This is a genomic window from Vibrio sp. 1978, assembly GCF_033344345.1.
This window is the reverse complement of the sequence record NZ_JAWPOP010000003.1, coordinates 1-57,290: the sequence shown is the minus strand read 5'-3', so window position 1 is coordinate 57,290 and position 57,290 is coordinate 1. Positions and strand designations below refer to the sequence as shown.

56 protein-coding genes, 2 tRNA genes and 1 pseudogene (1 of these 59 running past the window's edge) are annotated in these 57,290 nt (G+C 44.7%); 27 read left to right on the top strand and 32 right to left on the bottom strand.

The features are described 5' to 3' along the window. From sbcB to R8N49_RS04025, 3 genes are all read right to left on the bottom strand, one after another. Positions 1-1,383: the 5' portion of an exodeoxyribonuclease I gene (gene sbcB, locus R8N49_RS04035; RefSeq protein ID WP_047100708.1), read on the bottom strand. The gene continues 39 nt to the left of window position 1, outside the view; only the first 1,383 of its 1,422 coding nucleotides appear in the window; it begins with the start codon at positions 1,381-1,383; its stop codon lies off the left edge, out of view. Between the two features lie 157 nt (positions 1,384-1,540). After that, a complete protein-coding gene (locus R8N49_RS04030) occupies positions 1,541-2,914 on the bottom strand; it encodes an L-cystine transporter (protein ID WP_005377885.1) in 1,374 nt (457 codons plus the stop codon). 200 nt (positions 2,915-3,114) lie between these two features. Beyond that, positions 3,115-3,804, bottom strand: coding sequence for an NAD(P)H-binding protein (locus R8N49_RS04025; protein WP_005377884.1), 690 nt, complete (start codon positions 3,802-3,804; stop codon positions 3,115-3,117). Between the two features lie 248 nt (positions 3,805-4,052). Here R8N49_RS04025 and cobT point away from each other — a divergent pair, with 248 nt between their 5' ends. The 8 genes from cobT to btuD all read left to right on the top strand — a co-directional run bounded on the left by cobT (position 4,053) and on the right by btuD (position 12,118). Next, the gene (cobT, locus tag R8N49_RS04020; protein ID WP_005377883.1) at positions 4,053-5,096 is read left to right on the top strand and encodes a nicotinate-nucleotide--dimethylbenzimidazole phosphoribosyltransferase; all 1,044 of its coding nucleotides are present in this window, start codon (positions 4,053-4,055) and stop codon (positions 5,094-5,096) included. Then, positions 5,096-5,902 (top strand): adenosylcobinamide-GDP ribazoletransferase, encoded by an 807-nt coding sequence (locus R8N49_RS04015; RefSeq protein ID WP_054576446.1) that lies wholly within the window; start codon positions 5,096-5,098, stop codon positions 5,900-5,902. Before cobT ends, R8N49_RS04015 begins: the two co-directional genes overlap by 1 nt. Continuing rightward, a complete protein-coding gene (gene cobU, locus R8N49_RS04010; RefSeq protein ID WP_042521941.1) occupies positions 5,899-6,432 on the top strand; it encodes a bifunctional adenosylcobinamide kinase/adenosylcobinamide-phosphate guanylyltransferase in 534 nt (177 codons plus the stop codon). The genes R8N49_RS04015 and cobU overlap by 4 nt, the downstream gene beginning before the upstream one ends. A gap of 11 nt (positions 6,433-6,443) precedes the next feature. Further along, entirely contained in the window at positions 6,444-7,058 is a 615-nt protein-coding gene (gene cobC / locus R8N49_RS04005) for an alpha-ribazole phosphatase (protein WP_042521940.1), read from the top strand. A gap of 128 nt (positions 7,059-7,186) precedes the next feature. Further along, the gene (locus R8N49_RS04000) at positions 7,187-8,983 is read left to right on the top strand and encodes a M3 family oligoendopeptidase (RefSeq protein ID WP_042521938.1); all 1,797 of its coding nucleotides are present in this window, start codon (positions 7,187-7,189) and stop codon (positions 8,981-8,983) included. 274 nt (positions 8,984-9,257) lie between these two features. After that, positions 9,258-10,286, top strand: a complete 1,029-nt coding sequence (locus tag R8N49_RS03995) for a succinylglutamate desuccinylase (RefSeq protein WP_005377878.1) — start codon at positions 9,258-9,260, stop codon at positions 10,284-10,286. Between the two features lie 82 nt (positions 10,287-10,368). Continuing rightward, on the top strand, positions 10,369-11,364 hold the full coding sequence (btuC, locus tag R8N49_RS03990) for a vitamin B12 ABC transporter permease BtuC (RefSeq protein ID WP_042521936.1): 996 nt from the start codon (positions 10,369-10,371) through the stop codon (positions 11,362-11,364). Further along, entirely contained in the window at positions 11,351-12,118 is a 768-nt protein-coding gene (gene btuD / locus R8N49_RS03985) for a vitamin B12 ABC transporter ATP-binding protein BtuD (RefSeq protein ID WP_186584319.1), read from the top strand. The genes btuC and btuD overlap by 14 nt, the downstream gene beginning before the upstream one ends. Before the next feature lie 70 nt (positions 12,119-12,188). Here btuD and R8N49_RS03980 read toward each other — a convergent pair whose 3' ends face one another. From R8N49_RS03980 to R8N49_RS03970, 3 genes are all read right to left on the bottom strand, one after another. Continuing rightward, positions 12,189-12,764, bottom strand: coding sequence for a nucleoside triphosphate pyrophosphohydrolase family protein (locus tag R8N49_RS03980; protein WP_005397767.1), 576 nt, complete (start codon positions 12,762-12,764; stop codon positions 12,189-12,191). A 110-nt stretch (positions 12,765-12,874) separates the two neighbouring features. Next, entirely contained in the window at positions 12,875-13,447 is a 573-nt protein-coding gene (locus R8N49_RS03975) for a DUF1415 domain-containing protein (protein ID WP_042521931.1), read from the bottom strand. Between the two features lie 89 nt (positions 13,448-13,536). Then, positions 13,537-14,760 carry an MFS transporter gene (locus R8N49_RS03970; RefSeq protein ID WP_005377873.1) on the bottom strand — a complete coding sequence of 408 codons (1,224 nt, stop codon included), beginning with the start codon at positions 14,758-14,760 and terminating at the stop codon, positions 13,537-13,539. Between the two features lie 106 nt (positions 14,761-14,866). Here R8N49_RS03970 and R8N49_RS03965 point away from each other — a divergent pair, with 106 nt between their 5' ends. Beyond that, positions 14,867-15,736 (top strand): LysR family transcriptional regulator, encoded by an 870-nt coding sequence (locus R8N49_RS03965; protein WP_017820887.1) that lies wholly within the window; start codon positions 14,867-14,869, stop codon positions 15,734-15,736. A gap of 27 nt (positions 15,737-15,763) precedes the next feature. Here the strand turns inward: R8N49_RS03965 and R8N49_RS03960 are convergent, their stop codons facing one another. Continuing rightward, positions 15,764-15,994, bottom strand: a complete 231-nt coding sequence (locus tag R8N49_RS03960; RefSeq protein WP_005377871.1) for a glutaredoxin family protein — start codon at positions 15,992-15,994, stop codon at positions 15,764-15,766. A 138-nt stretch (positions 15,995-16,132) separates the two neighbouring features. Between R8N49_RS03960 and R8N49_RS03955 the strand changes: the two genes are divergently transcribed. Beyond that, complete coding sequence (locus R8N49_RS03955) at positions 16,133-16,648, top strand: M48 family metallopeptidase (RefSeq protein ID WP_005377870.1); 516 nt, start codon at positions 16,133-16,135, stop codon at positions 16,646-16,648. Then, positions 16,635-17,762, top strand: coding sequence for a 23S rRNA (adenine(1618)-N(6))-methyltransferase RlmF (rlmF, locus tag R8N49_RS03950; protein WP_186584317.1), 1,128 nt, complete (start codon positions 16,635-16,637; stop codon positions 17,760-17,762). Before R8N49_RS03955 ends, rlmF begins: the two co-directional genes overlap by 14 nt. 71 nt (positions 17,763-17,833) lie before the next feature. Here rlmF and R8N49_RS03945 read toward each other — a convergent pair whose 3' ends face one another. The 6 genes from R8N49_RS03945 to R8N49_RS03920 form a co-directional block, all read right to left on the bottom strand. Then, positions 17,834-18,154 carry a hypothetical protein gene (locus R8N49_RS03945; protein WP_186584315.1) on the bottom strand — a complete coding sequence of 107 codons (321 nt, stop codon included), beginning with the start codon at positions 18,152-18,154 and terminating at the stop codon, positions 17,834-17,836. A gap of 70 nt (positions 18,155-18,224) precedes the next feature. Then, positions 18,225-19,820: a S41 family peptidase gene (locus tag R8N49_RS03940; RefSeq protein ID WP_025766760.1), complete on the bottom strand. Its 1,596-nt coding sequence runs from the start codon at positions 19,818-19,820 to the stop codon at positions 18,225-18,227. Positions 19,821-20,185: 365 nt separating this feature from the next. Then, a complete protein-coding gene (locus R8N49_RS03935) occupies positions 20,186-20,950 on the bottom strand; it encodes a transcriptional regulator (protein WP_318189867.1) in 765 nt (254 codons plus the stop codon). Between the two features lie 30 nt (positions 20,951-20,980). Further along, positions 20,981-21,655 (bottom strand): GntR family transcriptional regulator, encoded by a 675-nt coding sequence (locus tag R8N49_RS03930; protein ID WP_053303155.1) that lies wholly within the window; start codon positions 21,653-21,655, stop codon positions 20,981-20,983. Between the two features lie 152 nt (positions 21,656-21,807). After that, a complete protein-coding gene (locus tag R8N49_RS03925; RefSeq protein ID WP_186585045.1) occupies positions 21,808-23,340 on the bottom strand; it encodes an aldehyde dehydrogenase (NADP(+)) in 1,533 nt (510 codons plus the stop codon). Positions 23,341-23,361: 21 nt separating this feature from the next. Then, positions 23,362-24,363, bottom strand: a complete 1,002-nt coding sequence (locus R8N49_RS03920) for a 4-hydroxyproline epimerase (RefSeq protein WP_047008677.1) — start codon at positions 24,361-24,363, stop codon at positions 23,362-23,364. A 109-nt stretch (positions 24,364-24,472) separates the two neighbouring features. Here R8N49_RS03920 and R8N49_RS03915 point away from each other — a divergent pair, with 109 nt between their 5' ends. The 7 genes from R8N49_RS03915 to R8N49_RS03885 all read left to right on the top strand — a co-directional run bounded on the left by R8N49_RS03915 (position 24,473) and on the right by R8N49_RS03885 (position 32,281). Then, complete coding sequence (locus R8N49_RS03915) at positions 24,473-25,729, top strand: NAD(P)/FAD-dependent oxidoreductase (protein ID WP_258489339.1); 1,257 nt, start codon at positions 24,473-24,475, stop codon at positions 25,727-25,729. 123 nt (positions 25,730-25,852) lie between these two features. Then, a complete protein-coding gene (locus R8N49_RS03910; RefSeq protein ID WP_017820893.1) occupies positions 25,853-26,926 on the top strand; it encodes a polyamine ABC transporter substrate-binding protein in 1,074 nt (357 codons plus the stop codon). An 86-nt stretch (positions 26,927-27,012) separates the two neighbouring features. Next, positions 27,013-27,987 carry an ornithine cyclodeaminase family protein gene (locus R8N49_RS03905; protein WP_005377853.1) on the top strand — a complete coding sequence of 325 codons (975 nt, stop codon included), beginning with the start codon at positions 27,013-27,015 and terminating at the stop codon, positions 27,985-27,987. Between the two features lie 56 nt (positions 27,988-28,043). Beyond that, the gene (locus R8N49_RS03900; RefSeq protein WP_005377851.1) at positions 28,044-28,958 is read left to right on the top strand and encodes a dihydrodipicolinate synthase family protein; all 915 of its coding nucleotides are present in this window, start codon (positions 28,044-28,046) and stop codon (positions 28,956-28,958) included. Positions 28,959-29,031: 73 nt separating this feature from the next. Next, entirely contained in the window at positions 29,032-30,153 is a 1,122-nt protein-coding gene (locus tag R8N49_RS03895; RefSeq protein ID WP_005377849.1) for an ABC transporter ATP-binding protein, read from the top strand. Next, positions 30,150-31,430: an ABC transporter permease gene (locus R8N49_RS03890; protein WP_186584313.1), complete on the top strand. Its 1,281-nt coding sequence runs from the start codon at positions 30,150-30,152 to the stop codon at positions 31,428-31,430. Before R8N49_RS03895 ends, R8N49_RS03890 begins: the two co-directional genes overlap by 4 nt. 2 nt (positions 31,431-31,432) lie before the next feature. Next, complete coding sequence (locus R8N49_RS03885; RefSeq protein WP_104975268.1) at positions 31,433-32,281, top strand: ABC transporter permease; 849 nt, start codon at positions 31,433-31,435, stop codon at positions 32,279-32,281. A 120-nt stretch (positions 32,282-32,401) separates the two neighbouring features. Here the strand turns inward: R8N49_RS03885 and R8N49_RS03880 are convergent, their stop codons facing one another. Beyond that, a complete protein-coding gene (locus tag R8N49_RS03880; protein ID WP_042521922.1) occupies positions 32,402-32,836 on the bottom strand; it encodes a hypothetical protein in 435 nt (144 codons plus the stop codon). 302 nt (positions 32,837-33,138) lie between these two features. Between R8N49_RS03880 and R8N49_RS03875 the strand changes: the two genes are divergently transcribed. Continuing rightward, positions 33,139-35,583 carry a collagenase gene (locus R8N49_RS03875; protein WP_017820899.1) on the top strand — a complete coding sequence of 815 codons (2,445 nt, stop codon included), beginning with the start codon at positions 33,139-33,141 and terminating at the stop codon, positions 35,581-35,583. A gap of 160 nt (positions 35,584-35,743) precedes the next feature. Here R8N49_RS03875 and R8N49_RS03870 read toward each other — a convergent pair whose 3' ends face one another. The 7 genes and pseudogenes from R8N49_RS03870 to R8N49_RS03840 all read right to left on the bottom strand — a co-directional run bounded on the left by R8N49_RS03870 (position 35,744) and on the right by R8N49_RS03840 (position 44,523). Next, positions 35,744-37,540 carry an aminopeptidase P family protein gene (locus R8N49_RS03870; protein WP_017633962.1) on the bottom strand — a complete coding sequence of 599 codons (1,797 nt, stop codon included), beginning with the start codon at positions 37,538-37,540 and terminating at the stop codon, positions 35,744-35,746. Then, positions 37,540-38,532: an ABC transporter ATP-binding protein gene (locus R8N49_RS03865; protein WP_158173840.1), complete on the bottom strand. Its 993-nt coding sequence runs from the start codon at positions 38,530-38,532 to the stop codon at positions 37,540-37,542. The genes R8N49_RS03870 and R8N49_RS03865 overlap by 1 nt, the downstream gene beginning before the upstream one ends. Positions 38,533-38,541: 9 nt before the next feature. Then, positions 38,542-39,525 (bottom strand): ABC transporter ATP-binding protein, encoded by a 984-nt coding sequence (locus R8N49_RS03860; RefSeq protein ID WP_258489338.1) that lies wholly within the window; start codon positions 39,523-39,525, stop codon positions 38,542-38,544. A gap of 10 nt (positions 39,526-39,535) precedes the next feature. Further along, positions 39,536-40,468, bottom strand: a complete 933-nt coding sequence (locus tag R8N49_RS03855) for an ABC transporter permease subunit (protein WP_005377839.1) — start codon at positions 40,466-40,468, stop codon at positions 39,536-39,538. Positions 40,469-40,477: 9 nt separating this feature from the next. Next, a pseudogene (gene oppB, locus R8N49_RS03850) lies at positions 40,478-41,397 on the bottom strand (oligopeptide ABC transporter permease OppB). A gap of 144 nt (positions 41,398-41,541) precedes the next feature. Further along, positions 41,542-43,152 (bottom strand): peptide ABC transporter substrate-binding protein, encoded by a 1,611-nt coding sequence (locus R8N49_RS03845; protein WP_318189866.1) that lies wholly within the window; start codon positions 43,150-43,152, stop codon positions 41,542-41,544. Between the two features lie 264 nt (positions 43,153-43,416). Further along, complete coding sequence (locus tag R8N49_RS03840; RefSeq protein WP_025766746.1) at positions 43,417-44,523, bottom strand: M20/M25/M40 family metallo-hydrolase; 1,107 nt, start codon at positions 44,521-44,523, stop codon at positions 43,417-43,419. A 538-nt stretch (positions 44,524-45,061) separates the two neighbouring features. Between R8N49_RS03840 and hppD the strand changes: the two genes are divergently transcribed. The 8 genes from hppD (at position 45,062) to R8N49_RS03800 (ending at position 50,674) form a co-directional block, all read left to right on the top strand. Then, on the top strand, positions 45,062-46,135 hold the full coding sequence (hppD, locus tag R8N49_RS03835; protein ID WP_005377835.1) for a 4-hydroxyphenylpyruvate dioxygenase: 1,074 nt from the start codon (positions 45,062-45,064) through the stop codon (positions 46,133-46,135). Next, on the top strand, positions 46,128-47,258 hold the full coding sequence (locus R8N49_RS03830; RefSeq protein WP_186584309.1) for a homogentisate 1,2-dioxygenase: 1,131 nt from the start codon (positions 46,128-46,130) through the stop codon (positions 47,256-47,258). Before hppD ends, R8N49_RS03830 begins: the two co-directional genes overlap by 8 nt. Before the next feature lie 9 nt (positions 47,259-47,267). Next, entirely contained in the window at positions 47,268-48,305 is a 1,038-nt protein-coding gene (locus R8N49_RS03825) for a fumarylacetoacetate hydrolase family protein (RefSeq protein WP_025766743.1), read from the top strand. A 21-nt stretch (positions 48,306-48,326) separates the two neighbouring features. Further along, entirely contained in the window at positions 48,327-48,995 is a 669-nt protein-coding gene (maiA, locus tag R8N49_RS03820; RefSeq protein WP_005377832.1) for a maleylacetoacetate isomerase, read from the top strand. 195 nt (positions 48,996-49,190) lie between these two features. Further along, entirely contained in the window at positions 49,191-49,850 is a 660-nt protein-coding gene (locus R8N49_RS03815; RefSeq protein WP_005377831.1) for a DUF2726 domain-containing protein, read from the top strand. Positions 49,851-49,969: 119 nt separating this feature from the next. Beyond that, positions 49,970-50,308: a hypothetical protein gene (locus tag R8N49_RS03810; RefSeq protein ID WP_025766742.1), complete on the top strand. Its 339-nt coding sequence runs from the start codon at positions 49,970-49,972 to the stop codon at positions 50,306-50,308. A 179-nt stretch (positions 50,309-50,487) separates the two neighbouring features. Further along, a tRNA-Val gene (locus R8N49_RS03805) sits at positions 50,488-50,564 on the top strand. Between the two features lie 33 nt (positions 50,565-50,597). Further along, positions 50,598-50,674: transfer RNA gene (locus R8N49_RS03800), tRNA-Val, on the top strand. A gap of 258 nt (positions 50,675-50,932) precedes the next feature. Here R8N49_RS03800 and R8N49_RS03795 read toward each other — a convergent pair. The 11 genes from R8N49_RS03795 to R8N49_RS03745 all read right to left on the bottom strand — a co-directional run bounded on the left by R8N49_RS03795 (position 50,933) and on the right by R8N49_RS03745 (position 57,240). Further along, positions 50,933-51,163: a hypothetical protein gene (locus R8N49_RS03795; protein ID WP_017820907.1), complete on the bottom strand. Its 231-nt coding sequence runs from the start codon at positions 51,161-51,163 to the stop codon at positions 50,933-50,935. Between the two features lie 129 nt (positions 51,164-51,292). Then, a complete protein-coding gene (locus R8N49_RS03790) occupies positions 51,293-51,931 on the bottom strand; it encodes a DJ-1/PfpI family protein (RefSeq protein WP_025766741.1) in 639 nt (212 codons plus the stop codon). 161 nt (positions 51,932-52,092) lie between these two features. Beyond that, positions 52,093-52,491 (bottom strand): VOC family protein, encoded by a 399-nt coding sequence (locus tag R8N49_RS03785; RefSeq protein ID WP_017820909.1) that lies wholly within the window; start codon positions 52,489-52,491, stop codon positions 52,093-52,095. A 205-nt stretch (positions 52,492-52,696) separates the two neighbouring features. Next, positions 52,697-53,269 (bottom strand): hypothetical protein, encoded by a 573-nt coding sequence (locus R8N49_RS03780; protein ID WP_225466652.1) that lies wholly within the window; start codon positions 53,267-53,269, stop codon positions 52,697-52,699. A gap of 192 nt (positions 53,270-53,461) precedes the next feature. Then, the gene (locus R8N49_RS03775) at positions 53,462-53,911 is read right to left on the bottom strand and encodes a nuclear transport factor 2 family protein (RefSeq protein WP_005377826.1); all 450 of its coding nucleotides are present in this window, start codon (positions 53,909-53,911) and stop codon (positions 53,462-53,464) included. 163 nt (positions 53,912-54,074) lie between these two features. After that, a complete protein-coding gene (locus R8N49_RS03770) occupies positions 54,075-54,464 on the bottom strand; it encodes a lysozyme inhibitor LprI family protein (protein WP_042522523.1) in 390 nt (129 codons plus the stop codon). A 404-nt stretch (positions 54,465-54,868) separates the two neighbouring features. Beyond that, on the bottom strand, positions 54,869-55,120 hold the full coding sequence (locus R8N49_RS03765; RefSeq protein ID WP_005377824.1) for a TIGR03643 family protein: 252 nt from the start codon (positions 55,118-55,120) through the stop codon (positions 54,869-54,871). A 98-nt stretch (positions 55,121-55,218) separates the two neighbouring features. Then, positions 55,219-55,719 carry a GNAT family N-acetyltransferase gene (locus R8N49_RS03760; protein ID WP_017633971.1) on the bottom strand — a complete coding sequence of 167 codons (501 nt, stop codon included), beginning with the start codon at positions 55,717-55,719 and terminating at the stop codon, positions 55,219-55,221. 150 nt (positions 55,720-55,869) lie between these two features. Next, complete coding sequence (locus R8N49_RS03755) at positions 55,870-56,250, bottom strand: hypothetical protein (RefSeq protein ID WP_138939935.1); 381 nt, start codon at positions 56,248-56,250, stop codon at positions 55,870-55,872. Between the two features lie 153 nt (positions 56,251-56,403). Next, on the bottom strand, positions 56,404-56,808 hold the full coding sequence (locus R8N49_RS03750) for a DUF1801 domain-containing protein (RefSeq protein WP_017633973.1): 405 nt from the start codon (positions 56,806-56,808) through the stop codon (positions 56,404-56,406). A 141-nt stretch (positions 56,809-56,949) separates the two neighbouring features. Continuing rightward, entirely contained in the window at positions 56,950-57,240 is a 291-nt protein-coding gene (locus R8N49_RS03745) for a YnfA family protein (RefSeq protein WP_318189865.1), read from the bottom strand. Between the last annotated feature and the right edge of the window lie 50 nt (positions 57,241-57,290).

The following is a 57,290-nucleotide window of genomic DNA, read 5'->3' as shown; positions in this document are numbered from 1 at the left end:
TAATATCGCAATCTTCTTTTCGTCACTTTCATGTTCGTGAACTAAGTTTTCTAAATTCAGCATGTACTCTTCAATTTGGCTTTCAAACACTTCTCGACAGTGTAGTGCCCAGCGTCTTTGTTCTTGCTCGTCTAATGTGCCTGGGAAGTTACGCGCACGATAGCGGAACAATAGAGGTTTAATACGCTTGTCATCAAATTCAATGTCTAATGCAGCAAGATTATTCGGGTCGGTTTCTCGAATGATATCCATAGCTGCGCGATCAGCCGGAGAAAAGAACCCGTCGTAAAGCTGTGTATCGACGTCATCACTTTTATCGAATTTACGCTCGACTGAAAAGAGGCTAATCAGCTTTTCTCTAATTTCAGGATGTTGGCGCAACAAAGCGAGATTAGCGAGACATTGCTGGCGATCAATGCCAATAGACTCTGCATTTTCAGCCGTTAACGTTTTTGCAGGGGCGAGAATAGGGCATTTGTTCAAATGAACTAGTTTAACTGGCACTGGTAGCAATTCACCAAGATCTTCGCGCTTAGTGTAGAGTCTTTCGTGCAGCTCTTCTGCGGATAGCTCAAGAATAGGTTGAGGGTCTTTCGCTAAATCGATGGTGATAACGGCATTATTATTGGTTGGATGCCAAGCAACAGGCACAATCCAGCTAGTGTACTGGCATTCGCGCCCTAACATGCCTGAAACGTGCATCAACGGTGTCATGTTGACGATGTCGACTAAATCATTGAGCTTGCGCTTTTGGCGCATAGAAAAAAAGTAATCAAACAATTTTGGTTGCGCTGCTTTTACTTTCTTTGCCATTTCGATAGTCGCAATCACATCTGCCATGGCATCGTGCGCGTTACTATGTTCTATGCCGTTAGCCACAGACAAGTGTTCTAATTTAAAGCTAGTGAAGCCATCTTCGTTTTCTGGCCATTCTACGCCTTCTGGGCGAAGGGCATGGCACGCGCGTAGTACATCGAGTAAATCCCAACGCGAGTTACCGTTTTGCCAACTCCATGCGTATGGATCGATAAAGTTGCGATAACAAGTATAACGGGTCACTTCGTCATCAAAGCGAATGCTGTTGTAGCCTAAACTGGTGGTATTTGGTCTCGCGAGTTCAGCGTGAATCTTAGCGATAAACTCTGGCTCAGAAAGGCCTTCTTGAACCGTTTTTTGCGGAGTAATACCAGTAATAAGCGCAGCTTCAGGAGACGGAAGATAATCAGCAGGTGGCTGGCAGTACATGACTAAAGGCTCGCCGATGATATTAAAGTTTTCATCTGTACGAACACCAGCAAACTGGCTTGGGCGATCTTTCGCGGGGTTGGTTCCCCATGTCTCATAATCAAAGAAGAAAAAAGTGGGCTGATTATCTTGGTGCATTCTGCTTACCGTTTACAAAACCGATGACAGTATTAGACCATTCAACGCCTTGACTAGCAACGAAAGATGCAAGTTGAATTTGTGAAAATGAAAAAAGCCGATGGCGAACCATCGGCTTGATATTTTATGTTTTATCGCTTTGGAAGGAATTTGAGTTCTATGCTCGTGTTTCTTCCAATGTTGCTTCACTTTCTGGTGACTTCAGCACTCGGCTAGCAATTGTACCCGCAGTCATTGAGCCTGAAACGTTTAGTGCGGTACGTGCCATGTCAATCAGTGGTTCAATAGAGATAAGCAGTGCCGCGATGGTCACAGGTAAGCCCATTGCAGGAAGAACAATCAAGGCTGCAAACGTCGCACCGCCGCCGACACCTGCAATACCAAATGAGCTGATGGTGATAATCGCAATCAATGACAGGATAAAGTGTAGATCAAGTGGGTTGATGCCCATTGTCGGAGCTACCATCACTGCAAGCATTGCAGGATAGATACCTGCACATCCGTTTTGGCCGATAGTGGCACCAAACGATGCTGATAGGTTTGCAATCGCTGGTGGAACGTTAAGCTTGGTGATTTGCGCTTCTACGTTTAGTGGAATTGTTGCTGCTGAGCTACGAGATGTAAACGCGAAGGTCAGTACAGGCCAGATTTTCTTAAAGTATTCCGCAGGGCTAACGCCAACAAAAGAGACCAATACGCCATGAACAACAAACATCAGTGCGATAGCAACATAAGACGCCACAATAAAGCCAAGTAGGTTTAGGATGTCGCCTGCGCTTGATGTCGCTACCACTTTTGCCATCAGTGCTGCGATGCCGTATGGCGTTAGCGCCATGATCATCTTCACTAATCGCATAACGATTGACTGAGCTGCTTCTACGAAAGTACGAATCGGTGATTCCAACTCTGCTTTTTCCATCATCACTTTACGAGCGGCGATACCAGTTAACACGCCGAAAATCACAACAGCGATAATTGATGTCGAGCGAGCACCTGTTAGATCAGCAAATGGGTTGGTTGGAATGAAGCTAACTAGCATTTGAGGAATAGTTAAGTCACTTACTGTACCGGCACGGCTTTCTAAAACGGCGATACGAGCGGTTTCACGCGCACCTTCAGTTAACCCTTCTGCTGACAGGCCAAATGTCGTTGTCACCAAAATACCGATAAGTGCAGCAATTGCAGTCGTTACTAGAAGAACAGAGATGGTCAGGCCAGAAATTTTACCTAAAGATCCACCTTTCTCCAACTTAACAACTGCAGAGATCATCGATACCAATACTAGTGGCATGATGACCATTTTCAGTAGACCAACGTAGCCACTGCCTACAATGCCTACCCATTCAAGTGTTTGAGCAATTGCGCTGTTGCCTTCACCGTGAATGAGTTGCAAAGCAAGACCAAAAAGAGAACCGGTAACAAGACCGATCAAAACGAGACGTGAAAGAGTGTGTTTCTTTTGTTGCTGATTAAATAGAAAGAACAATATTCCAACAAAGACGGCTAGAGAGGCTATCACTGCAAAATTCATAATTTGACCTTATCAACCAGCCGAAGTGGCGGTTGTTTTTTATACGGGGTTTTATACGGATTTATTTATGGAGCGTAAGATAACGCTCGTGATATAACTTTAAAAATGACAAACGGGTATTAGCTAGATCTAAAATGAATATAAAAACGAGATCTAAGTCGCGTGAGAGTGTGAATTAGCACGTTAATTGTACAAAATGGTTATTCGTAGTGATGCAGTAATTCACGCATTTCTTTCCTTTGTAAGTAAACCACCGAGTCTTCTTGATAACTGAAAAGTTGATAAATCATCGCTTTGGCGACATCTTCTGCTCGAATAGGTAAAAAGTTGGACAGTTTGCCTAGCATAAGTGGGCGAATTACCTTAAACAGAGTTTGTACTAACTTCTCGTCCATTCTTGGGTTTTGACGTTGACCAACAAGCGGGCCTGGGCGAACAAATACGATTTCCTCAAAATCCATAGCTTCGATTCGTTGTTCCATTTGTCCTTTACAAGCTAAGTAATGGGATGGCGATTTACTATTTGCACCGAGGCTAGAAACAACCGCAAGGCGTTTGACTCCGATTGTTTTCATTTGTTGGGCGACTTTGCACACCAGATCAACATCTACTCTACGCAAATTATCCTTACTGCCTGCTTGCTTAAGGGTCGTGCCTAAACAGATAAAGCCGATGGTTGGTGTTGGTTGGTTCTCATCCCATTGGTGGATAGAAAGGTCTGCATCAATGAGAGGAATAAGCTTGTTGTCCACATCTAGGACGCCATCGAGTGGGCGGCGAGAAAGATAATATAATGTTCCAACACCTGATTGATTTATGAGGTTTGCAATGACTTTTGAGCCTACTAAGCCAGTTGCACCGGCGATGATTGCGCAGGTGTTGTTATCCATATCTTTTCTCCTATATGGGAACATAGTCTAAGCTATTGTAGCGGATTTCAACGAGTTACTTATAATCTCGTGCAAGAAAGGTGAGACGCTCTGCGAACTCGGCAGACTATCCTGAGATAAACTTGATTAGCGCTGCCCCAATTGGATGCAAGTGTATACAATAGTGGGCGCGCAAAAACTGTCGCTGAACAAGACCTCTTGAACAACAGAACACCTCTCACCCAGACAACATCAAAGGAACGTAAAAAATGGATGACTCTTTTGCTGCGGAGATACAAGCACGCATAGATAACAAAACCAAACCCGTCGGTTCTTTAGGCTTATTGGAAAAGGTGGCACTGCAGTTAGCTCTTATTCAAAGTCAGAATAAACCTCAGCCAGTTGATTCCATCGCTATCTGCAAACCGAGCATGCTGGTATTTGCTGGAGATCACGGCGTTGCAGAGGAGGGTGTGAGCATTGCGCCAAGCGAAGTCACTCAGCAAATGGTGGCTAACTTTCTCGCTGGCGGCGCAGCCATCAACTGTTTTTGCGACATTAATGGCATTCAACTCAAAGTAATAGATTGCGGCATGTTGGCTCCTATTGATGTGCTGGTTCCAGAATTTAAATCCCATCCCAACTTGGTTGAACAACGGTTGGGTAACGGTACGGCTAATTTTTCTAAACAATCCGCGATGTCCCCAGAACAAGTGGCGTTAGGTTTAGAATATGGTGCGAAGATTGCTGAGCATACCATTTTGCATGGTTCAAACCTCTTAATGTTCGGCGAGATGGGCATCGGTAATACCAGTTCGGCCTCAGCACTGTTATCGGCGCTGAGCTCATTAGATATTGATTATTGTGTTGGCGTTGGCACCGGAATCAATCAACAGCAGTTGAGCCGCAAATATAAACTGGTAGCACAGGGGGTAAACCGATGTCGAGGTCTTGATACCAAAGCGATTCTCGCACAGGTTGGGGGTTTTGAAATCGTACAAATGGTGGGCGCTTTTTTAGAAGCCAAGCGGCTTAAAACTCCAGTTTTAGTGGATGGGTTTATCGTATCGGTAGCGGCTTATATTGCGACGTTGTTAGACGAAGAAACGCGTGAATACATGTTGTTTGCCCATCGCTCTGAAGAAAATGGACATAAATTTGTATTGGAACATCTTAAAGCAGAACCTCTGCTCGACCTTGGTTTACGGCTAGGGGAGGGAACAGGAGCCGCTCTTGCCTTACCCTTGTTAAAAGCTGCCGCTCAGTTTTACAACAAAATGGCGAGCTTCGAGAGTGCAGGAGTTACAGTATAGTGTCAGTCCCTGATAATTCTGAGAAAGTCACGCCGTCATCGTTAAGATACCAGTGGGAGTTATTTCTATTAGCTACCAGTTTTTTTAGCCGCTTACCCGTGCCCCAAGCGTTGCCTTACAGTGAAGAACGCATGAATCAGGCAGGCCGTTACTTTGCGTTAGTTGGTCTCGTGCTTGGAGCACTTTGCGCTTTGGTATTCTCGCTCACCTCAATTTTTTTCCCAGAGTCGGTTGCCATAGTATTAACGATGGTGTTTAGCTTATTGTTAACTGGGGCTTTTCACGAAGACGGCTTGACCGATATGGCGGATGGCATTGGCGGTGGCATGACCGTAGAGCGACGCCTCTCTATTATGAAAGACAGTCGTATTGGCACTTATGGTGCCGCCACTCTCATTATGGCGTTATTGGCTAAGTATGTTTTTTGGAGTGAACTGGCTAACTTGCCGCACTTTTGGTTGGTCATTGTCGTCGCTTACACCGCAAGCCGAGCACTAGCAGCGACGCTTATTTATGACATGCCTTATGTCAGTGACAGTGATACGTCGAAAAGTAAACCGCTAGCAAGTCGCCAGTCTTCTCTAGAAGTCTCCATTTTGTTGTTTACTGGTGGCGTAACATTGCTTGTGCTTGGTATCGCGGATGCGATCTTGATATCGCTTGTTCTCGTGGTATTTCGTTTGATGTTCAAACGTTGGTTAACCAAGAGAATTGGCGGCTTTACGGGGGATTGCCTTGGCGCAGCGCAACAGTTGTCGGAACTGCTTATTTATCTCACTATGATTGGGTTGTATCACTCCTCATGAAGCAATTGATACTCGGTGGCGCGCGCTCTGGGAAGTCGCATTTGGCAGAAAAAACAGCTAAGCAATTATCGGTCGCTTCTCAGCGAGCATTACACTATGTTGCAACCGCGCTGCCATTTGACCAAGAAATGCGAGAGCGAATAGCGCATCATCAAAAGCAACGCGGGGGCGAGTGGCAAGAGCATGAATGCCCCCTTCATTTATCTGAGTTACTGACAAATTTCGCTATCACCGATGTTGTATTGATCGACTGTTTAACCTTGTGGCTCAACAATTGGATATTTGAGTTAGGTGATGAATGTTCCAATGAGAAGCTAGAAGCAGAAATTGAAAAGCTTATACAGGTGGTACGTGGCTCAGATGCGACGTTAATATTCGTCTCTAACGAGGTTGGAATGGGCATTGTACCTTTGGGGGCGGTTAGTCGTTATTTTGTGGATAATGCAGGACGGATGAATCAAAAACTAGCCAGTGTTTGCCATCGCGTTACCTTTGTTGCTGCTGGTTTGCCGTTGGTTCTTAAAGAGTAGGATGGAACAAAATGAAAACACTCAATATCTATCTTGTGCGTCATGGAAAAGTAGACGCTCCACCAGGACTCCATGGCCAAACAGATGTAAAAGTTACGCCTGCTGATCAAGAGAGTATTGCTCGGGCTTGGGCCGAGAGTGGACGAGGTGTGGGTGGAATAATTTCTTCTCCGCTTTCACGCTGTCAAGAACTGGCAAACATCATTGCTGAACAGCAATTATTACCAGTAATGACGGATGAGTCTTTACAAGAGATGGCATTTGGTGATTTTGATGGTATGCCTTTTGATATGCTCACTAAGCAGTGGAAAAAGCTAGATGCTTTTTGGCAATCGCCAGCACAACATACGTTGCCGAATGCTGAGAGCTTAAGCACATTTTCTGAGCGCATATGTCGCGTTTGGTCTCAAATCATCAACGATATCAATGACAATCTACTTATCGTCACGCATGGTGGCGTCATTCGTATGATTCTTGCTCATGTATTGGAGTTAGATTGGCGTAACCCAAAGTGGTATTCGACGTTGTCGATAGGAAACGCTTCTGTCACGCATTTAACAATTACCATAGATGAGCAAATTTACGCCTCGGTGCGTTCGATTGGCGTACCTCTTTTAACTCGTTAATTTATAAATATTAAAATGCCCAGAACGATATTGCTTACGGGCATAGTCACGGAAGATGTCAGTGGAAGCCCATCTGCTAGGTGCAGGAAGCGAAAATTGACTCAGTTACATAAAAAGGAAATATAGAAATGACAACGCCGAGTTGGGATTTGTCCATCGTTTATAACGACCTTTCTGACCCACGAATTCAAGACGATATTGCTCTTGTAGAACAATGTATTGATCTTTTGAATAAACAATCAGCAGATTGTGGCAACGTAGAGATCATGCAAAATGCGATTTTGACCAATGAAGCTGCGAGTCGTTTAGCGGGCACAGTTGCAAATTTTGCGAGTTGTTATGCTTCTGTTGATGCAACAAACGCCGAAGCGAAATCGTTACTTGGTAAAATGACCCGCATCTTTTCGGAGCTTTCCCAAGCGTTCAGTCCCTTTGATTTGACATTAACTCATGCCGACGAAGAGTTTATCTTGCGCGTGTTAGACCATGAGAATCCTGATATCAGTGGGCAAGCTTTTTCTATCTTGAATTCTAGAAAGTTGGCGGATACTCGTCTTAGCAACGCAGAAGAACAGTTACTGGCTGCGATGAGTGTGGATGGCAAATCGGCTTGGGGTAACCTATACGATAACCTGACTGGCTCATTGAAAGTGAAGCTTGAGTACACAGATGGTAATAGTGAAGAGCTTGGGTTTTCTCAAGCGGCAAGCATTCTTTATGGTTCTGAATTCGAGCGTCAAGAAGCCGCGTGGCGAGGCGTACAAGATGCAATGCAAACGCACCAAGAATCATTCGCTGCGATTTTGAATGCGTTAGCAGGATGGCGCTTAACTGAAAACAAAAAGCGTTCTACGAAGCGTGAAGTTCACTTCCTAGAGCCGAGTTTGCATGGTAGCCGAATCCAAGCTGAAACTTTAAATGCGATGATGACCGTAGCCAAAGACAGTCGAGCTATTGGTCAGAAAGCGGGTTTATTGATGGCGCAAGTACATGGTCTGGATGAGATGAAACCTTGGAATCATCTGGCGGCTATGCCTGCTTTGAGCGGTGAAGCGAAGGTTTACGACTTTGATGAAGCGATTGAGGTTATTTGTGAAGCATTTGAAACAGTAAACCCTGAGATGTCGGAATTTGTCCGTTTGATGGTACAAAATGGTTGGATTGATGCCGCGCCAAATGCTAACAAGCGTCTTGGCGCATACTGCACCAAACTGCCAGCAACGCGAACACCGCTTGTGTTTATGACTTGGAGTGGCAGCCGGTCAGACCTTATGACTCTGGCACATGAACTTGGCCATGCGTTCCATAACTGGGTTATTCGTGATTTGCCACTTTGCCAAACTTACTACCCAATGACGTTAGCAGAAACCGCCTCTATCTTTGCAGAAAACATCGTTCGTGATCATTTGATTTCGAAAGCTGAGAGCGTTGATGAAAAGCTCGAGATGTTGTGGGAAGAGTTGTCATCTGCGCTAGCTTTAATGATCAACATTCCGGTTCGCTACGAGTTTGAAAAATCGTTTTATGAACGCCGCCAGGATGGAGAGTTAACCGCAGATGAATTCTGTGAGTTGATGTCAGAAACTTGGAAAGAATGGTATGGCGACGTAATGAGCGAACCGGATCCGTACTTCTGGGCAAGCAAGCTGCACTTTTCTATTGATAGCGTGAGCTTTTATAACTACCCATACCTATTTGGTTTCTTGTTTAGCAAGGGTATCTATGCACAGCGAGAAACCAAAGGCGAAGCGTTTTACACCGATTACATCAATTTGCTGCGCGATACAGGCTGCATGATGGCGGAAGATGTCGTCGAAAAGCATTTGTCGATGGATTTAACCCAGCCAACGTTTTGGCAGCAGAGTGTTGAGCTAGTGCGTGAAAAAGTCGATGAGTTTGAGCGTTTGCTCGCACAGCGCGGCTAAGTTTTTCGCAGTGTTGATGCATAATCTGCTTTATAGCTACAAAAATTTGATCAAATCATAATGATCTTAATCAGGGCTGTGGTAAAGTTCACAGCCCTAACACTTTGTAATTGTTTGAAAATTAAACGCCTCAATGCTTGATTTGAGTGCCTGGCGCGAAAAGGCATCGGATTTTCGAGGGAAATAGTGATTTCTACTCATAAGTGAGATCGCAGCAACAAAAATCCTTTGTACAATTTATTAACATATCCGCCGTGCTATTAAGGAGTAACGCATGACGAAGTCTCTCTTTCGCCAATCGTTTTTAACTGACACGTTAGATGTTCATATTGATGTTGCACCAGCGGAGCAGGTGCTTTCTAACGGTGTAAAACTTAAACTCTATCAGCGTGGTGTATTAGAAGTAATCCCTGCGAATTATACTCAGGATACGAAGAACATCATCATCTCTTGTGGGGTTCACGGAGATGAAACCGCACCGATGGAGCTGGTGGATTCCATTATTCAAGACATAGAATCTGGGTTCCAGACGGTCGATACCCGTTGTCTGTTCATTATCGCTCACCCAGAATCCACTCTGGCGCACACGCGATTCCTCGAAGAAAATCTCAACCGTCTGTTTGACGAAAAAGAACACAAACAGACAAAAGAGCTTGTTATCGCCGATACGCTTAAGCTGCTTGTTCGAGATTTTTATCAGGATACCGACCCGACAACACGCTGGCACCTTGATTTACACTGCGCGATTAGAGGCTCGAAGCACTATACGTTTGCAGTAAGTCCTAAGACTCGTCATCCTGTGCGCAGCAAGGCATTGATCGATTTCTTGGACAGTGCACACATTGAAGCAGTGCTCCTGTCAAACTCACCATCGAGCACGTTTAGCTGGTACAGTGCCGAGAATTTTGGTGCGCAGGCTCTCACAATGGAGCTTGGCCGTGTGGCTCGTATCGGTGAAAATGACCTCGATAAACTGACCGCGTTTGATTTGTCTTTACGTAATTTGATTGCGGAAACGAAGCCAGAACACTTACCAAAACCATGCATTAAGTATCGCGTAAGTCGCACAATCGTTCGTTTGAACGAAGACTTTGACTTTATGTTCGACGACAATGTTGAAAACTTCACCTCATTTGTTCACGGCGAAGTGTTTGGTCATGATGGCGACAAACCATTAATGGCGAAGAATGAAAACGAAGCGATTGTCTTCCCGAACCGCCACGTCGCAATAGGTCAACGTGCAGCTCTGATGGTTTGTGAAGTGAAAACCCGTTTTGAAGAGGGTGAGTTGGTTTACGATTAATCCAACATTGCTTTGAGAAGTTAATTGCAATTTACCGAGGCTTAACTGTAAGGTTAAGCCTCGTTTGTTTTTATCGGCCGCTATGGATTTTCAACAACTTATCCTGAACAAGGAACGACGCTGGCAACGTAACCTGATGGTTATGTCGATCGTGCTCGCTGTACTCTCTGCCATTCACTTGATGGTCGGAGAAATTTTCCTTTCTCCTTTTCAATCCTTATCTGCATTTGAACAGAAGTTATTGGTGGACTTGCGTTTACCGAGGTTAGTGTCTGCGGCAATTATTGGTGCTGCGTTAGCGGTATCTGGCGCGACGTTACAAGTGTTGCTTGGGAACGTGTTGGCTGAACCTGGCGTGCTTGGTATCTCTGGTGGCGCAAGCTTAGCAATGGTCTTAATCATGTTCGCGTCACCTGTTCTTCCTACCCCGATTGTTTTTATGTTGGCAGCGATTGCTGGCTCGATGGTATTCACGTTTGTTTTGGTGGCGATAGCAAGGGCAATGCACCTGACGACGGCTCGATTGCTTTTGGTTGGGGTCGCATTGGGTATTTTATCGAGCGCGATTGTGACGTGGGCATTTTACTTTAGTGATGATCTCAGTTTACGCCAACTGATGTATTGGTTAATGGGCAGTATTGGCGGTGCAAGTTGGTATCAACATACCGTTACTTTGGTGATGTTACCGGTGCTTATCTGGTTATGTTGTAAAGGCAAGTCGCTTGATAAATTGATGCTGGGTGAGATTCATGCGACCCAATTGGGTGTCGATGTGCATCAAATGCGTTGGAAATTGATCCTCGCCATTTCTGTTTTGGTGGGTAGCTCAGTCGCTTTGGGTGGCATCATCAGTTTTGTTGGTTTGGTGGTGCCGCACTTGTTGCGTTTGGCTTTTGGTACGGAAAACCGTTATTTATTGCCACTTTCTGCAATATCTGGTGCTGCGTTGCTTGTATTTGCTGACATCGGCGCAAGACTGTTATTGGACTCCGCAGAGTTACCTTTAGGTGTCATGACAACATCGATTGGCGCACCTATTTTCATCTGGATGCTGGTGAAGAGTCATGATGCACGTTAAACATATGTCGGTTGGTAGTCGATTATTGCCTCTTTCTTTTGAATGCAAAGCTGGCGAAATCGTACATATCGTTGGGTCTAATGGTTCCGGTAAGAGTACTTTATTGGCTGCGATTTCTGGTACGTTAAGTCACCGAGACGGTATGAGTGGTGAAGTGTACGTTGGCAACAAAAACTTGCTTACTTTACCGTTGTCAGAGCAAGCTCATGTTCGAGGTTATTTGTGTCAGCAATCGCGCCCAGCGTTTAATGTTGATGTGTTTCAGTATCTCGCTTTATCTCTGCCAAGTGGTGCTGAGATTGCGGATATCAAAGTGCGTGATGCTGTCAATATGGTGGTGGAGCTAGTACAACTGCAAGATAAGCTTCATCGCAGTATTCAAACATTATCCGGTGGTGAGTGGCAGCGTGTCCGATTAGCAGGTGTATGTTTGCAGGTGTGGCGTACCATTAATCCTTTTTCGCAGTTTTTAATTTTGGATGAGCCAGCAGCACCGTTAGATATTGCGCAAGAGGGTCTGCTCTATCAATTGATTAACACTATGGCGGCGCAGGGAATTGGAGTATTGGTTGCTAATCACGATCTCAATCGCACATTAAAGCACGCAGATAAAGTATTGCTGCTTAACAACGGTGTGCTGCACTCATCAGGAAGTGCCGATACTGTGCTAACGGAAGAAGCTCTCGGGGAAGTGTTCAATACTCAAGTCAAAAAGGTCATCGTAGATGAGCAACCTTATTTAATCTTTGATTAATGTTTAGGGACAATAAAAAACGACCTACTTGAGGTCGTTTTTTTTTAATCGAGATAGCCAAACTCAACGCTTATTGAGTTAACGGTTTTAGATCTGCAGGGCGGTAGTAAACAGATTTGAGTACTTTGCCTTTACGAATGGTTTTACCTTCCGATACGAAATCTTCGGCGCATTTCGCGATGATGTATTCACCTTTCTGCACCGCCATCAACTTGATGCCTTGTTCTGCGTAGAATGCTTCTGTTTCTGAGTACTCTTGCTCGTTACGGCATACTTTGCTCATGTTGCTTGAGTGCACTTCATCCCAGCAAGGAATAAATTCAATACCACGGTTTACTGCAACGTTTAATAGAAGATCAATTAAGTAGCTGATCGCTAGGTTGTCTTCTACTTTGCTGTGGCCAAGATGAACGAGACGGCCCATTAATACATACACGCTGTCTACGATGGCATCTGCTTGCTCAGTTTTACAATCTGCTTCTGCTAGCTCTGTTAGCTCTTCGATCGCCAAAGAGGTGTGTAGTGTATCTGCTTGTGCATCAAGGCTTGCAGCGTCTGCGACTGGTAAGTCGAACGTACTACGGAACTCGGTGATATCACGGTATAAGTGATCAAAAATCTCTTGGGTTAGCTTTGACAGTTGCATTCTAATTTCCATTGAATCGATTGAAGCGGCAATGATACCAAACCGCACTTTGAACCCCAAGGGCATTGCATCTAACTGGTGATAAATCTGCCTTTGGGGAATGGTGGTGCTTAACGAAATAGGTAAGGGAACAGCTTTTTACGTTCTTCCTCTGAAAGGGCGGAAACACGAGCGATGTTCGTATCGGGAATGGATTTAGGATCAGGATAGTGTTTTAGTACCTTTTCCATACTCTCTTCGCGAATCAAATGGAAGATCGGGTAAGGAGAACGATTGGTCAGGTTTTCGTCGTCTTCAGGCCTTGCGCCGCCAAAACAGTAATCAGGATGGAAAGTCGCTACTTGGAAAATACCTTCCCAGTTTTGCTGCTTAATTAATCCTTCAACCCAATCTATGCAAAAGTTGTAGTCCCAGAAATCTTGTAGCATGTTGGGAACCACAACCAACGTGGTCTCAAGTTGTTCGGGTTCTGTGTTACTCAGCTCAATCAGCTGCAATAAAATATCTTCAAGAAGCGCTTCTTCTTGAGTCGCTTCACTAACAAAAATTTTGATTTGTTTATTACGTTGCGGTTTGGCAGCAAACGGACAAAGGTTGAGTCCGATTACCACATCGTTGAGCCATTGATCGACCTGTTGAGTGATCGCTTCGATATCTGTGTTTTGTGTTGAACGCGTTGACATACGACTTTCTGGTTTTTATTAAAGTAGCCCAAGCATAGCAGAGTTGGTTATCCAAGTAACCAGAGAGGTATTACGCAAATGAGCGTACCTTAGCTACTCTTTAAACTCGCAGCGTCAGGTGTTTGGTCAGTATGCTTTCTTTCGGCAATGTGTTTCAAATACGCAATCGCAGCAAACATCGCTAGGTAGACGGCGCTTCCCCCCATGAGAACACTCGACCAACCACCATGTTGCCAACAATAAAGAAGTAAGAATCCTCCCAAACTACCGCCTACATAGTAGTGTACTAAGTAGAGCGCTGTCGCGGTGGCTTTGGCACGAGTGGCATTCTGACCGACCCAACCGTAGGCGAGGGTATGAGTAAAGAAGGCACCAAAACTTATCAGCAACAACCCAAATAGCATTGCAGTCAAGCTTTCAACCGCCGCAATCCACATCCCCGTCATGCTCACTATCGCGCCCAAGAACATGCCGAGGATTGATGAATAACGTTTACTCCAGTGGCCTGCGCAACGAGAGGAGAAAGTTCCTCCCAAGTAACAAATAAAGATCAGTGAGGCCAACCCGACGGGCACATTGTGAGGTTCACTCACCAGACGGAACCCCATTACGGAGTAAAGGTTGACGAACAAAGCAAAGTTGAGTCCTCCTATCAGCATCGCGAACCATACGCGTTGGTTTTTAAAATGACCAATAAGCGCACGATTTTGATGGCGCAAGCTGCTTGATGACGGGGTGAAGTTGCGCTGTGTTGGCAATAAATAGTGAACGCCAATGACACCAAGAAGAGTGAACACCATCATAACTTCAATGGCGACATCAACATTGAAATTGTCCGCCAATAAGCCGCCGCTAATACGTCCTGCAATACCGCCTAATGAGTTAGCCGCAATGTACGTTCCAATTGCCATCGAGAAAGCGTGCTTGTCGAGCTCTTCTGCCATGTAAGCCACGGCGACCGCAGCAAAAGCGGCGAGCGCGACACCGATCAGTGCTCGACATACCACCAAAAACAGGAATGAGTCACCAAACAGCATCAAAGCGGAAAGGGTAGGAATCGAAAACAGACCGGCCATCATGACTGGTTTTCGTCCCACTGATTCTGATAACACAGCCATTGGAACGAGGCTAAAAGAGAGAGCGAGTGTTGAGGCCGCAAATAACCAGTTCACTTGCGTTTCTGAGATCGTGAAAATTTGAGCAAAAGTGGGCAGCATTGGCTGTAGTAGGTATAAATTTGAAAAAACCAAGAAGGAACCAAGCGCTAGCGAGAGCGTAATGCGTTTGTATTCCGGTGTGCCAAAACTGACCATGAATCCTGCCTAATGTGAGCAAATGGAGAGACTGTGATCAATCTATCAGTTCGTTATAAATTAAAAAAATATATTAAAAATATGGACACCATATATTTTTGATCTAATGGAATCGAAACAACTTAAACATTTTCTGGCGGTCGCTGAACACGGAAACATTACCCATGCGGCGAAAGCCCTGCATATTGCCCAGCCCGCATTAAGCATTTCTATCAAAAAGTTTGAGCAGTCTTTGGGCGTTACCCTATTTCGCCGTGATGATAAAAAAATCAGCTTAACGAAAGAGGGCGAAACGCTACTTATACATGCCAAGCGGGTGATTCAACAGTTGCACGACGCGCAGCTCGCGATTGATGAGTTGAAAGGCTTAGCGAAAGGCGAAGTAAGGCTCGGGACGCCATCAATGATGGGCAGTTATTTCTTTCCACGAATTGTGATGGCGTTTAAAAGCCAGTTCCCGGAGTTAAAATTGACCTTGGTCGAAGCTGGGACTCAATCGATTCGTCGTATGCTGCTCAATGGTCAACTCGATATTGGTGTGATCAGTTGTGATAATGTGCCTGATGATCTAGAAACTGACCATTTGTTTACTAGCCAAATGGTCGCAGTTGTTTCACCTGAGCATGAGTTAGCCCAGCGACACGCTCTTACTTTTGATGAGTTCTTTGAACACGATTTGGTTATGTTTCAGCATGGCTATTTTCACCGCGAATTTTTGGATCAGGTGAGTGAGGAGCATGGGTTTACCATGAAGTCATCATTCGAGACCAACTTACTGCCTTTGATTTTGAGTATTGTAAAACAAGAGTTTGCGATTACCGCGTTACTGGAATTGGTGACTCAACATGAGTCGGGCGTTGTTGGCTTACCGTTTGAACCACCAGTGACGCTGGATCTGGCACTTGCTTGGCGCAAGCAGGGGTATTTATCAATAGCAGATCGAACGTTTATCGACTTTATCAAGCGCTACGTTTAAACGCAGCGCAGATTCATCGTCCGAGCACTAGTCGCCTTTGTACATCTTCTCGAAGTTCTTTGGGTTCCAGCCAATCATTACCCGATCACCAATTTTTAAAACTGGCACTGAACGAGCACCAAGCGCATCAAGTTCTTTGCGACCGCGTTGCATCTTAGCATTGCACAAACGATAGTTAATATTTTTCGAATCCAGATAACGTTGAGCATCTTTGCAGTGAGGGCATTTGTCTTTGACATAAAGAACGACACGTTTCATTGAATTTCTCTCCATTATCATTGGGAGGCGAAGTTTAACGGCCTTTCACCATAAATGAAAGGCGAAAGCTAAGGTGAAACTGTCTTTTATCTCAGGTATATTGAGCGCCTTTATTTTGTCATAACAGACGTTAACTCTATGCATCCGTCACTTCGATACATTCAGGGCTACCCACAAAACATCGTAGAGCAGGTGAGCTCATTGATAGCGAGTGGCAAGTTTGTTCCTTGGTTCGAAAAGCGTTATCCCGATAGGCACCAAATCAAAAGCGAAAGGGCGCTCTATGAGTACGCCATGGCAATCAAAAACCGCTACATGAAGAAAGCCGCGCCAATCAGTAAAGTTGTCTACGATAAGAAAATTCACGCGGTAAACAACGCGCTTGGTTTGCACAGTGTAATCAGTAGAAACCATGGCGGTAAGCTGAAGTCGAAAAACGAGATTCGCATTGCCAATGTATTTAAGGATGCGCCCGAGCCACTATTAAGAATGCTGGTGGTACATGAGTTGGCACATACTCGTGAGAAAAACCACGACAAGGCGTTCTATCAGCTATGTTGCTATATGGAGCCTGAGTATCACCAACTCGAATTTGATGCTCGTTTGTTTATGATTTACCTCGATTTAAAAGCGAATTTGAATGAAGAACAATAATCACAACGCGAAGCAAGCAAAGCCAAAGACTTCAATGGCGGGTCAGAATAAAGACGCGAATAAAGCCAAGCCGAAGCGTGTTAAAGACAAAGTTGCGCGCAAATCCTCGCAGCCTGCAGGAAAGAGCGAAGTCGAGTTCATAAAAATAGCGAAGAATGGTTTGCATGAGCGTAATGTTCATCGAGGTCGTTACGATTTCAAAAAACTCGTGGAAAGTGAACCACAGTTAAAGCCATTCGTTATCAAAAATCCGAAAGGGGAAGACTCCATAAACTTCTCTGATCCTAATGCTGTTAAAATGCTCAATAAAGCATTGCTTGCTGCGTATTATGGTATCGAGTTCTGGGACATTCCCGACACCTACCTTTGCCCGCCGATTCCGGGCCGCGCTGATTACATTCACCGAGTGGCAGAGCTACTTGATGGTGAAGCAAAAGGTCAGTACGCGCACCAAAAAGTGAAAGCGTTGGACATTGGCGTGGGAGCAAACTGTATTTATCCGATTGTTGGTGTAACAAAATACGGTTGGCACTATACGGGCAGCGATGTCGATCCAAAATCCATCCAATCGGCTCAAACGATCGTAGAGCACAATCGTGTTTTGACGGGAAAAATTGCACTGGTACAGCAATACAATGATGCCAATATTTATCGAGGTATCATTCAACCGAATGATCGTTATGATGTGACGACATGTAATCCGCCATTCCACCGTTCGGCGGAAGATGCCGCTATGGGCAGCCAGCGTAAAATCGATAATCTAAAAGCAAACCAGCGCAAGAAAGGGCTAAAACCTCAAACCGCACCAGTAAAGACAAGTAAGCCTGCGTTGAATTTTGGCGGTCAAAACGCTGAATTGTGGTGTGAAGGCGGAGAAGCGGCGTTTATCCGAAAAATGGCGAATGAAAGCCAAGCTTTTGCCGCGCAGGTTTTGTGGTTTACAACACTCATATCCAAAAAAGACAACGTTCGCCCGATGCGCAAGCAGCTTGAAAAATTGGGTGTGAAAGCCATTCGTGTGGTTGAAATGAGCCAAGGACAGAAAGTGAGCCGCTTTGTAGCTTGGTCATACATGGATAAGCAACAGCGCAAAGCATGGATTGAACTAAAGTAACGTTGACCGTTTCACACTGAACAATAAAGTAGGAAGCCCGCTGATATCAGCGGGCTTCTCTTTTGGGAGATCTAAAACTTAATGATGGGCTCACAATCTAGTGAACTGAGAGAGACAAAAGTATCTGTTTTGGCATAGTACAAGCCACAGGTTTCACCTCTTATCTGCAACGTATATTGGTCTGGAAGATCCGTATAGCTGCCATCCAACAGTTGATTGTTGTTCCCTTTTACTCGTCCTTTTTCAATCAACAAATGCGGTGAGGATTCAAATACGTTATTTGCGATTTTAGGTGCTGGTGTCCCTTGGATTTCTGCGATCGCGTTTTGAATCTCTATGACTGTTTCCGGAGAGTTCTTTTTACTCAATGCTTCAACGGGTTCTTGTGACATAGCTTGGCATCCTATCAAAGAAATCGAAGTGCCTAAGAAAAGCGCAACCCGAATCAGCATTCGTAAAAAGTTAGTTGATCTCAACATGAATTGCCTCTGTTCGTAGCGGAGAGCGAAGATCGCTTAACTCCGGAGATGAAATGTTACGCGGCATGGCGTTGAAACTTGAAGGGGATACTGGCGGACAGGTTCCTGTTTCCATGTAGTTTAGCGCCGCAGAAAGCATACCTTCAGACGGATCGCCTAACGGTTTTGTTAGGTCGTCATTGACCCAGCAACCTTCCACTCTATTGTTTAAGCCTAGCTCGGTATTGATTTGGCTCTTTGGAGTAGGAATAAAACCATCAGCGAAGTCGCCAAATTTTTTCTCGTTCGCCGACTTGAACTGAATAGTGTAGTACATAGTGCCGCAGTTTTGTTCTGGTGAGAACCCATACGGTTTACCTGTGGTTGTTGAGCCTATTTGGATAACCTCCACATCAATGCCGCGTAAAGCGTTGATTAGCAGTTCACTAGAGGAAGCCGTGCCTCCTGAAGTCAGCACATATACGCGCTTTTTGTTCAGTGTCGGAAGCACTTGGTCCGAATATTTCTGTGCTGCCCAGTCTATTGCTAGATTTGTAAAGCGATAGATGTTATCCCCATCTTTAATGGTACGCATCACTTTGTCATTATGAATCAACTCACTGAAGACTCGGTTCTGACCAGCACCGCTTAGCATGTAGCCTACTTGCGAGGACTGAAGGACTAAGCCACCGCCGTTGTAACGTAAATCAACGACGATCTCGTCAACATTCTCTGCTGAGAGCGTACTGAACGCCTCAATAAGCGGGGCTTGAGCGCTTGGTTCAAAGGAGTTGTATTGCAGATAGCCGATCCGCATACCATTTTGTGTAATCACTTTGGCATTTTTAACTGGAGAGGTCATGACATCAGAGGCGGTAAGCGTCACGGTTTTCTCTAGACCGCCAACACTCTCAAATGTGAAGGTGTAATCTTGATTGATGTCAGGGTTAAAGAGCGTTTTATTAATAAAATCAATGTCGGACTGACTACCGGTGTTAACCACATCAATATTATTGATTTTCAGAAGCTTATCACCACGAGCAATGCCGCTTCTATCAGCTGGCGAGGCTTCTTCAGTGTAGGAAATACGAACGTCTCGAGGTTGTACGCCACGTAGGAATGCCCAGTTAAAACCAAATCCAGCAACTAAACCGGATTGCGATGATTTCATATCATCCTCATAAGGGACGGTAAAATGGAAGCGATCTTTTGGTTTACCCGTCGCGGTAGTAGCAGAGGTGACCAGCGTATTGAAGTAATCAGTAACAGTTTTGTAGTTTGCTGGATTATTATCAGGAACCTCGTCATACCATAGATACGTTTCGTTAGTAAAAGCTCTTAAAAAGAGTTTTTCGTGTAATGCAGAGCCCAATTTATCTGGATAGGCGGCATAGTTGTCATATGGGTCCAGTCCGACGCGGGGCGTTTCACATTGGTTGATAAACGTTTTCGACGGTTGGCTAAAATCATGAACTTTCCACGTTGGACCGTTTGCACTGCTAGTGGACGGAGTAGGTGATGAGCTATCACCGCCACCACCGCCACAGCCTTGTAATAATGCGAGAGTGACTGCCGTTGCTAAAGAATACTTAAATTTCACTTTTCTATGTCCTTATAAATAATAGAATTATAATTATGTGTTTTGCTTTTGTTTTTATTAGCTAGGTGAATGTATTAATTTAATTTGTTCGTCTGCAAATTTATAGTTAAATAGTGTGAGGTAAATAACGTAAAAAAGTTGTCTTTTATACTTAAGCTAAATTAGTCATTACTTAAGTTTTCTGTCTATTTCAAAAGAGCTAACAAGACAATTAATAAGTGTGAAATTAAGACAAGTTCTTAGTTGACTAAGCGACGCTTGCTAAATAAAAAATCAGAATTAGATTCAGGAAACGCTTTGAATCAATAGTTTGGTAGGGATATATGATGTTATCTCGGGGGTGTTTGATTTATTTATCTGATGCTTTAACTTAATTTAGTGAGTTGAGCGACGTGCTTTAATAAGCTTCCGTCAATGTTAGGTAAATCATCAGCGAAAAATATCTGAGCACCGGGAGTGCAGCGCATTAATATATTTGTTAGTTCACCTTCATTGTTGGAAGTGTTAACTGCGTTAAGTTTCGCTAATTTATTACAAAGCTCGTCCTCTATTTGCACTTTCTGCTCTTCGGTGAGCCTAATGCGACCTATACATACGCCTGGGTTGATATCATGAGAAAGCGAATCTTGTTGAAATCGCTCTTTGAATAAGGTGTCTAATGCCGTACCTTCTTCCATAATAAATCGACGACCAGAACGGTAAAACAAGCCGTCTCCGAAGTTTTCGACATATCCTAGAATTTCCGCGATACGCAAATAGAATCGTAAGCTTGTATCAGAAAGTCCGTAAGTTTGGGCTATCTCTTGCGGTTTAATATCACGAGAAGTCAGCATATAAATAAAATCAAGTAAGTAAGGATGCTCAACGAAAAGGGCGCTCTCTTCATCTGTTAGCATTTGCTCGTTTTGGTGCTGAAGCTCGTTGGCTAAGATTGCGAGTTCGATGAGATCGGTATTCAGGTAGTTCAGATAAATAAGTACTTTATCCAAACCTAAAGCTGGATTATGTAGGTGGCGTTTAATACTAGATAAAGGGATGCCACTTTTCTCTGACAAGGAATTGTAGCAAAGCCCTTCTTCTTTAATCTTTTGTCGTAGCGCTGCGAGTAAAAACTTTGGTCCAACATTCATCCTTGAATATCACCTTATTCGTTATTCCGTTTACTGGCTGATATTTTGCCTTTCAAGCAGCAGGTTTCGAATCGCTGTGCCCGCTTCTAGAATGTGTTTTTTCAGCAGGTACTTGGCGCCTTCGATATCACGATTTTGGCACATTTCAAACAAGTTTAAGTGCTCTTCTTCTGCCTTTTTAATGCCTGTAGTAAACAATAGCTGCATGCGTATGTATCGGTCACACTTTGTGTTCAGGTTGTAAATGACGTCCATAGTTTCAGGCATGTTGGCTGGCGCATATAGGGCTTTGTGGAACTCGTAGTTGTAGTTGCTCCATTCTTCTACTTCGTCGCCACTGTTCACTACTGACTCGAAACGTTCGCGAACTTCGCGCGCGCGTTCAAGGTCAGCGTCTGTCATATTTTGAATCGCGCGCTCTAAAATGTGGCATTCCACGACAGCGCGCAGTTCAAATAGCTCATTGATTTTCTCTGGAGATAGCTCAGTGACCGTCGCACCTTTGTGAGGTTCAAAGCTAACGAGTCCTTGTGCTTCCAATTGAACTAACGCTTCACGCACAGGAATTCGGCTAACATTAAACTCTTTTGCTAACGCATCTTGACGTAAAGGTTGACCAGTTTTTAACTCGCCCTTCAAGATCTGAGTTCGAATTGCTTCCTCAACGAGCTGAGTGCGCGTTTTAAAAACAGGTTTCTGTGACATTGAAGTCTCCCGTGAAATTAATATTGTATCCAATCCATTTTACTTTAGTAGTTTATTGTTTTTCTGGCACAAACCAACTAGGAAAGAAGGTTTTGAGAAGTAGAGTGAAATAAAAGGCATCAGTTGATGCCTTTTTGAGCCATTTGTTGATCTTATTGGGACACACTGCCATCTATGGCGCGTTGGATACCCAGTGGGTTCGACGCTTTTAATGAATCCGGCAATAAAGATTCTGGCAAAGCTTGATAAGCGACCGGACGCAACCAACGATGAATAGCCTCCGCACCGACAGATGTTGAGGCAGAATTGGTTGAAGCCGGATATGGTCCACCATGAACCATAGCGTAACCAACCTCGACGCCAGTTGGCCAACCGTTGAATACAAGGCGTCCGGCGATTTCTTCCAAACTTGGAAGCAGTTGCTTGGCTTGTTCTTCGTCTTCAGCGGTAGCGTGAAGGGTTGCGGTGAGCGATCCAGTCAGTGAATCACTCAGTTTCAACATGTCATCGAAATCTTCACAGATTACGATTAACGATTGAGGACCAAATATTTCTTCCTCCCATTGCGGGTTTTCACGCCAGTTTTTACTGTCCGTCACGAACAGCGCTGGTGAGACATTGGTCGCTTCTGCTTGTTCAGAACGAGTGACGTTAATGCCTGTTTCGGAAGCTCGCTTATCCACTTCGGATTCATACGTTTCTCGGATACCTTGCGTTAGCAAAGTGGCCGTTGATTGTTGTCGAATTAACCCTTGAGCGATTTCGATAAAGGCTTGCGTTTCTGGGCTATTCAAGACAAATACAACGCCTGGTTTTGTACAAAATTGTCCACAGCCCAAAGTCATAGAAGCCACAAACTCTTCAGCCAATGAGGCGTTTGCTCGTATGGCTGAAGGGAGAATAAATGTTGGGTTAATCGCCCCTAGTTCACCATAGAAGGGGATTGGCTCTGGTCTTTGCTGAGCTAGATTGAACAGCGCGCGGCCACCACCGACGGAGCCTGTAAACCCAACCCCTTTAATTTTTGGATGGGTAACGAGTGCTTGGCCAAGTGCACGTTTGTTGCCTTGCAATAGCGTGAAGATGGCTTGCGGTAAGCACTCTTTCTCAAGTGCAGCCTCAATACACTCGGCAACAAGTTGACTGGTGCCAGGGTGGGCGGTATGGCCTTTTACAATCACAGGACAGCCAGCAGCCAGTGCCGAAGCCGTATCACCACCTGCCGTAGAAAATGCGAGCGGAAAATTAGACGCACCAAACACGGCGACAGGGCCAATTGCGATTTGTTGACGGCGAATATCTGGTTTTGGCAGTGGTTGACGGTTTGGGTTTGGCGTATCGAAAATTGCTTGATGGTGATTACCCGATCTCACAACCTCGGCAAATAGTCTTAATTGGCTCGCTGTACGTCCTATTTCACCGCTTAAACGTGCTTCGGGAAGGGCAGTTTCCAAATGAGCACGAGCAACGATTTCTTCACTCTTCACTTCCAATTCAGAGGCGATAGAGCAAAGTAAGCTCGCTCGCTTTGCATTGCTTAGTTGGCGAAACTCACGCGCAACGCTTTGGGCGGCTGAGGCGGCTTGATTAACTTCTTGCTCCCCATGCACCGGAAACGCTGTGGGTAGAGGCTCACCAGTAAAGGCGTTGACTGCGTAAAAAGTGGTTGGTTCTTGTGGGGTCATCATTCTTCCTTACTATCCTTATTACTTCACTTCAAATCCGTACGCATATGGGTCTTCATCGTCTACCCATATCGTGTTGTGACCGTATACTTGTGCCCATCCTTCAATGCTTGGCAAAATAGCGGCTTTGCCATTCACTTCGGTAATGCCTTCTATACGTCCTTGAAATAGGCTGCCGATGATACTTTCGTGAACAAAGTCTTCTCCTTGATTGAGTTTGCCTCTTGCATGCCATTGCGCCATGCGTGCACTAGTACCCGTACCACATGGCGAGCGATCCAACGCTTTGTCGCCGTAAAACACAGCATTTCGAGCGGTAGCGTTTTCTTGAGTGGGCTCTCCGGTCCATAGCACGTGAGAAACACCGCACACTGTTGGATCTTCTGGATGTACGCACTCAACCGCTCGAGATACCGCTTCGCGAACTTTTGGAGAAAGCATCAAAATTTCATCTGGAGAGTAGTGTTCAAGTCCGGCGTAGTTTTCTTGAGGATCGACGATTACGTAATAGTTTCCGCCATAAGCAACATCGACAGTGAGCTCACCTAAGCCCTCTATGTCCACGGTTACGTCTTGGTGGGCAAGGTAAGCCGGTACGTTAAATATCTTTACCGACGTGACCTTGTCACCTTTTGTTTGGTAGTGCACTTCGATTTGTCCTGCTGGGACATCAAGTATCAAACGACCTTCTTTTTGGGGAGTGATAAGGCGATTTTCGATAGCGGTGGTGACGGTTCCAATGGTGCCGTGGCCACACATTGGTAAGCAGCCACTGGTTTCAATAAACAGAATAGAAGCGTCTGCGTTATCACTGCAAGGAGGCAAGACAACTGACCCCGACATCATTGAGTGTCCGCGAGGTTCAAACATGAGTGCCTGACGAATCCAATCATAATGCTCAAGAAAGTATTGGCGCTTTTCGCTCATGGTATTGCCTTCGAGTGGAGGCACACCGCCTGCTACCAGCCTAACTGGGTTGCCGCAGGTGTGGGCATCAATACAGAAAAAAGTTCCTTGTCTCATTTTTCGCTCCTTGCTGAAAAAATGGTTGAATTAAACAATAGTGATGTTAACGTAATGTAAAATATATTGTATACAATCTACGTTTTCAAGTGTGACTCGGAGCATATTTATGTTGGTCAAGGATGAAACAAAAAAGGAAAGGATCGCCGTGATAGGTGCGGGGATTATTGGCTTATCAATTGGATTGAAGTTGCAGCAGCAAGGTTATCAAGTCACAATTTTTGATCCCAATGGCGTGGGGAATGGATGCTCTAAGGGAAATGCAGGTCATATCGCGACTGAGCAAATCTTCCCTCTTGCAACGCCAGCGCTGCTTCCACAATTACCTAAAATGCTGCTAGATCCCAAAAGTCCGGTTTCGATCCGTTGGCAAGATATTCCAAGCACTATCGGGTGGATGATTCGTTTTCTATTACAAACAAAGCCATCAGCCGCGGAGCAGGCAAAAAACGCGATTAAAACTCTTAACGAGCGGTCAGTGGCAAGTTGGCGTGGCGTGCTTGATTCAATCGGAAAAGCGCATCTAATAAAAATGAATGGTTCATTGCTCACTTTTGAAAACGAGAAACTGTTTAAAGACTACCAAAGTACGCTTAACTCACTGGCCAAAAACGGTGTGGCGTATCAAGTTTGGACGCAAGAGGCGATTCGAAAGCGGATACCTGATCTCAGCCATAAGGTTCGTGTCGGCGTCTTTTTTCCCGATACAGGACATACGCTAGACCCTTATCAGATCTGTGTTGAGCTAAGTGAAGCTTTTGAAGTTTTTGGCGGTAAGATTTTACAAAAAGGTGTATCTGCGTTGGAGAAAAATGGTGATGTGTTGGTTGAGTCTCAAACACATTCATTTGACCGAATCATTGTTGCCGCTGGTGTACATTCTAAGCCTTTGATATGGCAGCTAACCGGAGTCAAAGTGCCTATGCAAGCCGAGCGTGGTTATCACCTAATGGTGGATGACAAGCGTGATGTACTGCCATTTCCTATTAGCTCTGCCGATAGAAAATTCATCATGACTCCGATGTCTGGCGGGCTACGCTTGGCAGGCACTGTTGAGTATGCCGATGTAGAATCACCACCCAATATGAAACGTTCAGAAATGCTTTTTCAGTTAGGTGATGAGATGTTTGAATCGGAGTTAAATCCACTCAAGCAAGGAGAAAAGTGGATGGGTAATCGGCCTTCAACAGTCGACTCGTTACCGGTTATTGATAGCATTTGGGATGGAAATGTATTACTGGCATTTGGCCACCAACACCTTGGATTAACTCAAGCGGCGATTACGGCAGATCTCCTTTTAGAGCTTATCGAAGGAAAGCCGACATCGATTGATCTATCACCTTTTTCATTACAACGATTCGCCTGAAAAATTTAATATTAAATATTGTATAAAATATATTAAATGCTAATGTTAACTTAATTTTAACAAAAATGGTGTCCAACAGCCGTACTCGGATGCCTCCAGAAAAACAACCAAAAGGAGTAAAACATGTCACGAATGACCAAAGCACCATTGGCGCTGTTGATTTCAGGAATGCTGTTGGGGGCCTCTGCTTATGCTGAAGACAAATTGACGGTCGTATCTTGGGGTGGTGCATTCACCAAGAGCCAAGTGGAGGCATATCATAAGCCTTTCATTAAAAAAACAGGTGTTGAGATCGTATCCGAGGATTTCAGCGGCGGATTAGCTGAAATTAAAGCACAGGTGGAAGCGAACAACGTGCGCTGGGATTTGGTTTCTCTCGACAAGCCAGACATTGTTCGTGGTTGCGCCGAAGGGTTACTAGAACCAGTGAACCCAAGTATTTTGCCTCCGGGCGCAGATGGAACACCAGCACAAGAGGATTTTATTGATGGTGCGATTCACGAGTGCGCAATCAATACCATCGTAGTGTCCACTGTATTAGCGGTGAACGAAGACGCGTTTAAAGGTAAGGCTTTGCCAAGCAAGTTGACCGATCTTTTTGACCTAAAAACTTTTCCAGGTCGACGTGCATTGCAAAAACAACCTCAGGGCAATCTTGAGTGGGCACTATTGGCTGATGGTGTAAAGCCAGAAGAGGTCTACAGCCTGCTCGAAACCGAAGCGGGGCGTGAGCGTGCTTTTGCTAAGTTGGATACGATCAAATCAGAAGTACTGTGGTGGACAACAGGTGCCCAGCCACCTCAAATGCTTGCAGACAAAGAAGTGGTGATCGCCTCGGCGTTTAACGGCCGAATCCACAATGCCCGTAAAGATGAGGGTCAACCATTTCGGATTATATGGGACCGTCAAATGGGTTACATGAATGGATGGGCGATACCTAAAGGGAGTGAGAACACAAAGCTTGCATTGGACTTCATTGCTTTTTCTTCAGGAACAAAACCATTAGCTGATCAAGCTAAGTACGTTGCCTATGGGCCTACGCGTAAGTCGTCTTCGGCGGAGGTGAACCCAGACATTTTAGCGAACCTTCCTACCGCACCTCAAAACTTCCAAACCGCCTTCCTGATTAACGATGAATGGTGGTCAGACTACGCGGATGAACTCAATGAAGAGTTCAATACCTGGCTGCTTAACTAGGCGTTAATTTGTGTATGGGGTCGAGTTTTCATCCATAAGCGAGGTTCCGTACTTTCCTCAACTGTATTTATGTTTTCGGAGAAATGATGAAAGTCATCGAAGCACAGCAAGTCGCGCAATGTTTAACAATGAAGTCTCTTATTGAAACGATGCGTGAAATGTACTCGCGGCCAGCAACAATACCTCAACGCCGAGTCATGCCCTTAGAAGAGGGAGAATACGAGGCGTTTGCGCTACTTCCAGCTTGGAACCAGGAGTTGATTGCGGTGAAAGCCTTTACGTATTTCCCGCATAACCCTGAGCAAGGCAAAGATACGCTTGCATCTAAGCTGCTTGTTTTTAGACGAAACGATGGTGAGCCGCTCGCACTCGTGGACGGTAAAGTTTTAACGTTTTGGCGCACCGCCGCAGCTTCTGCGTTGGCAGCGGACTATTTGGCGCGTCCCGATGCTGATCGTCTGTTGATCTGCGGAACGGGCAATCTTGCGCCTTATTTTGCGTGGGCATACGCTGCGGTTCGCCCACTTAAGCAGGTTTATATTTGGGGGCGTAACTCAGATAAAGCCGAGGCGACGGTAGATGCCATTGTGTCATCTTCAGAGTATCAGTCGCTTCCTGATGAGCGTCGGTTTCGCGTTTCAGTCGTAGAAAAAGTGGACCACGTTATCAAACACGTTGACATCATCAGCTGTATTACTGCATCAGCAGAGCCTTTGTTTAATGGCGCAGACGTGCAGCCGGGCACCCATATTGATTTGGTCGGTAATCATGACTTGGACAAGCGTGAATGTGACTCCGAAGCAGTGCAACGAGCACAGGTGTATGTTGATAGCCGTATTAATGTATTAGCCGAAGCGGGCGATCTTCTCATTCCAATTCAAGAGGGCGTATTCACGTCAGACGATATCAAAGGGGAATTACCGCAGCTTTGCGCCCAACAAATCTCAGGACGTCAAAACGATGAGGTCATTACTTTATACAAATCAGTTGGCAGTGCTTTGGCTGATTTGGCCGCTGTAAAGGCGGTGTTGTTAGAAAATGGCATAGATAGCCATGTCTGAGCATTTTCGCTCGTTCATTTAAATTGCATACAATATACATATAAGGAAAGTAGTTCATGAAAATTGATTGGAAAGGTGTTTATCCGGCGGTCAGTACGCAATTTCGTCAAGATCAGTCAATTGACTTAGACGCAACGCAAACCGTTATAGACAACCAGATTAAAGATGGTGTGAATGGCATTATCTGCTTGGGTACTGTCGGTGAGAACTGCGCGTTGTACCCGGAGGAGAAACGCCAGGTTTTGCAAGCGGCAAAAGAAGTCGTAAATGGCCGTGTGCCTTTGATTGCTGGTACAGCAGAGTCTATTACCACAGCAGCTGTTGATTACATGCAGGATGCGTACAAAATTGGTATCGATGGTTGTATGGTGATGCCTGCCATGGTTTACCGCACGTCTGAGAGCGAAACGTTCGAATATTACCGCACGCTAGCAGAAGCAACGCCAGAAATGCCAATCATGATTTACAACAACCCGGTTGCTTATGGTGTCGATGTAAACCTCGATATCATGGCGAAACTGGCTGAGTTTGAAAGTATTGTAGCTATCAAAGAGTCGACCACTGATACTCGTCGTATCACCGAGCTTTACAATAAATTTGATGACCGCTTTACCGTGTTCAGTGGTGTTGATGACATCGCTCTTGAATCATTGATGCTAGGTGCGACCGGCTGGATTTCTGGTTTAACCAACGCATTCCCAGAAGAGTCCGTTGCGATTTATAAACTGGCAAGCCAAGGTCGTTATGCTGAAGCGTTAGAGATCTACCGTTGGTTCTTACCCCTACTGCGTTTAGACACCATTCCTACGCTGGTTCAGTGCATAAAATTGGCCGAGCAAGTCTGCGGACGTGGCTCTGAACAAGTTCGTGCGCCACGCCAACTCTTACAAGGTGAAGAGCGTCAACAAGTCATTCAAATGGTTGAACATGCGTTAGAAACCCGCTTAGACCTATCCAAATACAATCTGTAATTGTGCTGTTTAGTAGAGCGTTAACTGACGCTCTACTCATTCGTAATATTCAAAAAATGAGAAGAGGGAAGTCATGAGCACGGAAAACAAGGACTATGTCAGCTTTCAACACGTTAAGAAAACCTACGATGGCACGAATTTGGTGGTGAAAGACTTCAACTTAGATATTACTCCTGGAGAGTTCGTTACTATGTTGGGGCCGTCAGGATCGGGCAAGACCACTTGCTTGATGATGCTAGCAGGCTTTGAAACTGCGACCGGTGGAGACATTTATATCGATGGCGTTCCTGTCAATCATCTCGCGCCGCACAAGCGCGATATTGGTATGGTGTTTCAAAACTATGCGTTGTTTCCACATATGACCATTGCTGAGAATCTTGCGTTTCCTTTAAAGGTGCGAAAACTCGACAGTGACACGATTCAAAGCAAAGTTCAGAGTGTATTAGAAATGGTCGAGCTTGAGCATGTTGCGACTCGATACCCGAAGCAGTTATCAGGTGGTCAACAACAGCGTGTTGCGTTAGCGCGAGCATTAGTGTTTGAGCCTAAACTCGTGTTGATGGATGAACCACTAGGCGCGTTAGATAAGCAGCTGCGTGAGCAAATGCAGATGGAAATTAAACATTTGCATGAAAAGCTTGGCATTACCATTTTGTATGTGACGCACGATCAAGACGAAGCTCTCACTATGTCCGACCGTATTGCGGTTTTTAATCACGGCGAAGTGCAACAACTCGCGACACCAACCGAGCTTTATGAATCTCCGAGTAATACGTTTGTTGCGCAGTTTATCGGAGAAAACAACCAACTCTCAGGTTTAGTCAAAGAGTGGAACGGAAAGTATTGCCAAGTGCTCGTTGGGAAAGAGTTATTTACTGCGAAACCTGTCAGAGTCTCTGAGCAAGGGCAGAGAACAACACTTTCCATTCGACCAGAAAAGATTGTTATTCAACCAGAGAAAGCGTCTTGTGAGAACCAAGTCTCGGGCGTCCTACGAGAATTGATTTATCACGGTGATCATTATCGTCTGGTCGTCGAAGTAGAGAGCGTTGGTCACTTCATCGTTAAAGTACCTAACGATAATCGTAAACACTTGCAGTTAACGCCTGGCTCAATTTGTCGTATTGGTTGGCAAAGTGACGATTGCCATGCTCTTGATGGGACACAAACTCAAAGTAGCGAGGTAGCAGCATGAGTCGAGAGCTAACCGCATTAGATTCTGTACTGGAAATCGAACGCCAAGTTCATGAGCAAGAAACCAATCTGAAAGCGCAGCTGCAAAAGGCAGAGCGCCGAAAAAAGCTTCGCTCCATTATGCTCACAACGCCATTGGTGTGTTTTATTCTGCTTACGTTTGCTTTTCCTATCCTCGACATGCTTTTTCGAAGCGTGGATAACCGAGAAATATCCCAGTCACTCCCACAAACTATTCAAGCTTTAGAAAGTTGGGATTATCAAGGTCAGCCTCATCAAGAAGTCATTGAGGCATTCTCTGTTGAGGTACTTGCGCTTTATCAAAGCAAAGAGCTACCGAAAATAGCCAACCGGATGAATATTGAAGAGTCTGGTATGCGCAGTTTACTCATGAAAACCGGCAGAAAGTTGTCTCGGTTGACGTCGCTGCCGATCTCGGTGACACAGCTAGCTAAGCTGGATAAGCGTTGGGCTAATCCTAAATATTGGGCGGCGTTTAAGAATCTTAGTGGCGCATTAACATTCAGTCATTATCTTGCAGCGCTAGACTTGCAAGTGAATGAGTTTGGAGACATTGAGCCCCAACCAGAAAAACGCCAAATATACGTCGACCTTTTCTTTAAAACTTTTTGGATGTCTATCTCAATCACCTTAATTTGTTTGGTGATGGCGTACCCCGTTGCTTACCTGCTTGCCAATTTACCTGATAAGCGCGCGAACTTACTTTTAATTATTGTGCTGCTGCCATTTTGGACATCATTATTAGTCAGAACCACGTCTTGGATTGTTCTGCTGCAAAACCAAGGGGTCATTAATGATCTCCTTATTTGGTCGGGTTTTACTTCTGAGCGAATTCAGATGATTCACAATACCTTCGGAACGGTGGTGTCTATGGTTCACATTCTGTTGCCGTTTATGATCCTGCCTCTGTATAGTGTAATGAAAGGAATTAGCCCAACTTATTTCCGTGCCGCTCGTTCTCTAGGCGCGACGCCTTTCATTGCGTTCATGAAAATTTATATGCCGCTTACGTTACCTGGGATAGGTGCGGGGGCCTTGCTCACTTTCATTCTTTCTATTGGTTTCTACATTACGCCCGCTTTGGTTGGTGGAAGAAGCGGACAGATGATCTCCAATATGATTGCCTATCATATGCAGACATCACTGAACTGGGGGATGGCTGGCGCATTGGGTGGACTGCTTTTGTTCGTTGTACTGGTTCTGTTTTATATGTTCAACCGTGTGATTGGCATTAACAACCTTAAGGTAGGGGGATAACCATGGCATTACCAAACTATGCATCAAAAGTAGAGCGAGTTGCTTACGCAGGTTACTTAGCTTTTTGTGGGGGGGTGCTGTTCTTTTTAATCGCTCCAATTCTGACCATCATCCCGTTATCGTTTAATGCAACGCCTTACTTTACTTTTACCGAGGGGATGTTAAACCTTGACTCTGCAGCGTATTCTACTCGCTGGTATCAAGAAATGTTTACTAGTGATCAGTGGCTGTTGGCGCTGAAAAATAGCACGTTCATTGCTTTTATGGCGACACTCGTTGCAACAGGGCTGGGAACTCTGGCGGCGTTGGGTTTAGCAAGTAGTAACTTGCCTTTTCGCAATACGATTATGGCGCTGTTGATCTCGCCCATGATCGTACCAGTCATTATCTCTGCTGCTGCGATGTACTTTTTCTACACACGCCTTGGCTTATCACAAACTTATTTAGGCGTCATTTTGGCACACGCTGCGTTAGGTACGCCTTTTGTCGTCATTACCGTTACTGCGACGTTAAGCGGCTTTGACCATAGCTTGGTAAAAGCGGCGGCTAGCTTAGGAGCAAACCCTGTTTATACTTTCAGACACATTACCTTTCCTCTGATTCGTCCGGGGATGATTTCTGGCGGCTTGTTTGCTTTTGGCACTTCGTTCGACGAGGTTGTGGTGGCGTTATTCCTGACTGGGGCAGAACAAAAAACCGTTCCTAGGCAGATGTGGTCAGGAATTCGAGAGCAAATCAGTCCGACTATATTGGCGGTCGCTACGTTGCTGATTTTTATGTCGGTGTGTTTGCTCGTGACTTTAGAAGTTCTACGTAGGCGTAATGTACGCATTCGAGGCATTCAAGAATAACCAAACTTTTTCTTTGTTGCTCGCTACGCACTTTTGTTTAGGTGCTCCTCAATTTTTGACCAAATGCGCCTCATTGTAGGCGCTTGTCTTTTGTGTTTATCATCAGCGATGACTGACATGTCACTCCTGTAGATTAATGCCAGCCTGCTCGAAACGTGCCAAAGGCGACTTGTTTGATCGCTGATACCAACTAGCTGGCATGTTTGGTTTAAGTCGGGCTTTCTCTTCCTTGCTAATCACAACATAGTGCAAAAACGCATTAAGTGTGGTTACCATCACGTTAAACGTCATTTCCCCATCTTTGCTGATGGATTTCAATAACCCAACGACGGTTTCCTCAGAGACTAACGGTTCAACCACCGCCTTTTTTCGCTCTTTTATTGATGTTGAAGCGGGCAGTCTTGCACGTGCCGTCTCCCAACAAACTTTGTTGGTTTTACTGACAAGGTTGTGCTTGTAGCAGTAGTAACTGAATAAAAAGCGTGGCAGGTTTTGCCAGCGTTCGGCTTGGACTTCTAACCAAAGATGTTGTAGCTCAATATCAGCGTCGGTCATAGGAGTTGTTTAGCAAAAAGAAAAGAAACCATTTTATCGCTTTTGTGAGGAGCAATAAAAGATATTTGAATGGAAAGATAAACAACTAGTTGATCAATATTACTAAAGCAAATCGATTTCTGGCAAGCTCGTGCAACGGCAACTCGAGTACCAAAAACTGACACCGTCACGTTCAGTTGTTAACAAAATGTTTCATCTTGTCTTGCGAGTAGATTATATGGAGATGCTCTTGCAGTAATAAGGGCAGTGGCGATGCAAAAGACGTAATGCATTTAAGGAAAACTCAATATAGAAGAAATTAGATGGAACTGAAGACTTTGAGTGTCGCGATTGCGACAACATTAACCAGCACTGGCGTATTTGCGTTAAGCGAGCCAGTTTCTCAAGTTACAGAGCAACATGCACATTCGGCTCATACACACGGTGTTGAATCCAATCGAGTTGAATACCAACCAACCGCAACTCTCCCTATTCAGCCCTCCAAGGCAACTCGAGTACAGTCACTTGAAAGCCTTGATGAGTCGAGCACTGCTTGTGATTTGGAAGCATTGGTTACCGAAAGCAGTAACCAATTGATCAGCGAAATTTTAAGTCAGGGCGCGACGTGCGTGAACCAGTTATTCTCTGCTGAAAGTCGGATTCAGGAGTCGGTATTTAGCTCCGATCATATGTACAACATTGCGAAGCGCACTACGACATTGGCGAAGGGGTATACAGGTGGCGGGAGCGATGAACTCGAAACGTTTTTCTTATACTTGCGCGCGGGTTATTACGCCGAGTTTTACAATGACAACATCTCATTTATTGAATGGGTTACCCCAGCGGTGAAAGAATCCGTGGATGCGTTTGTTAATAACGCAAACTTCTATGAGAACAGCGACCGTCACGGCAAAGTGCTTAGTGAAGTCATCATCACTATGGATAGTGCGGGCTTGCAGCACGCGTACTTACCGCAAGTGACCCAGTGGCTTACACGTTGGAATGATCAATACGCCCAGCACTGGTATATGCGCAATGCAGTTAACGGTGTTTTCACTATTTTGTTTGGTGGGCAGTGGAACGAGCAATTTGTGCAAATAATTGGCAACCAAACGGACCTTGCCAAAGCTTTAGGCGATTTTGCTCTGAGGGCATCATCAATCGGTGCTGAAGATGAGTTCATGGCCGCGAATGCGGGGCGAGAGCTCGGGCGTTTAACCAAGTATACGGGTAACGCGAGTTCTGTTGTGAAGAGTCAGCTGAGTCGAATCTTTGAACAGTATGAAATGTATGGTCGGGGTGACGCGGTTTGGCTTGCGGCGGCGGACACTGCCTCATATTACGCAGATTGTAGTGAGTTCGGAATTTGTAATTTCGAAACTGAGCTAAAAGGCTTAGTGCTATCGCAAACTTATACTTGTAGTCCAACAATTCGAATATTGTCCCAGAATATGACGCAAGAGCAACACGCGGCCGCATGTTCTAAAATGGGTTACGAAGAGGGTTACTTTCATCAGTCATTAGAAACTGGTGAACAGCCAGTAAAAGATGACCACAATACTCAGCTCCAAGTCAATATCTTCGATTCAAGCACCGATTATGGTAAGTACGCAGGGCCAATTTTCGATATTAGTACTGACAATGGCGGTATGTACTTGGAAGGCGATCCTTCCCAGCCGGGGAATATTCCCAACTTTATTGCTTATGAAGCCTCTTATGCGAACGCGGATCACTTTGTCTGGAACTTAGAGCACGAATACGTGCATTACTTAGATGGTCGATTTGATCTCTATGGAGGGTTTAGTCATCCAACTGAAAAAATAGTGTGGTGGAGTGAAGGCATTGCAGAGTATGTCGCTCAAGAAAATGACAACCAAGCAGCACTTGAGACGATTTTAGACGGCTCGACATATACCTTAAGTGAGATTTTCGAGACTACTTATGATGGGTTTGATGTCGATCGAATTTATCGTTGGGGGTACTTAGCTGTACGTTTTATGTTTGAAAATCATAAAGATGACGTAAACCAAATGCTGGTGGAAACACGCCAAGGGAATTGGAGCAATTACAAAGCAACGATCACCCAATGGGCGAATTTATATCAAAGTGAGTTTGAGCAGTGGCAGCAAGCCCTTGTCTCAAATGGTGCACCTAATGCAGTCATAACCGCAAACAACAAGGGGAAAGTCGGTGAAAGCATTACATTTAGCAGTGAAAACAGTACAGACCCAAACGGGAAGATCGTCAGCGTCTTATGGGACTTCGGTGATGGCTCGACAAGTACACAAACCAAGCCGACGCACCAATATGGGAGTGAAGGGGAGTATTCGGTCAGTCTAAGTGTGACAGACAGTGAAGGCTTGACGGCAACCGCCACTCATAGTGTTGTTATCTCAACGTTGGGCGGTAATGACACATTGCCACAAGACTGCGCGGTGCAAAGTAAAGTAAGCGGTGGGCGCCTAACAGCAGGAGAGCCTGTTTGCTTGGCAAATCAACAAACCATTTGGCTGAGCGTGCCAGCGGTGAATGAGAGCTCAAATCTGGCGATAACGACGGGGAACGGTATGGGCAACCTAAAGCTTGAATACAGTAACTCTGGTTGGCCGGATGGTGCTAATCTTCACGGGTGGTCAGATAATATTGGTAATGGAGAGTGTATTACGTTGTCAAATCAGAGTAACTACTGGGGCTACGTTAAAGTCTCTGGTGACTTTGAGAATGCCGCCATCGTCGTTGATTTTGATGCTCAGAAGTGTCGTCAGTAGGGCATTTTAACTGCATCATTTTAATTTAATTGATCGCCTCGCTAACATTGCGGGGCGTTTTTGTTTTTCACGCCGTTATCTCTATAAAAAAACCAGCCCGAAGGCTGGCAAACAAGGAGTTTGAGATGAAAATGAAAACGTTATAAAGCTTGCTGATATCCTATTTCTCAATAAGTTGGGTTGTGCGTTGAAGCCAGTTTTTATCTTGCGTATCAAGAAAAGGGCTAAGTGCTTGATAGACTCGTGAATGGTAATGATTGAGCCAGTCTAGCTCTGCTTGATCTAGCATTGATAAATCAAGGGCGTTGGTCGCAATTGGAGCAAGAGTGATGGTCTCAAAACCGTAAAACGTGCCGAACTCATTTTGTTCTACTTCTACAACTTTAAGAATGTTCTCTATTCTTACCCCGTACTCACCTTCGCGATAAACGCCTGGCTCATTAGTAATGACCATACCCGGTTTTAGTTCAACCTCGTGGTGGCTTTGCGAGAAATTTTGTGGGCCTTCGTGAACATTCAAGCAAATGCCCACGCCGTGTCCAGTGCCGCACTTGTAATCAATACCATGTTGCCATAAGACGCCACGCGCCATGATATCAAGATTGGCACCCGTAGAGCCTTTCATGAATCGAGTCTGAGTCAGTCGGATGACCGCTTTGAGCACCAAGGTATAATCTTTGCGCTGCTTAATGGTCGGTGACCCGAAGTGGAAAGTACGGGTGATGTCTGTTGTCCCGCCAAGGTATTGGCCACCAGAATCGACGAGAAAGAAGTTGCTTTCATTGACTGCCGCATTGCTTTCTTCATCGGCGGCATAATGCATTTTTGCCCCGTGAGCTGCGAAGCCTGCGATAGTGCGGAAACTGTCACTCACATAATGTCGGGTTTGACGGCGATAGTGATTCAGTTGTGCCTCAGCAGACAATTCTGTAACGAGTCCGCTTGGAACTTGCTCTTCGAGCCAGTTCATAAACCTTACGATTGCCACACCATCATCTGTTAATGCCTGTTCTAGGCTAGTTAGCTCGGTCGCATTTTTTATGGCCTTCATTGCCGTTACAGGGCAAGCCATTGGCTTTAGATTCACATTCCCTTCAATCGAACTCACCAATAAGCTGTCTGTGTGGGTCGGGTTAAAAGCGAGCGATAATCCCTCACATTGCTGATTCAAATACTGACTTACGTAGTTGTAATGGCGAATGTGTACACTCTGATCGGTCAGCGCTCTTTCAACGTCTTGAGGCAGTTTGGCTTTATCAATAAACAGTGTCGCAAGTGATTGCTCTACGACTAGATAGGCTTCAGAAACTGGGCAGTAATTCGTATCACCACCTCGAATATTCATTGTCCACATGACATCATCTAGCGTTGACACTAATAAGCTATCTACTTGGTTCTCGGTTAACCAAGAACGGATTCTCGCTAACTTATTTTCAGTGTCAACGCCAGCAAAAGCGGTGGGGTGCTCGAATACGGGTGCACTTGGGCGAGGTGGTCTTTCAAGCCAAATCGGTGTGAGTAAATCCAGGTCGAGAATGATCTTAATGTTTTTCGCTTCAAAGGTTTGTTTGAGGCCTTGATAAAAAGCGTAACTGATGGCGCGCCCGTCAACCGCGATAATACTGTTTTCTGGTAGCGTGGTAGCCAGCCATTTGGCAACTGTCGGCGTTTCTGGTTGTTTGGCTTTAAACAGTTCAAGTCCTGTGCCGTGTAACTGTTCTTCAGCTTGAATATAGTAACGACCATCAGTCCACAGGCCACCACCTTGTTGGGTAATGACGACATCGCCTGCTGAGCCGGTAAAACCTGAAATCCAGCTTCGCGCTAACCAATGATCCGCTGAGTATTCACTGTTATGTGGGTCATTGTTGGTCACGATATATGCAGACACGTTGTGAAAGGACATTGCCTCACGCAATAACGTAAGGCGTTGGTTTACTGAGTTAGTATTGTTCATTAAATGGTTCCTAAAGTCATATTTGAGCAATAGATATGATGCTGCTCCGAGCCTGTTTTTATTGGGTTCTGTTGCCCGCATACTTCTGTTGCTTCTGGGCATCGAGTACGAAAAACGCAACCGCTCGGTGGATTAAGTGGAGAAGGAAGGTCGCCGGGCAATAGTTGTATTTCACGGTCACGTGCTAATTGCGGATTAGCTATCGGGACAGCAGATAACAGTGCTTTGGTGTAGGGGTGTTGTGCATCATCAAATACTTGATCGTAACGTCCTACTTCCATAGGTTTACCAAGATACATCACCATAACGCGGTCGCTGATATGGCGCACCACGCTTAAGTCATGCGCAATCATCACCAGTGTTAACCCCATTTCTTGTTTAAGATCATCTAGAAGATTGATGACCTGAGCTTGTATGGAGACATCTAGTGCACTAACGGGTTCATCACACACGACCAAATCTGGATTGAGAATTAACGCTCTAGCAATGCCCACACGCTGGCATTGACCTCCGGAAAATTCATGTGGATAGCGGTTTCGCTGGCTCGCCAAGAGACCCACTTTATCCATCATAGCGATGACACGCTTTTCTACCTCAGCCCGTTTAAGTTGCGGCTCATGGGTGAGCAGTGGTTCGGCGATGCATTCTGAGATGGTTAACCTCGGATTCAAACAAGCGGATGGGTCTTGAAACACCATCTGAAATTCTCTACGTCGAGAGGAAAGCTCTTTCTTACTAAACCCGAGCATGTCTTGACCTTTCCAAGTCAACTCGCCATGTGTAGGTTCAATTAAGCGAAGTAAGGCGCGTGCAAGTGTTGATTTTCCGCAGCCTGATTCCCCCACAATGCCAAGTGTCTCACCTCGGTAAACATCTAAGTCGATACCATTGACCGCTTTCACGATTTTACGTCGACTTGGAATAAGGTGACGCGACACAGGAAAGTGGACGTTTAAATCACGAGCAGACATGAGGACTTCTTTTTTATTCATAACGCCTCCTTAAGCTTTTATTTGAATAGGAGTGATAACACTGGGTGCGTTAACGTGACAGGCAATGGACTGGCTCGTGTTTAATGGAGAAAACCGTGGGGTTTCGTATTGGCAACGCGTCTCTCGATGCTCGCACCGCTCTCTAAACGGACACCCTTGATGGTTAATCAACGCACTTGGTGGGTTACCTGGGATGGTTGGTAAACGTGGCATATCTTCAGTGATAGAAGGAATAGCCTTTAGCAGGCCTTGAGTGTAGGGGTGCGCAGGTTGAGCGAACAATGTCTCGGTATCTGATTGCTCCATTTTTTGACCACCATACATGACCAATACGCGATCACACATCTCGGCGACGACGCCCATATCGTGAGTGATCAGTAAAATTGCGGTGTTGAACTCTTGTTGTAAGTCTCGTAATAGCGTCAAAATTTGAGCTTGAACGGTTACATCTAATGCGGTGGTTGGTTCGTCTGCAATTAACAACTCGGGCTTACACAACAACGCCATCGCTATCATGATTCGCTGACGCATTCCGCCAGATAATTCGTGAGGGTATTGATTCATCCGAGTTTCGGGAGAGCGAATACGCACCGCATCCAACATGTGAATCGATTCCATTTTTGCTTGTTTTCGGCTCATTCCTTTATGAATCATGAGAACTTCACAAAGCTGCTTGCCAATTTTCATGAATGGATTAAGTGACGTCATCGGATCTTGAAAGATCATTCCGATTTTCTCTGCACGGATGCGGTTGAGCTGCTTTTTCGACATCGCGAGTAAATCATCACCGTGGAACATTGCGCTTCCAGACACGGCGCCGTTGTCCGCGGTTAACCCCATTAATGAGAAAACAGATTGGCTTTTTCCCGAACCTGATTCCCCAACAATCCCAAGAGTTTCGCCCGCTTTAATCGAGTAGGAGAGATTACTGACCGCTTGCACTTGCCCATCTGGCGTATCGAAGCGCACGTTCATGTTTTCAATAGATAGCATGGGTTTGTCCTTATCGGTCTTTCGGGTCAAGAGCATCACGTAAGCCATCGCCGATGAAGTTAAAACAAAAGAGGGTGGCAACTAAAAACAGAGATGGAAAAAGCAGCATCCATAATGCAACGTCAATCGTTTTTGCGCCTTCGGAAATTAGGATTCCCCAGCTCGTGTCTGGTGGTTGAACACCAAGCCCTAAGAAGCTCAAAAACGATTCGAACATAATGAATCCTGGTACCATTAAGGAGGAATAAACCATCACGATTCCAAGCACATTAGGCAGAACATGGCGTCGGACAATTGTCAATTTAGAAACCCCAATAGAGTGTGCGGCTTCGATGAACTCTCTCTTTTTTAGACCGAAGGTGACACCACGTACAACACGGGCAATGCCCAGCCAAGATACCATTCCGATCACGATAAAAATCAGGTAGATGTTGTTGCCAAAAAGGGTAACAAACAGGATAACCATAAACATAAATGGCACCGAATCGAGCACCTCAATAATGCGCATCATTACGCTATCGACAACGCCGCCAAGATAGCCGGAAATACTTCCCCAAATCGTACCAATAACAACGGCGACTAAGGCGCCAACAAAACCTACCAAAATAGAGAGCCTGCCACCTTGCATCGTGCGAGCGAAAACATCTTGCCCGAGATCATCGGTACCAAAGTAATGGCCACTGCTCAGTGAAGGTTTCCCTAGCTCGTATGGATCGATGAGTACTTCCCAGTCAATTTCATCATGGCCAAAAGCGGCAAGAGAGGGGCCGAAAGTGATGCATAAGGTAATGAACGCCAAAACATACACTGATGTCATCGCGGCTCTGTTTTTACGAAATCGAGTCCATGCATCCTGCCAAAGACTGCGACCTTCGACGGCTTCAATATTGTCGACGACTTGATCTTGAAGAGCTTGTGTATCCAGTTTTTTGATCGTTAACATGCCGGACTCCTAAACGCGTATACGAGGGTCGATAATCGTATATAGCAAGTCGACCACAAGGTTAAAGAAGATAGTGAGTGAAGCGACAATCAGAGTAATGCCCATTACTAGGCCGTAGTCGCGGTTGAGAGCACCAGACACAAAGTGTTGTCCCATGCCACCTGTACCAAAGAAAATGTCGATAATTACCGAGCCTGTCACGACAGACACAAACGCAGGGCCGAGCATCGCAACGACGGGAATCAGGGATGGTCGCAAAGCGTGATGGAATAAAATGTAGGTTGTGGACAAACCTTTGGCTTTTGCCGTTCGAATGTATGGTTGGTTGAGCGTTTCAATCATTGCGCCACGCATGACGCGTGCAATACTCGCAATGGAGCCAATCGCTAGGCTGAGCACGGGAAGAACAAGAAAAGCCAGCTTTCCTCCTTCCCAACCACCAGCAGGGAACCAGCCGAGCTGAATAGCGAAGATCATGACTAAAACTGGAGCAAGCACGAAAGCCGGAACCCAACTCCAGTCATCGAAAGTGTCATCAGGCCGTAATCTAGGCGGCTATTTCGGTTCAATGCCGCAATGGTGCCAAGCAACATGCCAAGTGGAACGGAAATACAAAAGGAGAGTACGCCTAATACTGCTGAAACTGGCCATGATTGTGCGACGAGCTGTGTAACACTGAAGTCTTGATAAACGAAGCTCGGACCGAGATCTCCTTGTATGAAATTACCAATGTAAATCCAAAACTGAGTAAGGAAGGGCTGGTCCAAATGGAATTTTGCTTCGATATTCGCACGTACCACCTCTGGCATAGGCCGTTCCATATCAAATGGCCCCCCTGGTGCAATGTGCATCAGCCAAAATGATACGAGTGCGATGAATAGAAGCGTGGGGATAGCGATAGCTAATCGCTTAACAATGTACCAAATCATGATCCATCATCCTTTGGTCATCCGAAATCACTTCGAACGGTTATGAATAAAAAATGGTCTGAGCTCAGGTTGCCTTCTCCACCGAGAGATATGAGGAACGGCAAGTAAACATTGAACTTGCCGACTCAGACCGAAAACATGCTTTTAGTGGGCTTTTACATAGACATTCTTGCGGTAGTACGACGACTCAGGGTTTGTCAGTTCGTAGCCGCCCACGTAAGGCTTGATGAGGTATTGATCGTTACCCGGACGATAAATAGGAATAAGGGCCATGTCTTCAATCAGCATGCTTTCTGCTTGTAGATACAGTTCTGATGGGTTGCTCATGGTCTTTGAGCGAGCCATTAACTCGTCGTATTGCGGGTTGTTATATCGAGAATCGTTGTACTCGCCACTAGAAACGAAGATATCCAACCATGTAGAGGCTTCATTGTAGTCGGCCGTCCAGCCGCCGCGAGTAACGTCGGTCGGCTCTTTAAGTGCGTAGAACACTTTCGGTTCTAGCTGTTTTATCGTGACTTGCGCACCCAATCGGCTTTTCCACATGCCTGCCATGGTGGTTGCCATTTTTACGTCCATCGAGAAAGTTGGTACGGTAAACGTTAACTTAAGCGGATTGCTTTTATCGTATCCAGCTTCTGACAGTAATTGCCGCGCTTTTTCGATACGTTTATGGCGGTTCCAAGTTGCGAACTCAGGAGTGTGAGATTTAAAACCATCTGTTTGAGGTGGCACAAGGGTATACATTGGAACCCCACCGTTTCTCAAAATAGCACTCGTTAACAGTTGACGGTCAATGGCATATGAGAGGGCTTTACGAACTCGCACGTCTTTTGTTGGCCCTTGTTGAGTGTTGAGGTAATAGAATGTGGAGCCAAGAGACGCACTGGTGCTTGCCACTTCTTGCGGGCGTTGTTGAATTAACTTTTTCTTCTGAGCGGCAGGAATGGAAACCGCTTGGTCTATCTCACCAGCTAGGTAGCGGTTTAGCACTACGTTTGCATCACCAATTGGTAGCCAGGTGACTTTTTCCAGCACTACATTGCTTGCGTCCCAATAATGTGGATTTTTAACCATCACCAGTTTTTCGTTAACTTTCCATTCAGAGACAGTAAACGCACCATTTGTAACGATATGTTCTGGCTGGGTCCAACGGTTGCCATGTTTTTCAATGCTCGCTTTATGAACGGGGGCAAGCACTGGATGACTTAATAGTTTCGTAAAGAAGGGAATAGGCTCTTCGAGTGTTACCTGGAACGTTTTTTCATCCAGCGCCTTCACGCCCAAAGACTCGGGTGCGGCGTCGCCTTTCATAATGGCTTGCGAGTTTTCGATATTTGGAATGGCCGCAAACCAAGCGTACGGTGAAGCAGTGCTTGGATTCAGTAAGCGTTGCCAGCTGTAGACAAAATCTTGTGCAGTGACCGTTTCGCCATTTGACCATTTTGCATCACGTAAGTGGAAGGTATAAACCGTATTGTTGTCATTGACTGACCAAGACTCAGCAACACCAGGAATGGTTTTACCTTGCTTATCTTGAATGACCAGACCTTCAAACAGGTCTCGACCAAGATTAAAAGCGGGCTCTGCGGCTTGCTTGGCTGGGTCAATAGAAGTAACTTCAGCCCCATTGTTTAGCGTAATTTCTTGTGTCTCATCGAGGGTCACACCTGCGGGATACGGCGCGGCATAGCTTGATGTTGCCAGTATTGGACTCATCATCGACGTTAATAAAAGCAACTTAGGTAATTTCATCCTTGTCTCACTCTTTTCATCCTGAAAGATGCCAAAAATGTATATTGTATAAATTGTCTACACAATCGAGTTTTAACATTACTGTAACAGGGTGTCGGGTGTTGAGCTGTCTGGTCTCAAAAAGTGAGCTAGGGGAATTTCTTTGAAGATCTGATATCAAGTTGGCATGACGGGAAGTAATTTTGCTTCGATACAAATTAAAATCCCCTTCAAGCACAGGCTAGAAGGGGAAGATAGTCAGTCTGCTCTTCAAAAGGCACGACGTTAACTGACTAGGAAATGTTTCACGAACTCAGTGATTTTGACCATATCACTTACCGCGATAAACTCTTCTGTCGTGTGTACTTTTGCCATGCCAGTTGAAAGGTTGACCGTTGTGAGACCTTTCTTGTTAAAGTTGTTGGCATCGCTACCGCCGCCAGTGCCTTTTGTGAAGGCGTCAATGCCCAACTCTGAAAACGCTGCTTTTATAGCGTTTACGTGTGGGTGGTTTTCTTCAATAACAAAAGCGTCGTAGGCTCGGCTAGATTCAATTTCGACTTCTGCACCGTGTTTTTTACAGACAGACTCTAATGTTGAGATCATATGATTGACCTGAGCATCTAGTTTATCGCCATTCAGGGAGCGTGCTTCTGCCACGATTTTTAATTCGGGCATAACAATGTTTGTGGCCTGACCGCCGTTAACCATACCGATGTTGGCTGTCGTTTCTTCGTCGATTCGAAGCAGCTTCATTTGGTTGATGGCATCTGCCGCCACCATGATCGCACTGATGCCTTCTTCTGGCGCAAGCCCTGCGTGTGCTGGTCGACCTTTGATTTTTGCCATGATCTTTTGCTGGCCTGGGGCTGCGGTCACAATGGTGCCAATAGGGCCACCCGTATCTAACACGATTGCTTCCGTTGAAGTGACGTGTGACATATCGAAGTATTGTGAACCGAATAAACCGCCTTCTTCATACACGGTGAAAGCAAGTTCTAACGTTTTGTGCTCACGGTTTTCCGCTTGAATACAACGAACGGCTTCCATGATGGCAGCAATACCAGATTTATCATCGCCACCAAGAATCGTATTGCCTTTTGAACGGATAACGCCGTCTTCGATGAGTGGCTCAATGCCAATACCTGGAGTGACCGTATCCATATGACAGCTCATTAGAATAGAGCCGTCTTTTTTGCCGTCTAAACGGGCGTACACGTTAAAACCGTTAGAAATGTGCTCAGGTACTGGAAGTTTGCGTACGGTAAAGCCTAGCTCGCCTAGCTGTTCTGCCAGTGTTTCTGCAATTTGTTTTTCGTTTTTTGATTCGCTGTCGATACGTACTAGTTGGCAAAAGTGTTCAACTAAGCGTTCTTGATTGATGTGTGTCATTAGATGTCTCTTTTTCTGATCGAGCGTGAAGCCTTGTGGCTCGGCTCGATAGGGAACAGAGCACCACTTATGGCACAGTTACTTTTGAATAAAACTGAGGTGAATCAATAAAGGGGTATCCATGACACGATTCTGACCGATGAGCCTTTCGAACTGTATGAAGCGTCACGAAATATTACTTTTGATGTTTTGCAGGATCAAATGAATAAATCGGATAGAGATAGGGTGCAATAGACTTTCCATCCCCTTTTGCTTTTTGAGCTACGTTGCCAAGATAAAATGCCAAAGTAACAACTTGTTTACATTTTATGTGGTGGCGTAAAGCCGAAAATATCAATCTAATATATTGAAAATAAGCAGTTTGTTTGATGTTTACGAAAGTGGGTTCGACGTGCTCTCTGTGTGTAACATATATTTTACAATTATGCGTAAAAATCGCCAAGATAAAGATTTCTCCCCACGTATTCCAATTTCTCAAGACCTGCGCCAAGTTAGAAAAATAAGTCCAAACAAAAGCTACTGAGACAAGGAGAAAGTCATGGTTGATGCATATAACCCACTAGGAACAGACGGATTTGAGTTTGTTGAATATACCGCTGCTGACAACAAAGGCATTCAACAGCTTAAAGATCTGTTTATATCGTTAGGTTTTGCGGAGATTGCAAAGCATCGCTCAAAAGAAGCGTGGTTATATCGACAAGGTGACATTAGCTTTATTGTGAATGCGCAGCCGCATAGCCAAGCTGAGGGATTCGCCAAAGTTCACGGTCCGTCGGTTTGTGGCATGGCATTTCGTGTGAAAGACGCCACCGTTGCTCTGGCGCATGCGTTAGAGAATGGCGGTAAAGAATATAAAACGGAAATTGGGCCGATGGAGCTTAGCATTCCTGCTATTTATGGCATCGGTGAAAGCTTGCTTTATTTTGTCGATCGTTATGGAAAGCAGAGCATTTATGATGTCGATTTTCGTTTTTATGATGATGCTGATGAGCGTTTATCAAAAGCGAATGTTGGTCTTTACGAAATCGACCACTTAACGCACAACGTTAAGCAAGGCAACATGGATGTCTGGTCAGGTTTCTATGAGCGCATTGGTAACTTCCGCGAAATTCGTTATTTCGATATCGAAGGTAAGCTGACTGGTCTTGTCAGCCGTGCGATGACCGCACCTTGCGGCAAAATCCGAATTCCTATCAATGAGTCGTCAGATGATAAATCACAGATTGAAGAGTTTATCCGTGAATACAATGGCGAAGGTATTCAACACATCGCATTGACCACTGACGACATCTACGAAACGGTCAAAACCTTGCGTGAGCGAGGCATGGACTTTATGCCAACACCAGATACTTATTACGAGAAAGTCGATCAGCGTGTTGAAGGCCACGGCGAAGATGTAAGCAAGCTTCGTGATTTGCAGATTCTTATTGATGGTGCGCCAACGAAAGATGGCATCTTGCTACAAATCTTTACTCAAACCGTTATCGGCCCTGTGTTCTTCGAAATCATCCAACGTAAAGGCAATGAAGGCTTTGGCGAGGGTAACTTCAAAGCGTTGTTTGAATCGATAGAAGAAGACCAAATTCGCCGAGGAGTATTGAGCGATGCATAAATGGATCACATTCCCTCATCGGGAGGGAGTGTGCTCTAAACAAGCACATGCTGACTTCCCGGAAGAGGCAATTTATGAACGTGAGGCAGGTCGAAGTGGCTTCTTCGGCCCCGCAACACATTTTCATCATCAACATGCCCCAACGGGGTGGTCTGAGTGGGAGGGCGAGCTACGTCCACGAGCGTTTGATTTTAATCTAGTCGAAAAAGCCAGCCATATTACCCCTTGGGCAGTCCCGCATCTATTACACAACGCGAATTGTAAAGTTCGTGTTTGGCGTATGGATGAAAAAATGGACTTCTTGGTGAGAAATGCAGATGGCGACGAACTGCTATTCATCCACCAAGGTACGGCAGATCTCTACTGTGATTATGGTCATTTGAAAGTGAGCGAAGGGGATTATGTCATGATCCCGCGCTCAACGAGCTGGCGTTTAGAACCAAGCGAGCCGATGTTCATTCTGATGATTGAAAACACCGATGCGGCTTATACATTGCCCGAAAAAGGCATGGTTGGAAACCACGCGGTGTTTGATCCGGCGGTTTTAGAAACGCCGTCGATCAACGATCAGTTCCGTGCTCAATATTCTGAGAATCAAACACAGGTTCAGGTGAAACGCTACGATAAAGTCAGTGTTATCACTTACCCATTCAACCCGCTGGATGCGATTGGGTGGCATGGTGATTTGGCGGTAGTAAAAGTGAACTGGCGTGATATTCGTCCACTTATGTCACATCGTTACCATTTACCGCCTTCTGCACATACTACATTTGTAGGAGCAGGATTTGTGGTGTGTACCTTCGTTCCTCGTCCAATTGAAAGTGATCCTGGAGCGCTCAAAGTACCGTTCTACCACAACAATGACGATTATGACGAAGTCTTGTTCTACCATGCAGGTGATTTTTTCAGCCGTGACAACATTGAAGCAGGCATGGTGACATTCCATCCAGCAGGATTTACGCATGGTCCTCACCCGAAAGCATTCAAAGCAGGGCGAGAGCATAAGAAGACTTTCACCGACGAAGTTGCGGTCATGATTGATACGCGTCACGCACTTCAGTTTTCGGATGAGCTGGAAAAAGTAGAAAACAAAGAATACGTCTATAGCTGGCAAGAGAAGTAAGAGGCAAGGATGAAATTAGCAACCAAGAAAAATGGCACTCGTGACGGTTTGTTGATGGTCGTGAGCAAAGACTTAACGCGCTGCGTACCAGCGACAGAAATTTTCCACCCCATGAACTTAGCACCGACGATGCAGGTGGCACTTGATAACTGGGATACGCTAGCACCGCAACTGGAAGAGCTATACGTTGCACTGAACAATGGCACGGTTGCAGGGTATGAAGAGTTTGAAGCGCACTACTGCGAGTCGCCGCTTCCTCGCGCTTATCAGTGGGCTGATGGCAGTGCTTACGTAAACCACGTTGAGTTGGTTCGAAAAGCTCGCGGCGCTGAAATGCCAGAGAGTTTTTGGACGGATCCGTTGATGTACCAAGGAGGCTCTGATGCCTTTATTGGTCCTTGTGACAACATCGAGTTTGCGAGTGATGAATGGGGTATTGATTTCGAAGGTGAAGTGGCTGTGGTAACAGGTGACGTACCAATGGGCGCGAGTGTTGCAGAGGCTCAGGAGTCGATTCGTTTGATCATGCTGGTGAATGATGTCTCACTGCGTGGGCTAATTCCCGCAGAATTAGCTAAAGGGTTTGGTTTTTTCCAATCTAAACCTTCTTCTGCGTTTTCTCCTGTGGCAGTAACACCAGACGAACTAGGCGATGCGTGGTACGAAAACAAAGTGCATTTACCATTGGTCTCGACCTACAACCACAAGCCGTTTGGTCGCCCGAATGCAGGTATCGATATGACGTTTGATTTCGCAGACTTAATTGTTCACGCGACTAAAACGCGCCCGCTATCTGCTGGGGCGATTATAGGCTCAGGTACGGTATCCAACAAGCAGGGAACGGAACATGGCACTTCTATTGAAGAAGGTGGCGTTGGCTATTCATGTATCGCGGAAGTTCGCATGATTGAAACCATTCGTGATGGTAAGCCGTCGACTAACTTCATGTCGTTTGGAGATTCAATTAGATTGGAAATGTTCGATGCGGATGGCAACAACATATTCGGCTCGATTGACCAACAAGTTAGCCAATATCTCAAGCACTAACAATGCTGGTTGGGAGACGATATGAGCGATAGCATGATTTTATACGGATACTGGCGATCATCGGCGGCGTATCGTGTGCGTATTTGCTTGAATCTTAAAGAGTTATCGTATGATTCAAAATCGGTACACTTGGTGCGCAATGGTGGCGAACAACACAGTGACGAGTACCATGAGTTAAACGCTTCTGAACTGGTTCCTTTGCTGGTGGATGGGGAGGTTCAGTTAACCCAGTCACTGGCGATCATTCAATACTTAGAAGAACACTACCCGGATGTCACTGTGATCCCCGAGCAAACGCCGCTTCGATACCAAGCGCTAGCTTTGGCTCAGGATATTGCAATGGAGATTCATCCCCTGAATAACTTAAGAGTTCTACAGTATTTAGAGGGGGAGCTAGCTTGCGAACCAGAGCGCAAAGTCGCTTGGATTCATCACTGGATCCACAAAGGTTTTACAGCATTAGAAGAGAAACTTCAGAAGCATCGTAAACTAAATGGTGATTGCAAGTTTAGCCTGACAAGCTCGCCATCTATTGTCGATATTTGTCTGGTACCACAATTTTATAACGCACAACGCTTTGGTGTAGATACTTCTCTTTATCCAACCATTAACGCTGTTGTGCAGTCATGCAATCAACTGCCAGCTTTTATTGATGCGATGCCAGAGAATCAGCCAGACGCTAATAGTTGATTCTTAGCATACATAATGTATTAACAAAATTTAAACGAGCCAATCCAAGTGTGTGATTGGCTCGTTTTTATTGGTGAGCAAAATTTTCTGTTTCTCGCTATCGTCGTGGCGCCTCAAAATTGCGAGGTTTTGTTGCTCTGCATAACATTTCCATTTACGCTTTGAGCAACGAGTTGTTTTGGATGCACTTTATTTATGACCAACATTTTTATCATTGTTGTTCTTCTGGTTTTATTCTTCTTTGTTATTCAAAAGTACGTGATTAAGCACGATGACACGCGTGATTATCCTTATCGCTCGAAAGGCCCTCTGCTCAGAGGTCAAGAGGGTGCGTTCTATAATGCGTTAAGAGCGGCGGTAGGGGAGCATGCCGTAGTATTCGCGAAAGTAAACATGTCCAGTTTGGTTACGCCAAAAGAAATCAAAAATAAGAAGCAGTTTTTTGTCGCGAACAATCGTATATCTCGAAGCTATTTTGATTACGTTATTTGTGACCCAAGGACACTAGAGCCGCGCGTTATCGTTGAATTGGATAATGGGCAGGAGCTAAACAAGGGTAAGATAGAAAGACAAAAGTTATTGATTCATGTTTGTAAGACGGCCAACCTGCCTTTAATTGGCGCCTCGATAAAGCACAGTTATCAAGTTGGGCGATTACGTCGTTTGCTTGCGGCACACATTGATTTGATTGAGCCCGATAAAGAAGTGCGTTTTTGTAAAAAATGCGGCAGTCCGATGATCATTAAAACCGCAAGCCAAGGTGAGTTCAAAGGGAGACGTTTCTTTACTTGTAGCCGTCAGCCGAATTGTACATACACCGAAAATTATAACGTTGTGTTTGAGGCGGACGACTAAACACGACAATTAACCAGCAGAAACAAGGGGCTTTGATTAGAGATGATCAAAGCCTTTTTTGTATCAGTCATCAAGGCAGGGCCTATACTTTGAAAAAGAGGGCAGAATAGGGCAGCCATATGCGATACGGATGGATTTTATCGGCGTTGTTCATCACATCGAATGTTAGTGCGATACCTAATTTGAAACCACTGGAGTGTGAATTGACAGAGACACCCCAAGATCATTTCTTGTTTTACCGAGAGCAAATGGTTTACCACAGTGAGCAGTTTGTCATATTTCAAAACTTCAAAGGCAGGGTGAGCACTCAAGTAGACGTCAAAACAGGAGAGTTGATCCGTACAACCTATATCGGCGAACCATTTAAACCTAAATATCAGATTTTGTTCGGCACTTGCCCTAAGGTATCGCAAATCTTACAGATTTGGATGCTCAGTGAAGTGCCTTACGACAATTAAGTGAGATAATAAAAGTTATATAGATCACACTTTTAAACCCTGCAGGCTCAGTCCTTGTCGATAAAATCATCTGAAAACGCGTGTTGAGTTTACATTTTCGCCAAACGGTTCAAAGTTGGTAAATTTGTGCTTGCACCGTCGTTCGCTTATAGCTAATATCCTCGTCGTTCCAGAGAAATGCGTCCGTAGCTCAGCTGGTTAGAGTATCGCCTTGACATGGCGGGGGTCGGTGGTTCGAGTCCACTCGGACGCACCATTCTGAATTGAATGGTTAGGAACATAAAAATTTGGGTCCGTAGCTCAGTTGGTTAGAGTACTACCTTGACATGGTAGGGGTCGGCGATTCGAGTTCGCCCGGACCCACCAAATTTTAAAAAAGCCCACCTTTTGGTGGGCTTTTTTGTGTCTGTAATTCATTGATATTCAAGTAAAACTACTTCTTTTCTTGTCCCTTGTTTTTGCTCTGCGTTAGCCCCTTGTTAAAGATAAAAGCGCACTACCTGATCCGCAACACAACCTCAAAACCCTAAATGCAATGCATAAGGTGCATACACTTCAAACCCACTAGAGCCGTCTATAAATTATGTTGCGTGCCACTTGCTGTGGCTTTAGAGACACTGACTACTAATCTAAATTATCTGGCGTGTGAAGATTGGTGCCGCATATTGTACATTTGTAGTCACCAGTCGCTTCGCCTTCCATTAATGAGCTAATTATTGCTGCAAATAGACCAGAGAAGAAACCTTTAGCTTTTTTCTCGGTCTTTTCCTGCGCTTTAGAGAAGCTTTCGTACCGATGTAGCGTTACTTCTTTACAATTACAGCAAAACGCTCTTGTCTCTTCAGAACCGTACATTTTTACCAATTGATTTACTCCCTGTAAGTTAATTTCCCCAAGTGGCGTTATGTTCAAGGGTAAGTCACACAAGACTGATGTGTGACTTACCCTAAACACTAAAACTAACGTAATGTAAAACACCACATGTTATGAATGATTATTTAACGCCTTGTTATCCGAGCTTGCTAACTCTGCTGATTGAATAGTTGTGGTAATAAGCTCTTCAAATAGATCTAATTGCCCAGCAGGTATCAATTGATTTTGTATAGCTTTTCGTTTGTTTGAGTCAAATAGCCGCTCTGTTAACCAACCAATTAGATACATCAGTGAAAGACAGCCACCAGCCGTCGCTACATTACCGTCTATCACGAGAGGCAGATCCTGAACATCTCCTCCCATACTTTGTAGAACATCCTTTGCATCTGGGTTTGTTGTTAATCGCTTGCCTTTTAGTAAACCTAGTTCATGGAGGATGAATGATCCCGCACAAATCGAACCTATTAGCTGCCTATTTGGATCAAGATTCAACGCTGACATAAATTCAGCATCTTTTAAAGCGGCTGGAATACCCCGTTTGCCGCTTGTAATAAGAACGACATCTTGATTCGTCACCTCAGAAAGGTGTCCGTCTGTTTTAACTTTCATACCGAGGTGGGAATGATGTTCAGATTTAGTTCCAAGTATACTTACTGTCCAACTGTCGGTTGTGCGCCCCAGCAAGTCATACATAAGAAAGAAATCGATATCCGTGAAATCATCAAATAAAACAACGCCGATTTTATACATAACATTTATCCTTTTGGACTTACTCGTAAGTCGCAAAATGTGTAGTAGGAGGGGGTATTCGATACACAAGCTTCTGCTAAGCACCTTAAACACCAAACGCGGTGCAAACTAACAATGCCATGTGTGCCAAATCCCTATTATAAAACTTTGTTATGTTTGTTTTACGAGCCCGCCCAGAAAAACTCAACCCTAATACCACTTGGGTCGTAACACATTAAATGTTTTGCGGGTCCTGTCTTAACAAGCTCGGGACCAAACTCAATTTCGATTCCCGACGCCATAAATTGATCACGCAACTCATCGAGTTGCTTCTCAGTCTCTACGAGTAAAGCTAAGTGATGCAAACCAATATTCGTTTTTCTGTCAAATGGAGTGGCGGCATCAGCCTTAGCCGCCCATAGTGTAAGCATGATATGCCCATCACTCACAAATATTGCCGGGTAGTCTGGGTTTCTTTTTACTTCACTCCAACCTAATTGTTCAGTGAAAAACTTCGCGCTTGCTTCTAGGTTAGATACGGTTAAACCTACGTGGTGTATGCCTTTTGTTAACACAGTCACTTTGTTTCCTTACTCGTTTTAATGGCTATCAAACAAAGATAACTCGATAAAAAGTAAGCATCAATACACATATATTGATTAACTTCGTCAATCTATTCGAATACGGTAATCCAACTGGAAACATTACATTGTAAACAAGAAACCCAATCTTGAACTAAAAATTAAACTTAGAGTTCATTCTTAAGTCCTGTATTAATCAAATACATTAATAGCCATAATATTTAAGCCAGCCTATAGGGCATATCATTCCATTAAAGGTTTGAATGTTCTTATTCAAGCTAACGTCTTCCAATTTGTAACAGTGAACAACATTACTAGTCGAAGTAGATGCTGGTGTTGAATACGTCACAGGTTTAGAAGCGTTTGCTTTATGTATTTCATGTGCTCGCTGTTGGTCTATCGCCACTTGATTCTTATGATTGTTAACTTCTCGCAATCCAGATTCTAGGGGTAGGTGCCAATCCTTACATGTTGTTCCTAAACCATCATTCTGAGACTGATATTCTGATAACGCTACACGAGCTTCATTTACCGACTGATCGATATCGGACTGATCGACTAGCCAAGTAGAAAAAGAATAGTTAATGGCCTCTCGATAGTTTACCGATTGCTCTAAGCTATAAGCATCGGAATGAAAACAGGCCTCTACCACTGCCCATTGAGTCGATAGGTTTGATAATACGTTTTCAGGTATAGGCTGTAGCTGGCTTTGCGTAGACTGGCAACCGGCTAGAAGAAAAGGGACAGGGAGTAGTTTTAGAAAAAATTTTTGGTTCATTTTAATCTTAAAATTAATGCAATCTTTTTCATTATCATAATACAGGACGATTGAAGAAAGTAGCATTTCTATCAGTAAGGGAATGTGGCTAACGCACTGATAAGGTGTGAGTAAAGCGATATCAAAGCCCTCAACACACCTTAACTACGAATACTACCGCATAACAAAGATGCTATGCGGTAACGGTGGTATTCAGGCTTGAACAGTTTGTCGCACGTTGCTCTCGCCTGACAGCACGGAAATTCTCTCAAAATCTCGACTCGGGAAGTCAGGGTCTACGTACACAAACATACGACTTATCATTTTTCCTTCAAACTCAAATACACTACAAAAACGCCCTGTGGAAACTTTGTTGTCCGGCCAAGAGGTACCATCACTCATTACGCCGCCTTCCTGTCCTTCAACAATGACCTTGTTTCCAGCAGTCGTTATTTGAAAGCCGTCTATGTCGTGCCAGATACTAATCAACGAGCTACCAATCCTATTGCCAAACTCCACTAAGGCACTCTTTCCTTTCGCTTGCCCAAATTTAGGAAAGAAAAAATCAACATCCTCTGAGAATAGATCCAGATAGCTAGGATCACCGGCATCTATTTTCTCGAAATACTTAACTACTAGCCCAACTAAATCGTCTTTTTCCATAATTATTTCACACCCATATTAGCTTTACGCACAACGCAGGGTTAAGTAGTAAGCGGAGCGACCACTCAACCTGAACGTTTGCATCTTAAACACTGAGTACATTTAAACTGAAATTGCCAAGAGTTGCGAATCTTATTGAAGTGCTTTGTTAGATGTAATCCGTTTAGCCTACGTATACTCCATTGAAGTACTCGACGCGTTCTAACGTCATTCTTAACTTACACTCTTCAATCTGGACACCTTGCCAGGGTGAGGGTGTGGAAGACAGGCCCGTAAATTCACATTCGGCGTCTCTGTATTTTAGCCAAGCTCTTTGGGCCTTTCGAAATGGCTCTACCAGTTCGGTCTGAGACCATGTTTTCCTTAGTGCTTTTTCTTCCTCACCTATTCTAGCGATTGCTTCCTTGTAACTTTCGTTAAGCTCTTTATCTGCAGACTCCATCTTCTTTTCTACACACTGATAACCAGCCATAACGCCACCGCCTTTTACTTTGCAGGGATCTTCAACATCAGCAGAAGCCAAGCAAGGTAAAGAAACCAACGCAAATATCATAAGTAATTTGTTCAAAATTGCCTCCAAGCTCCGAGTGCTTGTTAAACCGTTATCAGCTATTTTTCCTTTTTAATCATGCAGCTTTTTGTCTGTGCCTTCAAAGATAAAATAGAAGGTTAGTGATTCTAGTGCCTAAATAGAAGGTAAAAGAGATTGATACACGGGTTAAATGACGCCTTAATCTGAGTTACTTTTAGTGGGCGTTTTGTATCAATCTTTTCTGTGGAATCATTAGTTTGATGGCGTCTGAGGATGTTAATATGACTCCCATTGAATTTATTATCGCCCTGAAACACCTAGGTTGAATTAAGTGGTGACTATTCCCCTCCAATCATGAAGTTGGTTCAAAGGTAGGGCGATAAATGTTGCGATTCGTAATAAAAATTTATGCCAAGTGCAGTTCGCTATCGCGGCTTATATTGAGTTGGGCAATAACCTCTAATGATGTCTGAGTTTCGTAGCTTGTTGTGTTTTGTATTGCGCCCCGAAACCCTTTTACGCCACAATTTAAAGCTACTTGATTTGAGCCGGCTACGCATAAACTGAATCACGTCGGATTCATTCAAACCAAATTGAAATTCGATAGCCTCAAATGGGGTGCGGTCTTCCCATGCCATTTCTATTATTCTTGACTCAGTTTCCGAGGTCAGTTTCATTTCAAATAACCTATTTTAGAAAAGAGATTTCTACGACGGAAATTGAGTCTTGGTTCAAATGTTCTTATATGCGTGCTTAGTGTTTAGCGACATAACACCTACAAAAACTTCTCAATGAGGACTTCGTCTACGTATTTCCCACGAACTTTTGCATGCTTCTTCGCGGTCCCTACGATTTCGAAGCCTTGTTTGAGATAGGCTGATAACGCTCGCTCATTATCGCTGCGAACGTACGCAAATAGTTTTTCGTAACCCTTTTGTTTGGCTACTTCGAATGTCGATTTGAAAAGCTGTTTAGACACACCTTGGCCACGAGCACCGTCACTAACAAACGTACCAATTATGCCAACATGGTCAAAAGCTTTTGTATATTGTGCAAAGGGCTCGATATTTTGGAAACCAATGACTTGTGAGCTATTTTCGGATAAAGCGACTGTAAACACGCCCCGTTCTGGGAAATGAGTAATGAACTCTTTTTCTTCTTCAGGTGTGAAAGGCGTATCTAATACAGTGTATAAACCTTCAATAATGATGGGATTGAGGACGTTTGTAATGCCTTCAGCATCACCTAAAGTTACCTGACGTACAATTAAATTCATGCCACTTAGCTCCTATTAAAATTAGGGCTGCTTTGTACATGAGTTGGAGACTTGCGGCAACAAGTAACGTCATTAAGTCGTAAAGAATATACCTATTACACTTAAACGGCGGTTAATAGTGCTGATTGTTACTTTAGTATTTCTGATATATCACTTTTTAAGTGACGGCTTAACTTCTACAGAATATTTCCACATCACGATCCCGTTTTCTACAAGATCATAACTCGCGCTTTGACCCTCGGAGTTGAGCACAAATACCGGCATTTCCATCCTTGACGTAGAGCCATCTTGGTTGCATGACATGGTAGCTTCAAGCTGTATACTATTTTTGCTCGGTTCTGAAAGGGTCCCTAAGTACGTGCAGCCGTCGACAAAACTGGTTTTGCTTTTTCCTTTAGAGGATATTTCAAAAGTCGGAAAAATGAATGTTGATTGAGGCTCTGTTACTACCACATTGACTTGATAGTTCGTCGCTGAAAAAGCATTGAAATGAGCTCCAAGCATAAGTAAGAACAAGATTTTTGATTTCATAAACTCTTCTTTATTTCGATATTACTAGTTTGGTTACGGCGCTATTAACGTGACCACTTAATCTAAAACTTTACTGCGGAAGCATTAAAAAGGATACAAAGGTAGAGTAGTTGAATATGGTTAATCGGCCGTAAATAGTTTTATTAAGCGATCTTACATACCTAAAAGAGGTAAGTTCTTTCGCTTTTGATAGGTTAATGCTAATTCTAAACAGGTCTTGATTGAAGCTTCTGGCAAAGGTGCTGATAAAGATAGAATTATTGCTCGATTACCCTGAAACTCAAGTGAGTCACTATACAGTTCGCGGAATGTGTCGACGAGCTTAGTTTGGCAATTAAAGAACAGATAATAACGACTAGGCGTTTTCTGTTTCCAATCCATCCTTACCGGGCTACCTGTTTTCACACTGTAGCTTGGCTCTCCCCATTTTAGAGATTCTTCAACTTCCCCCAGTTTTAATTCAGAAGCGATAGTTAAGACGATATTTCGTAGCTCTTCTATCCGAATACGCACATGTTTTGGATACTCATCAAATCTTGCCTTCACTGCATGGTTCATTAGTATCTCCTATAAATAGCGCTGTTTTGGGGTGAAGCCCAAGCGTACTTTGGCTATGTAGCAATTACGTCATAATGTTATTAATCAATAAATCTAGCACATAGCCAAAATACTAAGCGTAAGGGTTTCCCTCGGTTACGTTTAGGATGCTCTGGGTGAAAACATGATGATTGACATGCCAAGCATAGCGACAGAAACCCCCACTATGTCCCAGAGCGTTGGTCGAACGCCGTCGATACACCACAACCATAGAATTGCGACAAAAATATAGACACCACCGGAAGCGGCATAAACTCTGCCAGTTGCGGTAGGATGTAAAGATAGAAGCCAAGCAAACATAGCAAGGCATAGCGCTGCTGGTACCAAAAGCCAAACTGACTTATCTTCCTTTAACCAGAGATAAGGCCCGATTTCAGATAATAAGTGCGACATTCATGGATAGGTGTAGAAGAGGAAGTCAACTACTGAAAGTGGTACGCTCT

Excerpts from the sequence above, each read along its gene's own strand:
- R8N49_RS03830 (WP_186584309.1), top strand. The coding sequence starts at position 46,128 with ATGCATAAATGGATCACATTCCCTCATCGGGAGGGAGTGTGCTCTAAA.
- R8N49_RS03890 (WP_186584313.1), top strand. The coding sequence starts at position 30,150 with ATGAGTCGAGAGCTAACCGCATTAGATTCTGTACTGGAAATCGAACGC.
- cobT (WP_005377883.1), top strand. The coding sequence starts at position 4,053 with ATGGATGACTCTTTTGCTGCGGAGATACAAGCACGCATAGATAACAAA.
- R8N49_RS03925 (WP_186585045.1), bottom strand. The coding sequence starts at position 23,340 with ATGACCCCACAAGAACCAACCACTTTTTACGCAGTCAACGCCTTTACT.
- R8N49_RS03780 (WP_225466652.1), bottom strand. The coding sequence starts at position 53,269 with ATGAACCAAAAATTTTTTCTAAAACTACTCCCTGTCCCTTTTCTTCTA.
- R8N49_RS03975 (WP_042521931.1), bottom strand. The coding sequence starts at position 13,447 with ATGTCAACGCGTTCAACACAAAACACAGATATCGAAGCGATCACTCAA.
- R8N49_RS03970 (WP_005377873.1), bottom strand. The coding sequence starts at position 14,760 with ATGGTCAGTTTTGGCACACCGGAATACAAACGCATTACGCTCTCGCTA.
- R8N49_RS03920 (WP_047008677.1), bottom strand. The coding sequence starts at position 24,363 with ATGAGACAAGGAACTTTTTTCTGTATTGATGCCCACACCTGCGGCAAC.
- R8N49_RS04000 (WP_042521938.1), top strand. The coding sequence starts at position 7,187 with ATGACAACGCCGAGTTGGGATTTGTCCATCGTTTATAACGACCTTTCT.
- R8N49_RS03815 (WP_005377831.1), top strand. The coding sequence starts at position 49,191 with ATGACCAACATTTTTATCATTGTTGTTCTTCTGGTTTTATTCTTCTTT.
- maiA (WP_005377832.1), top strand. The coding sequence starts at position 48,327 with ATGAGCGATAGCATGATTTTATACGGATACTGGCGATCATCGGCGGCG.
- R8N49_RS03755 (WP_138939935.1), bottom strand. The coding sequence starts at position 56,250 with ATGAAATCAAAAATCTTGTTCTTACTTATGCTTGGAGCTCATTTCAAT.
- R8N49_RS03880 (WP_042521922.1), bottom strand. The coding sequence starts at position 32,836 with ATGACCGACGCTGATATTGAGCTACAACATCTTTGGTTAGAAGTCCAA.
- cobC (WP_042521940.1), top strand. The coding sequence starts at position 6,444 with ATGAAAACACTCAATATCTATCTTGTGCGTCATGGAAAAGTAGACGCT.
- R8N49_RS03870 (WP_017633962.1), bottom strand. The coding sequence starts at position 37,540 with ATGAACAATACTAACTCAGTAAACCAACGCCTTACGTTATTGCGTGAG.
- R8N49_RS03750 (WP_017633973.1), bottom strand. The coding sequence starts at position 56,808 with ATGAACCATGCAGTGAAGGCAAGATTTGATGAGTATCCAAAACATGTG.
- R8N49_RS03775 (WP_005377826.1), bottom strand. The coding sequence starts at position 53,911 with ATGGAAAAAGACGATTTAGTTGGGCTAGTAGTTAAGTATTTCGAGAAA.
- R8N49_RS03765 (WP_005377824.1), bottom strand. The coding sequence starts at position 55,120 with ATGAAACTGACCTCGGAAACTGAGTCAAGAATAATAGAAATGGCATGG.
- R8N49_RS03770 (WP_042522523.1), bottom strand. The coding sequence starts at position 54,464 with ATGATATTTGCGTTGGTTTCTTTACCTTGCTTGGCTTCTGCTGATGTT.
- R8N49_RS03900 (WP_005377851.1), top strand. The coding sequence starts at position 28,044 with ATGAAAATTGATTGGAAAGGTGTTTATCCGGCGGTCAGTACGCAATTT.
- R8N49_RS03980 (WP_005397767.1), bottom strand. The coding sequence starts at position 12,764 with ATGCAACTGTCAAAGCTAACCCAAGAGATTTTTGATCACTTATACCGT.
- R8N49_RS03860 (WP_258489338.1), bottom strand. The coding sequence starts at position 39,525 with ATGCTATCTATTGAAAACATGAACGTGCGCTTCGATACGCCAGATGGG.
- R8N49_RS03945 (WP_186584315.1), bottom strand. The coding sequence starts at position 18,154 with ATGTCACAAGAACCCGTTGAAGCATTGAGTAAAAAGAACTCTCCGGAA.
- R8N49_RS03965 (WP_017820887.1), top strand. The coding sequence starts at position 14,867 with ATGGAATCGAAACAACTTAAACATTTTCTGGCGGTCGCTGAACACGGA.
- R8N49_RS04030 (WP_005377885.1), bottom strand. The coding sequence starts at position 2,914 with ATGAATTTTGCAGTGATAGCCTCTCTAGCCGTCTTTGTTGGAATATTG.
- R8N49_RS03745 (WP_318189865.1), bottom strand. The coding sequence starts at position 57,240 with ATGTCGCACTTATTATCTGAAATCGGGCCTTATCTCTGGTTAAAGGAA.
- hppD (WP_005377835.1), top strand. The coding sequence starts at position 45,062 with ATGGTTGATGCATATAACCCACTAGGAACAGACGGATTTGAGTTTGTT.
- R8N49_RS03955 (WP_005377870.1), top strand. The coding sequence starts at position 16,133 with ATGCATCCGTCACTTCGATACATTCAGGGCTACCCACAAAACATCGTA.
- R8N49_RS03885 (WP_104975268.1), top strand. The coding sequence starts at position 31,433 with ATGGCATTACCAAACTATGCATCAAAAGTAGAGCGAGTTGCTTACGCA.
- R8N49_RS03845 (WP_318189866.1), bottom strand. The coding sequence starts at position 43,152 with ATGAAATTACCTAAGTTGCTTTTATTAACGTCGATGATGAGTCCAATA.
- R8N49_RS03895 (WP_005377849.1), top strand. The coding sequence starts at position 29,032 with ATGAGCACGGAAAACAAGGACTATGTCAGCTTTCAACACGTTAAGAAA.
- R8N49_RS03795 (WP_017820907.1), bottom strand. The coding sequence starts at position 51,163 with ATGTACGGTTCTGAAGAGACAAGAGCGTTTTGCTGTAATTGTAAAGAA.
- R8N49_RS03840 (WP_025766746.1), bottom strand. The coding sequence starts at position 44,523 with ATGACACACATCAATCAAGAACGCTTAGTTGAACACTTTTGCCAACTA.
- R8N49_RS03905 (WP_005377853.1), top strand. The coding sequence starts at position 27,013 with ATGAAAGTCATCGAAGCACAGCAAGTCGCGCAATGTTTAACAATGAAG.
- R8N49_RS03875 (WP_017820899.1), top strand. The coding sequence starts at position 33,139 with ATGGAACTGAAGACTTTGAGTGTCGCGATTGCGACAACATTAACCAGC.
- R8N49_RS03995 (WP_005377878.1), top strand. The coding sequence starts at position 9,258 with ATGACGAAGTCTCTCTTTCGCCAATCGTTTTTAACTGACACGTTAGAT.
- R8N49_RS03930 (WP_053303155.1), bottom strand. The coding sequence starts at position 21,655 with ATGTCACAGAAACCTGTTTTTAAAACGCGCACTCAGCTCGTTGAGGAA.
- R8N49_RS03760 (WP_017633971.1), bottom strand. The coding sequence starts at position 55,719 with ATGAATTTAATTGTACGTCAGGTAACTTTAGGTGATGCTGAAGGCATT.
- btuC (WP_042521936.1), top strand. The coding sequence starts at position 10,369 with ATGGATTTTCAACAACTTATCCTGAACAAGGAACGACGCTGGCAACGT.
- R8N49_RS03865 (WP_158173840.1), bottom strand. The coding sequence starts at position 38,532 with ATGAATAAAAAAGAAGTCCTCATGTCTGCTCGTGATTTAAACGTCCAC.
- R8N49_RS03910 (WP_017820893.1), top strand. The coding sequence starts at position 25,853 with ATGTCACGAATGACCAAAGCACCATTGGCGCTGTTGATTTCAGGAATG.
- R8N49_RS03935 (WP_318189867.1), bottom strand. The coding sequence starts at position 20,950 with ATGAATGTTGGACCAAAGTTTTTACTCGCAGCGCTACGACAAAAGATT.
- cobU (WP_042521941.1), top strand. The coding sequence starts at position 5,899 with ATGAAGCAATTGATACTCGGTGGCGCGCGCTCTGGGAAGTCGCATTTG.
- R8N49_RS03790 (WP_025766741.1), bottom strand. The coding sequence starts at position 51,931 with ATGTATAAAATCGGCGTTGTTTTATTTGATGATTTCACGGATATCGAT.
- R8N49_RS03810 (WP_025766742.1), top strand. The coding sequence starts at position 49,970 with ATGCGATACGGATGGATTTTATCGGCGTTGTTCATCACATCGAATGTT.
- R8N49_RS04025 (WP_005377884.1), bottom strand. The coding sequence starts at position 3,804 with ATGGATAACAACACCTGCGCAATCATCGCCGGTGCAACTGGCTTAGTA.
- R8N49_RS03855 (WP_005377839.1), bottom strand. The coding sequence starts at position 40,468 with ATGTTAACGATCAAAAAACTGGATACACAAGCTCTTCAAGATCAAGTC.
- R8N49_RS03915 (WP_258489339.1), top strand. The coding sequence starts at position 24,473 with ATGTTGGTCAAGGATGAAACAAAAAAGGAAAGGATCGCCGTGATAGGT.
- btuD (WP_186584319.1), top strand. The coding sequence starts at position 11,351 with ATGATGCACGTTAAACATATGTCGGTTGGTAGTCGATTATTGCCTCTT.
- R8N49_RS03960 (WP_005377871.1), bottom strand. The coding sequence starts at position 15,994 with ATGAAACGTGTCGTTCTTTATGTCAAAGACAAATGCCCTCACTGCAAA.
- R8N49_RS03825 (WP_025766743.1), top strand. The coding sequence starts at position 47,268 with ATGAAATTAGCAACCAAGAAAAATGGCACTCGTGACGGTTTGTTGATG.
- rlmF (WP_186584317.1), top strand. The coding sequence starts at position 16,635 with ATGAAGAACAATAATCACAACGCGAAGCAAGCAAAGCCAAAGACTTCA.